Consider the following 56,837-nt stretch of genomic DNA (forward strand, 5'->3'; position numbering starts at 1 on the left):
GGGGGCTGGCCGTCCGTGGCGGCGGCATAAACTGCGGCTCACGCGCCGCGCGTCCACTGCGCGCCGGCGGCGGCTCGGCATCGAGGCTGTCGGACTGCGATCCAAAAGGGCCGAGCCACGCATCGAGCACGCGACTCATCTTGCCCTTTTTCCGCCGCTTCGGCCGGGCCGGACGCCGCGCGCCCGGACGTGGTTCGTCGCGCGGTGGATGCCGCAGCGGCGGCCGCTGGTCCTGCAGATTGTCCTGCTCAAAGGCCTGCCGCAATCGCTGCAGTTCGAGGATCAGCGCCTGGCCTTGCGGCGCAGCCGCCTCGGCATCCGTTCCTTCGAACCGGCTCCGCACCACTCTTTCGTCGGCATGGACGTGATCAAAATTCTTCATGACGAAACACTCTCGGCAAGCGATGCGCGCTGCTCTGCCTTGGCTTGCGGCGGCGGCTGCGACGGCGCCCCCTTGCCGTTGGCGTTGCGAACGCGCGCGAACACCTCTTCGCTCGGGCCGAACGCGATCGCTTTGCCCTCGTAGAGCACCATCGTCATATCAAGCGCGGAGAGCGCGCTCGGGCGGTGCGAGATGACGACGACGATGGATTTATTCTGACGCATGATGGAGATGGCGCGCGTCAAGGCGTTCTCGCCGTCGGCATCCAGATTGGCGTTGGGCTCATCGAGCACCAACAGGAACGGGTCGCCGAACACGGCGCGCGCCAAGCCAACGCGCTGCTTCTGGCCAGCCGACAACGATATGCCGCCCGCCCCTATCCGCGTCGCGTAGCCTTCCGGCAGGCGCAGGATGATGTCATGGACGCCGGCGATCTGCGCGGCCTTGAGGATGGCGTCGGAGGTCGCATTCTCGTCGAAACGGCAGATGTTCTCGGCCACGGTGCCGTCGAACAAGCCGACATCCTGCGGAAGATAGCCGATGTGCCGGCCGAGATCCTCGTTGCGCCATTGATCGAGCGCCGCGCCGTCTAGTCGCACGGCGCCGCGATGCGCCGGCCAGATTCCAACCAGCGCCTTGGAGAGCGATGTCTTGCCCGACGCGCTCGCCCCGAGCAGCGCCAGCCCCGCGCCGGCCTTGAGCGAAAACGTGACACCAGACACGATCGGCATATCGAAGCCCGGCGCAGCCACCGCAAGATTCTGCACGGAGAGTTCGCGGCAGGGACGCGGCAGCTTGACCGGCGGCGCCGGAGGCGGCGCGGTCGCCTTGCAGATGTCACGCAGCCGGGCGAGGCCCTGGCGGGCGGAAGCCAGTTGCTTCCAGGTCCCCAGCGCGATTTCGACGGGCGCGAGCGCGCGTCCCATCAGGATCGAGGACGCAATCATGATGCCGCCCGACGCCTTGTCGGCGATGACGAGATAGGCGCCTATGCCCAGCATTCCCGATTGCAGAATGTAGCGCAGCACCTTCGCGGCCGAGCCAAGATTGGCATAGACGTCGCTCGCGCGGATGTTTTCCTGCAGGTACCGTTCGTTGGCTTGCGACCAGCGCGCCGTCAATCGGTCCGTCATGCCGAGCGCCCGAACGATTTCCGCGTTGCGCTGCGTCGCATCCGCCAGCACCTGCCGCTGCGCGTTCATATCCATCGCCGCCTTGGCGGAGCCGCGCGAGATCCGCTCGGTCAGCAGCGTCATGGCAATGATCGCCGCGGTGCCGAGCAGCGCCGTGAAGCCGATCAGCGGGTGAAACAGAAACAGCCCGATCAGAAAGACCGGGATCCAAGGCATGTCCAGGAACGCCGTCGGCCCCATGCCCGACATGAAGGTGCGCACCTGATCGAGATCGCGCAGCGGCTGCTGCATCAGGACCGGCTTGACCCCGCGCAGCGGCAAGGTAGCGAGCGCCGAGTGGATCGATGTCTGCAGCCCGGCGTCGAACAGCGTTGCGATCCGGCAGAGCATCCGCGACCGCATGGCGTCGAAATATCCCTGCACCAGATAGGCAAACAGCACCATCAGGGACAGACCGAACAGGGTCGCAAGGTTACGGCTCGGGATGACCCGGTCGTACACCTGCAGCATATAGAGTGAACCCGACAGCATCAGGATGTTGATGACGCCGCTGAACACGGCGACGCCGATCATGCGGCGTCCGCTCGCGCGCATCGCGTTCGCAACGGGATCGTCGGCGGCCAGCGTCGAAAACAGGCCCGAAATCGCACGGGGCGCCGCCGCTGCCCGCGCTCGGCCCTGTGCCTGACCCTGAGCGATACCCATTGAACTGCCCTTTGACCCGCTTGAAGCGTCGGGTCTCCCTGCAAGCCTCCATGACGCGCGATGCAGACCATTTTTCGGCGAGAATACGACGAATGCCAATTGTTCGAGTTCACGTGAGGGTAGAACGATGGCAAATACTGCTTTGTTGCCGCTCCGAAGTGCACGATCGAACAACATCCCGGCGCGTGAGAGCAGACGCTTCGGATTCGTGCGACGGAAGCTGACAACAACCTCCCCGCGCGTGCTATTTTCGTCGTTTTTCGGCGCGGTGCGCGTCACGGATTCGTCCGTCTATCACCTTGCTTCAGCGCGCATTGGTCGCTGTGTCGGCCGAAAGACGCCATGAAGCTAAATGATCCTTCACCGTGCGCACATCCTGCTCCCCGGCGGGAGGCTGTGCCCACACGTCATGAAATTGCAGGGATAGCGGGGGACGAACAATAATGGCTCGCTTTGCTCACGAACATCAACCCGACGTTGATCTCGATCTCCCGATCGATCAAGTCGTCGATCCGTCGGTCGCTCCGGCTTCGCCGTCCACGATGCCATCAGAGGAAACGCTGCCGGACAACCCAACGACGACACGACCGATCGGTTCGAGTTTCTCCGACCTCGGCACCACCTTCAGCGGCATGGCTCGACCGCCGACGGATACTTCGCCGCAAAACGCCCTCGACCAAGGCGGCCAGGGAGCTGGCAGCACTGCACACCGCACCAACGATCTCACCACGGTGCAGAACAATCTGCTGGCCGAACTCAATACAGGCCAGTTTTCCGGCGCCGCGCTCGGCCATGTTCAGGCGATCTTGTCCGACATCACGAGCGCCATCTCGGCAGCCAACACCTCGGTGAGCGGTGGTGGCATGCCCGGCGCAGAACAAGCGCTCCGCGCCAGCCATCTCAGTATCCTCAACACCGTCAACACCGATCCCGTGCTGGCGAATCCGGCGGCGCAGAACGGGGTAACCGAACCAATCGCGGCGCCCGAGGGTGTCCGCGCTGACAGGACGGCGGCCACCGCGCCAGATGCCAATTCGGCGGAGACCACCAATCTGGCGGAGGCTTGCGACGCCGAGAACACGGCGCAGATCGACGAGAACCTCGATGCTGCGATAGCAGAGATGGAAGCGTTGATAGCTGCAAACCCTGAGCTGTTCGTTGGGTTGACCGTCGACGATGCCGACGAGATCGTGCAGCAGATCCAGCTCGAACTCAGCCATGTCAACAAGGGGGACGTCCCTGTCGGTGCGGCACAGGACAGCAGTGGCGATATCACCGATATCGTTACGGGCGATATCAATCTGGCAAGCATGACTGCACAAGGCCAGCCGAACTTGCCTGGACAGCAGGCCATCAACATCGCGGGCGCTAGCGAAACCCAGGCCGCGCCGCAAGTTGCCACTATCGCGATCGGCGATGTGCCGGTCCCGATTGTAACGACGGAAGCCCCCACGATCGTCGTCGATCACAGCCATTCGGACATGCCCGAATTCGCACATCATTTGCATCACATGTGGGGATAGCGGCGCGCGGCGCGGCCTCCAGCCGTCGCGGATGCTCTCGCGGCGCTGGAGGCCAATGCATCACATCAAGAAACGCGTTCGCCGATCCGGCTCACGCGGCGGGGCGTACAGAAGACCTTTTCATCGGCCTGCGTCCGGAAACGATCTAGACGATGACCTCAACAGCGGCTTTGGGATCATCATTGGTACGGCAGCGACATCGGCGGTTGGGGAAACGACGCCAACGGTTGCTGACCGGGAAGTGAAGTAGCGGGGCGTATGCGTGAGGCAGCGTAAGACGGACTATGGGACGATCATTCTACACTGGACGTTCGTGGCAGCCTTCGCCGTTGCGCTCGTCACCGGCTTACGCATTGCGACCGAAACGCCTGACCGGACCTGGATCAACTGGTTCGATGCCGTACTGCCGCGCGACAGCGTATGGATCGCCCATATGCAGGCCGCGATCGTCCTGGTCGCCGTGGCGATCGGCTACATCGTCTATATGGTCCGCTCCGGACTCGGGCGCCGCGTCCAGCTCGACAAGGTTCGCCTGCGCGGGCTGTTCGGCCGCGGGCAGGCGAGGTTAAGCGCCGTGATCGCCCTGATGTACTGGATTTTCTTTGTCACGATGCTTGGGCTGCTGGTCAGCGGCGGCGCACTCTATTTCGGCTTCTACTCCGGCTACGACGTGGCGATGCTGCATTGGGTGGGGACCTGGGTGATCCTCGCCTTTGTCGTCCTTCATGTGCTGACCCAGTACAAGAGCGGCGGCGCTTCGCAACTGCTGCGCATCTTTCGTCCCGCCCCGCTGCCTGCGCCGCCGCCGCGGCTCGACGCCGTCGAACTGCTGGGCCTGCTGGCCGAGCGGTCGGCGCGCCCGCCGGAATCCGAAAATCTCGATGCGCCGCCCGAAGTACCCCATCCGCTGCAGCCGCGCGCAGACATGCGCCGCGATCGAGCATCTGAAGCAGATCCGGCGCCCCGCCCGCCGGCCGGCCCTGCGCGATCGCGAAACCCGACCCTGCAGGCCAATGCGTTCGTGGTCGCGGCCGCCGCCGCGATCACGGGCGCGTCGCTCATCGTCGCTACCGATCGGCTGGCGGTCGACAGCGTGCAGATTCGCCGCATCAATCCCGCCGACGCACCAAGCCTCGACGGTGATACGTCCGATCGGGCCTGGCGCGGCGTCAAGCCGTTCTCGCTGCTCACCGGAGAAGGCGGAAACTTCGACGGCAAGGGAGAAGCCAGAATCGAGATTCGCGCGGTGCATGACGGCACCTATGCGTATTTCCTTTTCACCTGGCAGGATTCGACCCGCTCGCTGAAGCACCTGCCGCTCGTCAAGGAAGGTGACGGATGGCATCTGCTGCATTCCGGCTTTCAGCTCGGCGACGAGCATCAGTACAACGAAGACAAGTTTTCGGTGCTGCTGACCACGTCGGATGTCACGCTGGCCGGCGGGCGAACCTTCCATCCGGGGCCGCAGCCGGTTGCCGGCGCGCCAGCCACCATGAGCGGCCGCGGGCTGCATTACACGGCAACCGGCTATGCCGATGTCTGGCAGTGGAAAGCCACCAGCGGCGCGACCGGATGGATGGACGACGCGCATTTCGGGCCGCCGCTGAATCCTACCCCGATGCAAGCGGCCAACGTCGTTCCGTACAAAGGCGGCTTCGCGCCCGATCCGGGAACGGCAAGCTACCGGGACAATTTCACCGTCGAGGCCGACACGTCAGGTGGTCCGCGCCGCAGCCGCTTGGTCGCGCCGCTGCGCCTGCCCAAAGTCGTCGCTGCCACCACCGCCGCATTGGGGGATATCGATCTCGATCCCAACCATGGCGAAAGCGACGGCGCGCGCTGGTTCATGACCGATCAGGATTCAGTGCCCTATTCGACCGACACCGATGCGCGCATCCCGACCGGCACCGTGATCCCGGGCGTCATCCTGGGCGGGGAATTTTCAGGCGACCGCGCCGACGTTCGAAGTGCAGCCCGCTGGGCTTCCGGCCATTGGGCGCTCGAGGTGAAACGTCGGCTCGACACCGTCAGCCAGTTTGACGTGCCGATCAAGACCGGCGTCTTCATGCGGGTCGCCGCTTTCGACCACAGCCAGATCAGACATACACGGCACGTCCGGCCCATTCGTATCGAGGTGGAATAAATGTCAAAGATTTGCAAAGTCACGATCAACGACGAGCCGTTTCTGGCGAATCGCGGCGAGCTTCTGCTCGATTGGGCGTTGATGAACGGCGTCGATCTTCCGCACGATTGCCGCTCCGGAATTTGCGGCGCCTGCCGCGTGCGCCTCGTCGACGGCACGGTGTTCGGCGGCCACAGCCGGGGCGACGACATGATCCATGCCTGCCAGGCCAGAATCGTCTCCGATCTCGAGATTGCGATCGAAGCCGCTCCCGAGCCGGTGGCGTTGTCGGCGGAAGTGGCGCAGACCGTTCAGCTCGCGCCCGACGTGGTTGGCGTCGATGTGGAGCTGCCGAAGCCGCTCGATTACCTTCCCGGCCAGTATTGCAAGCTGCAGTTTCAGGGATTCCCGGCACGGTCCTACAGCCCGACCTATCCGCTGGAAGGCCCTCCCCACGATCGCCTGCTGCACTTTCACATCCGGAAGGTGACGGACGGGCTGGTATCCTCGGCGCTCGGCCGCGAAATCCGCCCCGGGCACCGCGTCAAGCTGACGGGACCGTACGGCCGCGCCTTTTTCAGGAAAGGCCATGCCGGCCGTATCGTTCTCGTCGCCAGCGGCACCGGTTTCGCCCCGATGTGGTCGGTCGCGGTTGCCGCGATCATGGAGCAGCCGCAGCGCGACATGGTCTTCATCGTGCAGGCCCGCAGCATCCGCTCGCTCTACATGCATGCCGCGCTGTGCCGGCTGGCGCTGTTTCCCAACGTCACCCTGATCCCGATGGTGTCGGAGCCGCAGCAAATCTCGCACGCGATTCAGAGCGGCAGGCCGACCGATCATCTGCCGAAGCTAACGCCGGACGACGTGGTCTATACCGCGGGCGCGCCGGCGATGACGGATGCGGTAGCGCGGATCGCGAAGGCTGGCGGCGCCCGATGCTACACGGACCCCTTCGTGCAGGAAGCGCGCACGGTCGAACAGACGGGGTTGATGTCGCGCCTCACCGGCTGGCTCAACGAGCCGAGGAGCGCACCCATCCCGCTGCAGCCGTCGCAAAAGCCGGCGCCGATGCCGCGAGGCGCAGCCGCAGTCGGCGTGGGTAACCGCTAGCCCGGCCGCAGAATAGCCGGGGTGGTCATGCTGCGGGGCAGTAGCCCCCGCATCTTGTCCCGGCGATGATCGACAACGCGGCGGACTTTCAGCCGGAGATCGCTGCGATATACCGCCGGACGGACATTTCGAACGCCACCCTGGCATTGCCTTCGATGTTGCGGCCCCACCACGCGCCATAGATGCGGTCGAAGACCAGCGGCTCGACTACACTTGCGATGCGGCGCACCGCGGCGGCATTGAGCGGAATGTAGTTTGGAAAGCTATACATGAAGCTGAGTGAGCGGCGGTCCATCGCGACCATCGCAACGTCCCCCGTGAGCAATGCACCCCTCCCCTCCGCGCCCGCGCGCCAATGAAGGATCGTGCCGCCGGCGAAATGTCCGCCGGTCCGCAGCAGAAGAATGTCGTCGGAGAGCCTGTGGCTGTCGCCGCTCCACGGCACGATGGTGGGATGCGGCCGGGTGACGAAGGCGCGATCGTCGCCATGCAGGTAGACCGGCACGCCGCCGAACGCTTCGCTCCAGTCGGCAACCGCGCCATAGTAATGCGGATGCGAGACGGCAATCGCCTTCAGGCCGCCGAGGGCGCGGACATAGTCGATGGCTTCGCGGGTAACCATCGGCACACAATCCCACATCACGCAACCATCGGGCTCCCGCACCAACAGTGCGCGTTGTCCGATCGCAAAGCCCGGCTGCATGCTGATGCCGGGAATGCCGAGATCGTCACGCCAGACGAGCTTGTAGCGTTTCGTTAGTTCCTCGCGCGTGAGCCATGCCTGACCCTTCCAGTTCACAAATTGCCGCTCGTCTTCGCAGACCAAGCACGCTGACGGCGGCTCAGCGCTTTCAGGAAACTGGGCCCCACATTGCTCGCAGGTCCATAACGGCATCGGCGTCACTCCAAATTGGAGGAGTGATAGCGCAAAACAAACAGGCCGGCCAATGACAGCCTCGTGCTTAGTAGCCGATCGCAGCTCCGTCGCTGCGCGGGTCGGAACCGCCGCTCAACATGCCGTTCCGCCGATCGATCGTGATGCCGTGCGCGTGACCGGCCATTTCGTTCCAGGCGTCCCATCGATTGATTGCGTGGCCGCGCCGCGCGAGCGCATCGATCGTAGCTTCGGGGAATCGGCTCTCGATATGCAGCGTGTCGCGCGCCTCGCCGAGCGCGAAGCGGCCGGACAGGAACCGCGGCATCTCGATCGCTTCCTGGATGTCGAGACCGAAATCGATCATCGCGGCATAGAGCTGGAGCTGGATCTGCGGCTGGCCATCCGCCCCCATGCAGCCGAGCACGCTCGACAGCTTGCCGTCGCGCTTGGCCATCGAGGCAATCAGCGTATGCAGCGGGATCTTGCCGGGCTCGAGGCGATTGGGGTGACTACGATCCAGCGAGAAATACGCGCCGCGATTTTGCAGGATGACGCCCGTGTTTCCCGCAACGACGCAGGATCCGAAGGCCCCATACAGGCTTTGAATCAGCGACGCCGCATTGCCGTTGCGATCGACGGCGGCGACATAAACCGTATCGCCGGACAGGCTGCCGAACGACGGCACCAGGTCCCATTTCAAGGCGGACGTGCCGTCGATCAGCCGGCCGCGCAGGTGCGCGTATTCCTTTGATATCAATCGCTCGACCGGCACATCGGCAAACAGGGGATCGGCGAGCACATGATCGCGGTCGTGGTAGGCGATCTGTTTGGCCTGTACCAGGAGATGGACATGATCGGGCCCGAGAAAATCCTTGTCGTGCAACTCGTGGGCCTCAAGGAGGTTGAACATTTCGAGCACGGTAAAACCCTGCGTCGGCGGCGGCGTGTTGAAGACCATGACGTCGCGGTAGCGGCCAACAAGGGGCTCGCCCCAGACGGCCTTTTGCCGGCCGAAATCGGCAAGCCGGAACAGCCCGCCCGCGGATTCCGAGAAGCGCGCCATCTCGGCCGCGACCGCTCCTTCATAAAAGCCGGACCACCCGTCATCCGCGATCGATTGCAGTGTGCGCGCTAGATTTGCGTTGGCAAGCTTCGTGCCCGGCTGCGCTGCCGCCCCATCGGGAAAGAAAAGCCCTGCGGCCTCTTGATCTCGCACCAGATCGTCGCGCGTCATCTCGATGAAGCTTGCAAGGCGGCCGGTAACCGGAAAGCCGGCGCACGCATAACCAATGGCGCTTTCCAGCACACGCCGGAGCGGCAGCCGCCCATGGACGCCATGCGCCTCGATCCAGCTCGCCACCGCGCCCGGCACCGTCAGGGTCGCCGGCACGATGCCCCGAAGCGGAATCTCGTTCAGCCCGCGCGCTTCGAGCGCGGCCAGCGTGGCACTCTCGGCTGCCTTGCCACCGCCATTCAGGTAACGGATCTCGCCACTCGCGCCGTCATGAATGAGCCAGAACGCATCGCCGCCGAGACCGGTCATGTGCGGATAGATGACCGCAAGCACTGAGCTCGCCGCGATCGCGGCATCGACGGCGGAGCCGCCGGCGCGAAGCACATCGAGGCCGGCAGCGGAAGCGAGCGAATGCGGCGACGTCACCATGCCGTTTGACGCAAGGGTGACAGGCCGGCCGGTGCGAATATCCAATTCAAGCCCCCGATATGCCAGCCGTCAGGCGCGGATCCGCCTGATTATTGGGCGATGGCGGGCGCCGCAAACCGGCCCCGGCGATCTTGAGGAGCTTCCTGCGATTCATGGTCAGTCTCCTTTTTGTAGAAATGAAAAGCGAGCGCGCGAACCGTCAGCCGCAGCACGAACCCTTATCCCGGTTGTCCCGGCTGGCGCTGTTCCGGTCAGGCGGCAGGTCCATCGCCGGATTCTCGGCAAAGAAGCCGTTCGGCTTCAGCGTGAAGCCGACGTACTCGACCGGCATCACCGGAAAATCCTCAGGGCGGCAGACATGCGTCGCCCCAAAACTGTGCCAGACCACGATATCCTGGTTTTCGATTGCGCGGTTTTTCGCAATGTATTTCGGCAGGCCGTCGCCGCCGGCATGCTGGTTCGGAAACTCGCCGCTGGCATAGCGCTCGTCGGGTGCGTAGCGCGTCACCCAGATATGCTTGGTCGCAAAGCCGCCGCGCTCGGTCATGTAGCAGCCCTCCTGCGCCAGCATTACGGGCGCGCTGTGCGCCAGGAGCTTGTAGGCCGTCGGGCCGCCGACGCTGTTCTTCTGATTGGGATTGGTGATCTTCCAGTACCGTCCGGTCCTCCCATCGGCCTCGCGGACCGCGTCGCGCTCACGCGAGAGAACCCGCGACGTGGTGTCGAATACGTTGCCATAGGGGTTGTCGGTGCCCCACGGCCGCGGCCGGAATTCGTGCTCCGTCACTGTATTGCCGTCGCCGTCCAGCATCATATGCAGGCGGGCATTAAAGAAATGCTGGTGGGTCGGACCACCGAGATTCTCAGCGACCATGCCGCCCCACGGATAGGGCTTGCCGGGCGCGATCGCCGCCGTCTGGATGATGCCGGTAAGCTTGACTTCGAGCTGAATGGTGCCGTCCTGGTAGAAGTACCAGAAGAATCCGTAATCGTAGTTTCCGACAGTGGTGAAGAAGGAGATGACGAGGCGCCGTGACCGCCGCACTTCGAAGGTCTCGTTGCGGAATTCGTAATGCTTCCAGAGGATCCCGAAATCCTCCTCGTGCAGGCAGATCGCATTCTTCATGATCGTGGGCTGGCCGTAATCGTCGGCGACCGGCACATCGAAATAATGGATATGGCCGAGGCAGTCGCAGCCGAGTTCGAGCGCGTTGGCGAGCTTGCCGAGCCCGTACTCGCCGGCGTCGAACGCACATTTCCAGAAATGGTTGGCGGTCGGATCGGCGTAGGGAACGATCATGTCGGTGACACTGGCCCGGTAGATGATCGGCCGCTCGCGCGCACCGTCGCGAAATGAGATCTGGTGCAGCACCAGGCCTTCGCGCGCGGTCCAGCCGACGCGGAACGACCAGTTCTGCCAATTAACCTTCCATCCCTCGACCGTGAAGTTCGGGCCGTCCTTCTGCACGACATCCAGTGGCTTCACGTCCTTGCGGGTTTGCGGGATCGATGCGCGGTCGTAGTTGCGCGATTTCTTCGGGACCGGAATGATGTCGGGCTCGTCGACCAGATGGACAATCCTGTTCTCGATCAGATCGACCAGCGCGACCACGCCTTCGATCGGGTGCGCATAGCCATTGTCCTTGAGATCCCTACGCCAGTAGGACACGGCGCTGACCAGCCTGCGGCCCTTCTCCACCTCCCGGTCGAAGTAGCCGGCTGAAAACGGGTCGACCTGAACCAGCTCGATGTCCCTGTCATCGAGCCCGCGCCGCTTCATCGCACGCCGCCAGTCCGCGTCGGCCTTGACGATGTCGCCGACCTTGAACACCTCCTCGATCGTGATCGGCGGCTGGCCGTAAGGATGGGCCTTGGTCGAATGCTCCAGCCACTCCGTCACGCGCCTCGAATCGAGATCTACCGTCGCGACATGCGTCGCACCGGTCTTGCTGTCGAACAGAGTGACGGCGGCCCGCCGCGGCAGCCCGGCCGCCGACTTCCAGCCAAGGACGTCGGACTTGGCCGGCTCTTCGAGTTGCACATGCGAAAATCGCGCGTGCGGGCCGAGCCTCTTTTCTTTCTTCAAGATTTCGGACGCCAGCGCGACTTCGGTCTCGCTGAGCGGATCGAGCGGATGACCGGCATCTATGCCGGCAGATGGCTTGGTGCATACCATATCGGACCAAATTCCCCGGGATTTGACGGCAGGTTACGGCGGGTCGAGACGCCGCGTCTTGAATGAACCTGCCACCTCCGGCCGGTTCGGCCCTTGCCAGAGCCACCGGTCCTGGGCGACGCTGGGGGTCCACAAACCGGATCTTGTTCGTACGATGCCGATCAGCGTCTCCACCGACCCGATCCGCCCGACGGAGCGTCAGGCCTTTTGGACCGAAGCGATCTGCCGGTCATTCGCCAATATCGAGACCAAGCCGCTCGGCTCCACCATCGTCAGCGGTCACTTCGAGTTCGTCGAGATCGGCGACGCCAGGCTCGTCCGTTTCGACAGCAGCCCGCAATGCTACACCCGCGACGCCAGGCTCGTAAGCCGGGCCGGCTCGGACGAATTCATGTTCGACTTCCAGCGCCGCGGGCGAAGCGCCATGGTGCAAGCCGGCAACGAGGGCACGATCAATCCGGGATATGGCGTGCTCTACGATGCGCGGCGTCCGTTCGAGGATCGGCTGTTCGGCCCCGAACAACGCGCCGAAGTGCTGATCGCAACCGTGCCCGCCGCATCCTTGTTGCGCGCCGTCCCCGAAGCGGAGCGCTTATGCGCCAGACCTGTGCCACTGTCGGGCACGATGGCGCGTTCGATCGCGGGCTTCGTGCACGCGGCCATCTCAGTGCCAAGCGCATCTGATAAGCGTGCCGGTCCTGACATCGCAGCCTATCTGTCGGCCCTGCTGCGCGTCGCCGCTGGGGCCAACCATCAACTCACCCGGCCGAATCTGTTTCACCTGATCGACGGCCATCTGAGGACAAATATCAGTAACGTTCGATCGGCGCCGATGCTCGCCGCCGAGTTCGGCGTCTCGGAACGAACGTTTCATCGTATCTTCGCCGACCGCGAAACCACGTTCGAACGCCACGTCCTTCATCTGCGTGTCGAATTGTTCAAAGACCTGCTGCGGCGGGCTTCGCTTGCGGACGTTCCGATCGCGAGACTTGCGCATCAATGCGGCTTCGCCGATGCCGCCCATGCCACGCGCACGTTCAAGGACAGATTTGGCGCCACGCCACGGGACTTTCGCGCCAGCTCGCCAACCGACTAAATCTCACAATAGCTGCGATACCAGCTCGCGAACCTGCGGATGCCGTCCTCGATCGGAGTCGCCGGCCGGAAACCTACGTCGCGCACGAGATCATCGACATCGGCATAGGTCGTCGGCACGTCTCCCGGCTGCATCGGAAGCATTTCCTTGTTGGCCTTGCGCCCGAGCTCCTGCTCGAGAATATCGAGCACGAGCATCAATTCCTGCGGCTTGTTGTTGCCGACATTATAGATGCGCCAGGGGGCGATGCTCGATCCCGGATCCTGAATTCCGCCCAGCGCAGGCCCGGGCTGCCCAACTTGCGGCGCAAGGTCGATCAGGCGCACCAAGGCTTCCGTCACGTCGTCGACATAGGTGAAGTCGCGAAGCATCCGGCCCCCGTTGAACAGCTTGACGGGATTGCCGCGGACGATCGCGTCCGCAAACACGAACAGCGCCATGTCGGGCCGATACCACGGGCCGTACACCGTGAAGAACCGCAAGCCGGTGCAGGGGATACCATAGAGATGGCTGTACGAATGGGCCATCAACTCGTTGGCCTTCTTGCTCGCGGCATAGAGGCTGATCGGATGATCCACGTTGTCATGCACCGAGAACGGCAGCTTCCGGTTGGCCCCGTAAACGGACGAGGAGGACGCGAACAGCAGATGACGGCAGCCATTGTGCCGGCATCCTTCCAGAATATTGGTGAAGCCGACCAGATTGGCGTCGACATAGGCGTGCGGGTCCTGCAGCGAGTAGCGCACGCCCGCTTGCGCCGCCAGATGGATGACGACGGGAAACCGGTACCGCGCGAACAGCGCCGGTATCGCAACGCGGTCCGCCACATCCAGCCTTTCGAAATGAAAGCGCGGGTCGTTGCGGAGGATATCGAGCCGGGCCGCCTTCAGCCGCGGATCATAATATGCATTGAGATTATCGAGCCCGACGACGCGATGGCCGGACTGCAGCAACCGCTGCGCTACGTGGAATCCGATGAACCCCGCAGCCCCCGTTACCAGAATTGCCTGATCCGGCATTATCATCCGTGCATCCTTAACCAGCCGATGTCATGGCGGCTCATGTGTCTCAGTAGGCCACCGATTTCGGCCGACCAACGCCGCAGTACAGAAAGCCGTTCCGCCTCACCTCCTCCGGAGAGTAGATGTTGCGCAGATCGACGATGACGGGGCAGGCCATGATGGTGGACAACTCCTTGAGGTCCAGCGCTCGGAACTGCTCCCATTCAGTCACGATGACGAGCGCGTGGCACCCTTTTGCGCAACGGTAGGCGTTCTCGCAGAAGGTGACATTCTCGAACACCTTCTTCGCCTGCTCCATGCCGACGGGATCGAAGACGCGAACCTCGGCGCCCATGTCCTGCAGCGCGGTGATCAGGGGAATCGACGGCGCGTCGCGCATATCGTCGGTATCGGGCTTGAAGGTGACGCCGAGGACCGCGATCGATTTTCCCCGGAGATTGCCGCCGAACGCGTTCGCGACCTTGCGCGCCATTGCCCGCTTGCGCTGGTCGTTGACGGCAACCACCGTTTCCACGATCCGCACCGGCGATTCATTGTCCTGGCCGGTCTTGATCAGCGCCATCGCATCCTTCGGAAAGCAGGATCCGCCGAAACCCGGCCCTGCGTGCAGGAACTTCTGACCGATCCGGTTGTCGAGGCCGATCCCGCGCGCGACTTCCTGCACATTGGCGCCGACCTTTTCTGCAAGGTCCGCGATCTCGTTGATGAAGGCGATCTTGGTGGCAAGGAAGGAGTTGGCGGCATATTTCGTCAGCTCCGCGGTCCGGCGATCCGTATAGAGGATCGGCGATGCGTTGAGGTGAAGCGGCCGGTACACTTCGGCCATCGCGCTGCGGGCGCGTGGGTCATCCGTTCCGATCACGATCCGGTCGGGATGCTTGAAGTCGCGGATCGCCGCCCCCTCGCGCAGGAACTCAGGATTCGAGACGACCGCGACCGTGGCTGTCGGATTCTCTTCGCGTATGATGCGCTCGACCTCGTCGCCGGTCCCGACCGGAACCGTCGACTTGGTGACCACCACCGCCCGCTCCGGAAGCACGGTCGCGATCTCGCGCGCGGCCGCATAGACATAGGAAAGATCGGCATGACCATCGCCGCGGCGCGACGGCGTGCCTACCGCGATGAACACGACTTCCGCCTCGCATACGGCCGATTTCAGATCGCTCGCAAATGACAGACGGCCTTGGCCTACATTTCGCGCCACCAGTTCGGCAAGTCCGGGCTCGTGAATCGGCATCTCTCCATTGTTGAGGCTCGCAACCTTCTCTGCATTGCTATCGATACAGACCACCTGATGCCCAAAATCTGAAAAACACGCCCCTGACACCAGCCCGACATAGCCGGCGCCAATCATCGCTATATGCATTACGGTTCCTGTCTGAAAAGCCGCACGCGGCCGTGAGGCGCGCCGACGGAGATGGAAGTGAAAGCGACGCGCTAGCTGCTCAGTATCGATTCACCATCGAGATGACGGGGGAAGAAAAAGAAGTTGTTGACGTAGAACTTCCCGTCCTTGCGGCCGCCGTCCGGTCGCAAGGCGTCGGCATCCTGGAGCCTCCGGGAATCGAACTGTTCCACGGCGATCACGTCGTTGTCTTTCAGGAAGAACCCCCGATAGGACTTGTTACGGAAGAACTCGAACACCAGGCGTGTCGCCTCGGCGCGATGGCGGTCTTCCGCCTCCACCAGGAATACCGGCTGGCAACGCTCCAGAAGTTCGACGGCGCCGTTCAGGACGTTCAACTCGTGGCCTTCGACGTCGATCTTCACGAACGCCACATCCTGGTTGATGACCGCGTCGAGCCGCGCGATCGGCACATGGGCAGAGACCAACCTGGCCGATGAGTCGGTTCGTGCCTCCAGCGAGGCAAGGCCATAAACCAGGCCATCGTCGCCTTGCGGGATGTACAACTCGGCATCACCGTCGTGATCCGACAGCGCGATCTCGTGGACGCTCACATTCCGCGCCGAGGTTCGGCGCAACAGCCTGGCCATCTGCTGCGAAGGCTCGAAGGCATGGACCTGCCGGGAAAGGCGCGCCAGCCGCCGCGTGTAAAGGCCGCAGTTGGCGCCGACATCGACCGTCACCGCGTCATCAGGAATGACCTTTTCGAGATAGGACAATTCCCGCTCCGCCGACTTGGGGCGCCGCATGAAATGCCATTGCAGCCATACCGAAGGAAACGCATCTTTCACCAGCTCTTTGACCTGTTGTTTTGCGTTCATTGCCGCCTCCCTTCGTGTCGCACGCAAATCTCGACGTGCGTCGTCCTTGATGCGGTTTCTGCCTCCCCCAGCCGCACCTCAGACGCGGTCATAAATATCCTGAACACGGACGATGTCGTCCTCCCCGAGATAGGAGCCGGACTGGACCTCGATCAGATTGAGAGGGACCTTTCCGGGATTCTCCAGACGATGCATGCATCCCAAGGGCACAAAAATCGACTCGTTCTCGCGCAGCAGGATTTCCTCGTCGTCGCGCGTGACGATCGCGGTGCCGTTCACCACGACCCAATGTTCGGCGCGATGATAATGTTTTTGCAGCGACAGCTTGGCGCCGGGATTGACGGTAATTCGCTTGACCTGAAACCGTTCGCCGGCGTGGATCGACTGATAGTATCCCCAGGGGCGATGGACGCTGTGGGTCTGGGTCGCCGACCGATGGCCGTTTGCCTTCAGACGCTCGACCAGTTTTCCAACATCCTGGTCGCGCTTCCGGCTGGTCACCAGCACCACATCAGGCGAAGTGGCGATGACGAGATCCTCGACCCCGAGCGCCGCGACCAGTTGCCCGTCACCGCGCACGTAGCAGCCGGAGGTGTCTTCCATCACTGCATCGCCAATCACCACATTGCCTGACTGGTCCTTTTCCGCCATCGACCACAACGCCGACCAGCTTCCGACATCGCTCCAGTCGAACGTGGCGGGAACGGCCACCGCATTGTCGGTCTTTTCCATGATCGCGTAGTCCATCGAGATGGACGGGCAGGCTTCGAAAGCCCGCTCATCGAGGCGAAGAAAATCGAGATCGCGCGTTGCGCCGGTGAGCGCCTTGCGGCAGGCGGCGAGAACATCCGGCGCCCGATGCGCCAATTCGTCGATGAACTGGCGCGCCGGCAGCAGAAATATCCCGCTGTTCCAGACATGCTCGTCGCAGGCCAGCAGCCGCTCGACCGTCACCAGATCCGGCTTCTCGACAAAACTTGCAACGTTGCGAATGGGGGACGCGGCTTCCAGCTCGTCGCCCATCCGGATATAGCCGAACCCGGTTGCCGCCGACAAAGGCCGCACGCCGAACAGGACGAAGCGACCGTACCGCGCCGCCGTGACGCCCATCGATATCGCGGCGCGAAACGCGGCGTGATCGCGCACCCAGTGGTCGACCGGCATCGCCAGTATCACGGCGTCGGGATCGTTCTCACTGGCGAGCAACGCGGCAATCGCGACAGCGGGAGCGGTATTCCTCCCGAACGGTTCGAGCACGATGGTTGGCCGATCGATGCCGACCGCGCGCAACTGCTCGCCGATCGCAAACCGATGCTCGGCGTTGGCGATCACCATCGGTTCGTCAAACAGCGAACGATCGTCGACCCGCAGTGCCGTTTGCTGCAGCAAGGTGTTTTCGCCGAGCAGCGAGAGCAATTGCTTGGGATAGGTCTCGCGCGACAGCGGCCACAGCCGCGAGCCGGCCCCGCCTGACAGGAGAACGGGCACAATACGGCCGCGCGGTTCGATCATCGCCATTGCATGGTCCTTCGATTCTTCTTGCGATGTATTGACGTTGCGGATGATCAGAATCCGCTTCCCGACAGGAATTCCTTCCGGATCGTGCGGATGATGATCATGATATCCAGGCGCAGCGACCATCTCTCGATGTAGTGGAGATCGTAATCGATCCGCGAAATCGCAGGCCCGGACTGGGCAGTGCTTCCCCTGCAACCGCTGACCTGCGCGAGGCCGGTGATGCCCGGCCGCGCCGTATGGCGCTGAAAATAATATGGCACGAGGTCTTCGTAGGGCAGATCCGCTGCCAGCATTCCCGGCACATGCGGCCGGGGCCCGACGAGCGACATGTCGCCCTTGATCACGTTGATCAGTTGCGGAATTTCGTCGAGGCTGGTCTTTCGCAGAATTCGCCCCACACGCGTCACGCGCGCGTCGCCCTGCACCGTCTGCCTTATGCCGCGCACGTCGCCCGCGTCGTTACGCATGGTGCGAAACTTGTAGATCTTGAAGCGGCGGTTTCGATAGCCGTACCGGTATTGATAGAACAGCACCGGGCCCGGCGACGTCGCCTTTATCGCCACTGCAATCGCGATCAGGAGAGGGGCGAAGAACAGCATTGCGCCGCTTGCCGCAGCGATATCGAAGATGCGTTTTGCAATCGACGACGACGGCTCAGTCCGCGCGACACGGCGCGAACGCCGGCGGCCTCGATACGCACCATACGTACCGCCGCCGGCAAACTCGACAGGCCGGACCGATATCTGGGTTCGTTCTCTCCGAATCGGCGTGACGTTGTTCCGATCGAAGTTGGCTGTCACGATCGAGGTCATGACTCTCCTCTCTGCTGGAACCGGATGGTGACCGAGGAATGCTCGAATTGCTCGGACAGAGCGTGACGATTCCGCAGCAGCGAACGTCAGCCCTTTCGCAGTCGCTAAGACTTTCCAGAATCTTGAGCGAAATTTGGCGCGAAAGCGAAAATGTCGCTCACAACATCGAAACTGAATCCGTCGCGCAGTTTGTGCGACGCGATATTTCGTTTTGTTCGGAGGCGCTTAGTTTCGATTTGCCCGGTTAATGAGCTGCGTGTGAATCGACGCTGCTATGCATTAGCGAAAATCGCGGAACAAAATCCATCATTCGATTCTCGACATTTCAATCGAACAAATGCAGCGCGCCGCACGGGCAACAAATGGCCGTCACGTCGTTGTTTTGAACGAGATTGTTGATCGAACACTATGCGATACGGCGCAGCCTAGCGACAGACACAGTGGTTAACGCGCACGCGCTGGCGCTGTCATCGCAAGGCTGCGGAAGAAAATAGAGACGGCAGCGATTCGCGAGCCGTCCACTTCACGGAACAATTCCGGGGAGGCGCCCATGATGGCCGAACGTCTGCATAGCCGCGCGCTGGTGCATCACGACAAATTGTCGAGATCGTCGCCCGACCGCAGGCTGAGGAACCGTATCCTGATCGGCAACGTGATTGCGTGGATCACGATCGCAATTCTGATCTATCTGATCTTCTTCTAGAGGGTGCACCTCGGCGCATCATGCATTGACCGCCGCGCGGTTCCATGGTCGATATCTCAAATCATGCACCGATCCGCGGCACCTTCGCGCTCCGTTAACGCTTCAGCGCCCGCCGATACGCGCATCTATGCGGTCGGTGACGTCCACGGTCGGGCCGACCTGTTGAGCGAGATCACGGCACGTATCGATGACGACATCCAACGTAGACCGATCGCGCGCACGGTCGAAGTCTATCTCGGCGACTACATTGATCGCGGTCCGCACTCCAGGACAGTGATCGATCTGCTCGCGGTCCGGCTCGTCGCCAATCGCGCAGTGTGTCTGCGCGGCAACCACGAAGCTGTGATGGAAGGGTTCCTTCAGGATCCGGCCATCCTGCAGTATTGGCAGCCATTGGGCGGCATGCAGACGCTTGCATCCTACGGCATTGAGCTGCGCGACGAGACCGAGACGGCTCTCGACCTGCATCGGCGCTTTCTTGATGCGTTTCCGCGTGCACACGAATTGTTCATGCAGTGTTTGTGCAATCAGTTCAGTTGCGGTGATTTCTTGTTCGTGCATGCCGGCATTCGCCCGGGAATTCCGATCGATCAACAGGATGTTAACGATTTGATCTGGATTCGGAACGAGTTCCTGGAGTCCACGCATAATCACGAAAGATTCATCGTGCACGGTCACACGCCGGTGCCCCATCCGGATATTCGTCATAACCGAATCAACATCGACACTTGTGCGTGGCGGACGGGAACGTTGACCTGCATTGCGATCGAAGGATCGACGATCCTGTTCTTGTGACACGCGTGCAATGACTTGTGATTTGCGTGCGCGCATCTTGGGCAGATGGAACTGCCGCATCACATTCTTTCGCCTTGTTTGCTTCTTTATCATCGGCGGCTGTACGTGCACTCACGGAGATGCAGCCATGCAGCAACGGTCGTCCAGCGCCGGCCTGACGCTTCACTTTCTTCTTTTCGTCCTTGCAATCGCCGGCATCAGTGCCGGTCTTTCAGTTCAAACCTCTGCACAAACGCCTCCCTCCGCATCATCTGCGGAGGGTTACATTCTTGGCCCGAACGACCGAATCAGGCTGAAGGTCTACGGCGAGCCCGACATCACCGGCGAATATGAAATCAACAATAACGGTCAGGTTTCGATTCCACTCGCCGGCCACATCAAGGCTGCAGGCGCGACGACGCGACAACTCGAAAAGTCGATCGCATCGGCGCTTGCAAAGGGAATCGTGCGTGATCCCCGCGTGAACGTCGAGATCGCACAGTATCGGCCGTATTACATCCTCGGCGAAGTCAAGAAGAGCGGCGAATACCCGTATCGTCATGGGCTCACCGTCCTGGATGCGGTCGCGAGCGCCGGCGGATTCACCTATCGGGCCAACGAAAACAAGGTCTTTCTGCGCCGCGCAGGCGCCGGTACGGAAGAGACCTATCCTCTCGACGCGCCCGTTCCGGTTTTTCCGGGCGACAACATTCGGGTTCCGGAGCGTTACTTCTAGCATCGTGGAACTGTAGATGAGGTGAGTGCGCTCGCGCGTGGATGACGGCGTTTGTGTTGCGCTGTCGTCACAATCGGCGTTTTGCAATGCGAAATATTTTGCGACGCGAGGAAAACTTTTTCCGGCAAGGCGCGTTGCAAGCGAGCGCATCACTTCAATCTCACAATTCGACACCTTGCGCCCGCGTACCCGAGTATGAGGCCTGCCTTTCTTATGCGCAGTCGACGGTCATTTTCTGAGCGATGGGCTTCGCCCGTTAAGTGTTCGCCGCCTTCGCGCTCCCGCAAGGGATGGGTGATGGGATTCGAGTTTGCACTTGCATGGACGAATGCGTCCGAAGGAAGCGGAGAACGATCGCATTCCATACGCGTATCCGGCCGACGCCGCTTCAACCTCTTGCCGGCGCCGGCCGCTGCAATCCTGCTGGGTCTCGGATCGTCGGCGCATGCCCAGGCGATCCCGTGGACCAGCGGAGAATTCGCCTCACCCTGGAACGCACAGAAAATCTTTGAGCCGTCATCCCTGCCAGACAGGACCGACCCGGAAACCCGCGAAGAGATACCGCCCGAGGACATGCCGGTGAAGAAGCGACAACAGCCTGGCTATGAACCCATCGGCATTCGCTCCGGCTCCTGGATGTTCAACCCGTCGCTGACCGCCGGTACCTTTTACGACAGCAACGTCTTTGCGTCGAACACAGCGCAGCGCTCCGATATCGCGGCGGTGATTGAGCCGACCCTGCGCGCACACTCATTATGGGGGCGGCATGGTCTCGACCTGAAACTGAATGCGCAGTCGACGGCCTATAGCCAGTATTCGAGCCTGAACCAGACCAATGCCAGTCTGAAGGGCAATGGCTGGCTTGATATCACGAAAGACACGATGCTGCTGGGCAGCTTTCAGATCGCGCATCTGAACGAAGGCGTCGGCTCGCTCAATTCGCCCAGCAACGCCATATCGCCGACACCGTATAATCTGATGTCCGGCGACGTCACGCTGCGCAGGGAATTCAACCGGCTGACGACGTCGATCGGCTTCCGCACTGATTCCTACGACTTCGGATCGACACGCGCGCAGGACGGCAGCGTCATCAACCAGGACGCCCGCGACGGACAGATTTACGCGCTCCACAGCCGGATCGACTATGCGATCTCTTCCACCCTCGGCTGGTTCGGCGGCGTGGAAGGCAATCAACGCGACATCAGGGGAACGCCGGGCCATACGCTGGACTCGCAAGGGTATCGCGCCCTGTCCGGCATCACGGTAGGCTTAAGCAATCTGGTTACCGGCGAATTCGGCGCTGGCTACGTCCAGCAACGCTTCGACGATCCGTCGATCGGCATGATCGAAGGCCCTTCCTACCGCGCGCGGCTGACATGGCGACCCACCCGCCTGCTCGACGTGCATTTCAATGCCGAACAGCTCGTCACGCAGACCACCGACACCAGCGCCACCGGCGTGCTCGCCAACGCGGTCCAGCTCGGCATGGACTACGAACTGCGGCGCAACGTCATCGTCTCGCTCGCCGGCGGATACGAGAACGACAGGTTCTTCGGCCAGCTCCGCAAGGACAACGTGCTCACGTCAGACACGCGCGTCAAATATCTCGTCAATCGCTTCGCGGCCGTTTCCGCCTACTACCGCTACACCAAGCGCGACAGTGACGTCCCCGTCTTCAGCTTCGACAAACACCTGGTAGGCATGAATGTTACAGCGCAATTCTGACCTGCCCTATGTGATCCCTGACGAGCCTCAGAGCCGTCCGGCCGAAGGCTGGCAGTATCCGACCGTCGATTTGCGCGAGATGGGCCGCATCCTGCGCCGCCGCTACAAGATGGCGCTGCTGCCGGCTGTCGCCCTGCTTGGCCTGGCGATGATCTATTTGTTGTTCACCACCACTCTATATACGGCGACGTCGACCGTGCTGGTCGATCCGCGCCGCGCCAATGTCGTCGAGACCAACCAATCCGTGCTGTCGAACTTCGGCACGGACGATGCGACCATCGAAAGCCAGACGCTGCTGATCCAGTCGGTTGCGATACTGGTGCGCGTCGTCGGCAAGCTGAAGCTGACGGAAGATGCGGAGTTCAGACCAAAACCCGGCCTCCTCGATCCAATCAAGGGGCTGTTCCGCAGCAGCGGGCCGAGCGACGGCGCCAGTCCCGAGGATGCCGCCAAGTCGCGATCGGTGGAAATCCTTCAGAGGCGGATGAAGGTCACACGGCAGGGCACTACCTTCCTCGTCGACATCGCCGTCAATTCGGAATCGCCGCAGAAAGCCGCCACTATCGCCAACGCGATTGCGGATGCGTATTTCGACGAGCAGGTTCGCGCCAAATACGAAGCCACCCGCATTGCCGCGAATTGGCTCAACGGCCAGATCGACGAATTGAAGTCGAGAGTCGTCGCCTCCGAAAAGGCGGTCGAGGACTATCGTTCCGCCAACAATTTGATGGTGTCGCAGGGGGTCACGCTGAATGACCAGCAGATCACCGACCTCAACAACAAGCTGATCGCCGCGCGCGTGCAAACGGCGGAGGCACGGGCCAAGTACGAACAGGTCCAGGACATCGCCAAATCGGGCGGCGATCCCGGCGGCATCAATGCGGCCATCTCCTCCGAAATGATCACCAAACTGCGCACCCAGTTCGCCGACATCGCCAAGAACGAAGCCGACCTGTCGAGCAAATATGGCGCGCGTCATCCTCTCGTCGCCAACGTCCGGGCCCAGCGGCGCGACACCCAGAAGCTGATCAACGAAGAAATCCGGCGAATACTGGAGAGCACGAAGCACGACTACGACGTCTCGCGTTCACGCGAAGCGTCGCTGCAGCAAAGCCTCGACCAGCTTCAGGGCGTATCCACTTCCTCAAGCCAGGCGCAGGTGCGCCTGCGCGAACTGCAGCGCGAGGCCGAAGCCAACCGCACGCAATATGAATCCTATCTGGCGCGCTCCAAGGAAACCACGGCGCAAGAGAGCCTGGAGATGCCGGACTCCCGGATCGTTACCAAGGCCAGCATTCCGATCAGGCCGTCATCGCCCAAGACGATGCTGATCCTCGGCCTTGCCGTGATGCTCGGCCTCGGCGCAGGTAGCGTGCTGGCGTTTCTCGCCGACTATCTCGACGGCCGCGTGAAGACACTCGAGCAGGCCGAAGCCATTTCGGGCGTGCCCGCGCTTGCCGCGGTTCCGTTGATCGGCGCGCGGGAGCTGGCCGGCCTTGCCCGGCGCGGCCGCAATGAACTCGGCCGCTATGACCCGAAGACCACGAAACTGTTGCCGCCGGCGCTGCAGCCGCCCTTGACGCGTTACGCGATCGACGAGCCCGGCACGTTTTTTGCGGAAGCGATCCGTGCCGTTCGCCTCGCGCTGCAACGCACGATGCGATCGCAGCCGGTGAAGGTCGTGCAGGTCACCTCCGCGCTCGACAGCGAGGGCAAAACCACCCTTGCCATCAACCTCGCGCAGTCGCTGGCCATGCTCGGCATCCGAACGCTCCTCATCGATGGCGACCTACGCAACCCGCAAGTGACCCGCGCACTCTGTCCGCGCGCCGATGCCGGACTTTTGGAAGTGGCGATCGGCCAGACCGCGCCTGAGCACGCCATTCTGGTGGATCGCAGCACCGGACTTTCGATTCTGCCGTCTACCCCCATCAAGGAAGTCGAATTCATCACAGAGCTGATGTTCTCCGATCGGATCGTCGACGTTCTCGATCACTTCCGTCACCGCTACGAGTTGATCGTGATCGACTCGCCGCCGCTGGTGCCCCTGGTCGATGGCCGCGCCCTCGCCGAACTGGCCGATCGCATCATTCTGGCGCTGGCCTGGGACCAGACTCCGGGCGAGGTGCTGTCCCATGCCATGGACCTGCTGGCCCCGGTCCGCGACCGGGTCATGGGAACGGTGTTGACCCGCGTCGATCTCAGCCGCCTGCAGTTCTATGACTATTACCGCAGCTCGGCCTATCTCAAGCCATACGGCGCCGCGAGCCTCCATGCCGGAGCTGCGCGGTGAGAGCGCGCGGACCGTTGAACGGGTCGACCGGCGTTGCCCAGGTGCATCGTCGCCCCCTTGCACTAGCGGCGCCGCGGCGGGCTTCCCATGCGCGCGGGCGCATCACCAATGCCGACGCGTTCCTCGAACGGATGGCGGCCGGCCTGATGCTGCTGGCTGTGATGGCAACGTTCACGATCTCGTCCTCCGTCCTGACCAACTTCAAAATCCACTATTTGACGGCGGGCGGAAACTTCTACGAAAAGCTGCACCCGGCGACCTATTTCACGCTGCTCGCATTTGCTCTCCTGCTGATACGCAGCCGCGGCCCGATCGGCGAGATCAACCGGATGTTTTCCGAATCGAAGCTGCTGCTGGCTTATCTGCTCTGCTGGCTGTTTCTGCTGATCCAGGTGTTTGTGCTCGAACGCCCGTTCACGGTGATCATCGACACGTTTCTGCTGCCGATCCTGATCGCGATGGTGATGTGGCAGTTGCCGGGCGCGCAAAAGCGCCCGCTGGCCTGGGCCATTCACCTGACGATCCTCCTGAACGTCTTGCTCGGATATTATGAGTTTTTCTCCGGCCATCGGCTGATCCCATTGACGCTCGGTGACGTCTTGGTGGCGGGAGAATGGCGCTCCGCGGCGCTGCTGGGCCACCCGCTGACGGCATCCGGCATCGTCGGCGCCTACGTGCTGGCGCTGGTGCTTCGTCCGGCGATTTGTCCGCCCCTCTTGGTGCGGCTGCCGCTGATCGCTTTCTGCCTGGGATCGCTGATGGCCTTTGGCGGCCGAACGTCGTTGGTCACGGTGCTGGCGATGATCGGGCTGGTCGGAGGCTTTGAGGCGTTCCGCCTGATGCGGGGCAGGCGAATGCCGCTTCCCGCGGCAATTCTCGCAATCTGCGTGCTGTTTGCTGCAGGCGCCATCATATTCGCCGCGCTCGACCTCGGCATTTTCGACAAGATGCTGCTGCGCTTCTCCTCGGACAAAGGCAGCGCGCTGGCGCGCTTCGCCACCTTCAACCTGCTCTCGCACTTCGATTGGCATGAGCTGATCCTCGGCCCCAACCCGGTTCGGGTGAATGCGTTGCAGGCGCAACTCGGCCTCAACTACGGCATCGAAAACTTCTGGATCTCCTCCATCGTTCAGTTCGGCCTCGTCCACACCATCGTACTGACGATCGGGCTGGTCTGCTTCTTCGTCGAATTGCTGCGCCGTTCGAGCGGCGCGGTATGGGCAATTGTGCTGCTGATCGTCGTCATCGCCGCCAGTTCGGTGAGCTTCTCGTCGAAGAACATTCAGCTCGCGCAGTTCGTGATCCTCATTTCGGTCTTGCTGCCGCGCGAGCAGCGGCGCGTTGCCGCGCCCCAGCAAGTCCGCAACCCTGTCAGCTACCGGTCCGTTCCGGCATAACTTTAGGATTCTCTTTCGCATGGCCATCTATGTCGACAACACCCACCTCGGACGTCACGTCACCGGTCTCGAACGCATCACGCTTGAGCTGTTCTCCGCGGCGGCGCTTGCGCCGCTCGATGTCGTGCCGGTGAAGGCGCAGGGGCTTCGCCAGATGCTGACGACGCAGACCCTGGGTTTGCCGATGCGGCTCGCCGCTTCGTCCTCTATCCTGCTGTGTCCCGGCTTTCCGCCAAGTCCGCTGCTGCGGCCGTTCGCTTCGCGGGTGATCCCCTATATCCACGATGATTTTCTGATCACGCGGCGCGCCGAGCTCAACATGCGGGCCCGACTTTATATGGCGGGGCCGTTCAAGTTCGCGCTGCGTCACTACCCGCGCTTTCTGGCCAATTCCGGCGATACGAAGCGGAAACTTGCCGCGCATTGCCGACCCGACGCGGAAGTGACGCTCTATCGGCCCTCTGTCCGCAACGTATTTGGCCTGGACTCGGACGCGCGCACCGAACGGAGCACACAGCCCCGCCCCCTTCGGCTGATCGCGCTGGGCACGGTGGAGCCGCGCAAGAATTTCCGAGCGGCGGCGAAAATCCTCGACGCGCTGCGCGTGCAGGGATTTCCGGAAGCGACGCTGGATATCGTCGGAAGGCCGGGATGGGGCAACGACTGGCAAGCCCTCGAGACCTGCCCCGGAGTCACCTTGCTCGGATATCAGCCGGCAGACGAGGTCCGCCGGCTGCTTGACGCCGCCGATATGTTCATTTGCACCTCGCATGACGAAGGCCTGGGGTTGCCCCTTTTGGAGGCGCAGTATGCCGGCCTTCCGATTATCGCGCCCGATGCCGCCATTTTCCGCGAAGTGCTCGGCGAGTCCGGCATCCACATCGACACCGCCGATCCCGCCTCTGCGGCCGCGCGGATCGCGGCGGCGCTATCGAACGAGAATTGGCGCTCCCGATACGTGACGCAGGCGGAGCAGAATCTGGACCGCTGGAACGATCTGGCAAGCGGCGACCGCGAAGCGGTCATCAGCCTGATCGCCCGTCTTGCCGCCTGACATCAGCCCTTCCAGGAAATTCGAGTCCGGAGTACCGCCGCCTTGCATGACACCGACGCCACAAGGCATCAGGATGGGTTGCGGATCATTGCGGCCGGCGCCGTGGTGATCCTGCACTATTCCGATTACTTCAAGGACGTGCCTGTCGGCCGCTTCTTGGTCGCGCACACCTGGCATTTCAATCTGTTCGTCGATCTGTTTTTTGTCGTCTCCGGCTTCGTCATCGCCCGTCAGTATTTCGGCCGCGTCAACGATGCCGCATCGATCGGCCGCTTTCTCTGGCGTCGCCTTGCGCGCATCTATCCGCTGCATCTCGCCACGCTTGCCTTCTATGTGGCGCTTGCCGGCGCGCTTCATTTCGGCGCCGCCCGAACGGACAACCCGGCCCGTTACCCGCTTTCCGACCTGCCCGCGCAGTTCCTGCTGCTTCACGCCTTCATCGGCGAGCGCCTGACGTTCAACTTCCCGAGCTGGTCGCTGTCGGCGGAGATGTTCTGCTATCTGCTTTTCCCGCTCGTCGCGCTGATCGCGCAACGACGTAAGGAGGCGGTCATCGCGCTGGTGATTGTTACCGCGCTCGTCAACTCCCTTTGGGCATCGGCAGCAGGAACGACGCCCTGGGCCGACTGGATCAACCAAGGCGGCGCCTTCAGGGCGCTGCCGGCCTTCAACCTCGGCATGGCCTGCTACCTGTTTCGCGACCGGATCGCGCATTGGCCTGCGATTCCCGGCGCGCTGGCCGCATCGCTGGCGGCGTTTATCATGCTCGGCTCCATGCTGCCGACGATGACCGCCCTGGTGGCGATCTACGCCATCGCGGTGCTCGCCGTTCAGGCGGACTGTGCGGGGCGCGAGACGCTGCTGTCGCGGCTCCGTTTCGATCGCTGGTCGCCGCTGACCTATTCCTGCTACATGCTGCATATTCCGGTTGCGACCCTCGTCATCACCTTCGGATCGCGGCTGCTTTCCCTGTCGCCGCATGAGCGGCTGATCCTTGCGCCGGTGGCGATCGTCGTACTTGCATTCGCAAGCGTCGTCTCACTGCGCACGTTCGAAACGCCGCTGCGGCGATATCTGACCGAGGCTTACGACCGCCGCGCTATCAGGCCCGCGCCGTCCCCCGCGATCTCGCGGCAGGAGAGCACATGATGACGGTCGTGGAGCGCATAGCGGCAAATCCGCGATCCCTGAGCGTCGCGCATGCGACGGCCAGAAGCCGCGACGGCGTCGTCGACGCCATGCGCGGCATCGCCATCCTGATGGTGATCGGAATCCATTCGCTGCCGCAGCCGCTCGACGCTATCTGGGCAACATCACTTGACGCGGCGCTGCGGCCCTGCGTGCCGGTCTTCCTGTTCGTATCAGGATATCTGACGGCGCTTTCCGGCCGCGTGCCGCTCGCGAAGCGGTTAAAGGCGGCCTTGATCCCCTATGCGATCGCATTCGCCGCCGCCTATGCCTACATGGCGCTGCACAATCCGGCGATGGACCACCGCATCACCACGACGCTCGCCCGGTTCGGGCTGGGATACGTGTTCGTCTACTATTACGTCTTCGTCTATATTTGTTGCACGCTCGGTCTATGGCTCGTCTTTGCGGTTGGCGGGACCGGACGGCCGGATTCAAGAAAACGGATCGCGGCTCTGCTGATACTCTCGATCGGCTGCGGCTTGCTTGCCGGCAGTTACCTCGACCCGGCCATCTCCAGACTCGGTGCCTCGGACGCGTTGCTCGACGAAGTCCGCATGCGCGACATTCCATTCTGGTTCTCGTTTGTCGCGCTCGGCGCACTGACCGCGCTATTCGCAGACCTGACCGACCAGAGCATTCGCCGCTCGTTGCTTGGCGCCATGCTTGGGGCCTACATGCTCTATGCCGCCGTGCGCATTCTCAACCTGGGCGACGCTGCCACCTACGATTCGACCGCGTTCTTCCTCTATGCAGCCCTGTTCTGCATTCTGCTGTTCGCCATCCAGCCGGGATCGCCGCTGCTTGGATGGATCGGCTCGGGCAGCTACTTCATCTACCTCTGGCACATCTTCATCGTCATGGCGCTGCGCGATCACACCACGCTGCGCCACCTCGGCGGCGTCGCTAGCTTTGCCGTTAGCAGCGGCTTGACTGTCCTCGTCAGCGCCGCCGCGCTGCTGGCCGTCCGGCAGCTCGCCTCCCCCCGGCTGTGCCGCTGGTTGGGGGCCTGAGCGATGCTCTTGAAACACACCCTGCTCTATCTGCCCGCGCAATTCGTCGGACCGCTGTTCCAGCTTCTGGCGATGATCGTGTGGACGCATGTCGTCGATGAGCACACGCTCGGCGTCATCACGCTGATCACCGCCACGCACGAATTGCTGCAGATCGGCTTTCTCGCCTGGTGGTCGCAGTATGCGCTGCGCTTCCTCGGACGGTATCAAGACGCCAACGACGCGCCTCGCTTCTATCGCACCGAAAATGCGGTCCTGCTGACATCCATTGCGTTGCAAAGCGCGGCCGTCATCGGAATTCTGCTTCTGGTCATCGCGCCCGGCGCCAGAACGGGCCTTCTCGTTGCCACCGTCGCCTATGTGATGACCCGGTCTCTCAACCTCTACATCGGCGAGCGCGCCCGCGCGCAGCAGCAGATCCGGGTCTACACGATCCAGCAGGTGTTCGGGCCATCCGTCGGATTTGTCGCCGGCCTGGCGTTGATCGGACTATTCGGCAAATCGGCAGAATGGCCACTTGCCGGCTATGCGATGGCGCAGTTGATCGCCGTGCTTATCGTTCTGCCGCGAATTCGCGGTGGATACAGCCTCTGGCCAGTCGACCGGGAGATCGTCGTACACGCGCTGCGCTACGGCATTCCATTGATTGTCGGCGGCGCGCTCGGCTGGGTCGGCCTCAACGCGTCGCGCTTCATCGTCAACCAAATGTCGGGCGTGGCCGCAGCCGGACTGTTTGCGGTGGGTTACGGCCTCGGCCAACGCGCCGCGGCGGTAGCCGCTATGCTGGTGACGGCCGCCGCGTTCCCGCTTGCGGTAAAGAGCATGGAACAGGAAGGTAGCCAGGCCGGCATGCGCCAGCTTGCCGCCAACAGCGCGCTGCTTGCCGCGATCCTGGCGCCGAGCCTCGCCGGCATATTCATGCTGAGAATGGAGATCGTACATTTATTGATCGCAGTGCCGTTCCAGGAGGTGACGCTCGCCATCCTGCCACTCGCTACGCTTGCCGGCGCGATCCGCAACCTGCGCGCCCATTTCGGCGATCAGGTATTTCTCCTGCAGAACCGGACGCGCTGGATGATGGCCATCGCAGCGATCGACGCGTTGACGACCGTGGTGTTGAGCGCTCTGTTCCTGCCGCGATGGGGCCTCACCGGCGTCGCCGGCGCAACCGTGCTGGCGGCGCTGGCCGCCGCCATCGTCAGTTTCTCGATCGGGTTCACCAAATTTGGCCTGCGTCTTCCGGTCGGCCATCTCGTCCGCATCGCATTGGCCACGATTGCTATGGCGGCGTTGCTGCGGATCTTTCCGGAAGCTCGCACCATTGCCGTGTTGGCCGCACATGTCGCGGCGGGCGCCGCCGTCTATTTCGCGGCGCTTGCCCTGCTCTACGCACCGACGCTGGTGCGAATGCTCCGCCCACGCCCCCAACATTCGGGGGCATGAGCGTATCAGGCACGATCGGACCCTACGACTTCCTGGCATTCTCGAACGCGCGCGCCATCGCGAACCAGAGCGGCTTCTTTTGCATCGACGAATCGAACGGTAGCGGCCGCGGCAGGCGTTGCGCGAGAGGATCCTTCTTCTTCGCCGCATCGGTATAGAACGAGTAGTTATCGGCCAGTTCCCAGGCTATCACCATCTTGACCGCCGGAACGCGCAGCGCGTTGTTCAGGAACTTCTCGGCCGTCTCGGCGATCATGGCATCGCGGGTCGCGATGTCATCGGGAAACGTGTCGTCGCGCACGTCGAATTCGGTCAGATAGATATCGACACCGCGTTTGGCGAGCGCGTGCAGGAATTCGGCAAAGCGTCCGGGGTCGTGCGGATACCGCGGCTGCAGGTGGCTTTGCAATCCGACCGCATGCAACGGCACGCCGGCATGCTTCAATTCGTCGACAAGCTGCAGTAGGCCGCGACGAACCGCGAGACCGACGTCATCGTCGCGCTCGCTCTGCGCTTCGTTGAGAACCAGTTTCGTCTTCCGGTCGACCGTCGCCACGCGCTCGAAGGCGCGGCGTACGTATCCCGTTCCGAACGTGTCGTACCACGGACCGAGCCTGTAACCACCGGGTGCCTTGTGCCCGGGCCAGAACGGTTCGTTGACGACATCCCATGAGTGCAGCTTGCCGACATAACGGGCAGCCACTTCCTCGATATAGGCATCGAAGAACCTCTCGCGTTCGGCGCTGCTCATATTTTTGATCCATTGCGGAACCCATTCGTTCCAGATCAGGCAGTGGCCCCGCATCGGAATGTTGTGGCTTGCACAGAATTGCAGCAGACGGTCCGCGCTCTCGAATCGCTTCGGCCCCGGTTGCGGCGCGATGGTTCCCATCTTCATCGCAATATCAGTCGTAACGATGCGCGTCTGCGTCTGATAGAGCTCGCGATAGGCATGATCCTTGTCGATCACCGGACCCGCCGCCGCGCCGAACACGATTCCGTTGCGCGCCGCGATGGCGCCGAGACTCTGCGCGGGCTGCGCGGCGAATACTCTGTTCTCGTACGACGCAACACTTGCGCCTGCGATGAGAGCGAGCGCATTTCGCCTCGACCACTCCTGCATAGCTGATCTCCATCATGTGAATGATTCGTCGCAACGTCTTGTTGTTCGCAGCGCGACATCGCCATCGTTGCGTCGCATTAGTTCGTTTTCGTGACGATGCCGGTCGAGAATTTTTCGGAACGCAGTTCCCGTCGCGAAGCAACGGGCATGTCGATGTTCAGCGTAAATGCGTCCTCGATCAAATCATCAGCAGGAGATCGACATTGTCGGAACCGCCAGCACCGTTGCAGCCCAGCCTCACTGTTGACGGGATAACCATCAACGTTCCCTCGCTTCCGGAAGCGGTCTCGTCGATCGTGTCGGCCGCGCAACATGGCGACAACTTCAGCGTCTGCACGCTCAATCTCGATCACGTTGTCCAGTTGCAGCAACACGCCAACTTTCGCGCCGCCTATCGCCGTGCTCGATTTGTCACAGCCGACGGGTTCCCGATCGTCGTTCTGAGCCGTCTCATGGGCACACGAATCGAGCGGACGACCGGCGCCGATCTCATCGAACCGGTCTGCGCGGAAGCGCGAAAGAAAGGACTCCCGGTCTTTCTGTTGGGCGCGAACGATCTCACGCTGAAGATGACGGCGCGGCGTCTATCGGAACGATTCAAGGGATTGCAGATCGCGGGTTGCCTTGCGCCGGGACCGGGGTTTGATCCCTATTCCAGCGAAGCCGACGCTGCGATCGAGCGTATTCGCGCATCGGGCGCCAGACTCTGCTTCGTCGCACTGGGCGCGCCACGGCAGGAACTATTCGCGGCGCGATGTCTCGACGAGTTGAATGGAACCGGCGTGCTATGCATCGGGGCCGCGCTCGATTTCATCGCCGGCACACAGAGTCGCGCACCGTCCATCGCGCGCAGAACCGGGTTGGAATGGGCGTGGCGCATGCTGCGCGAGCCGCGGCGGCTCGGTCCCCGCTATGTCAAATGCATGAGCGTGGTGCCGCGTCTCGTTGCGCGAACCATTCCGCAAATTGTCCAGGCACGCATGAGGAAAGCGGCATGACTTCAACATTGACCCTGGCGCTACGCGCGCGAAACACCAACCGTATCAAGCCGCGCTACCAGATCTGCCTGATCCATCCGTTCGACCCGCGCGGCCAGAAGGTCGGCGGCCTCGAGACCTACATCCGCGACTTCATCACGTTCCATCCGACCGACACCGATATCCTTTTCATCGGCGTCGACTCGACGGGCGATCTGGAGCTGGGAAAGCTTCACAGGCTGACATTCCGCGGCCGCGGCTTCGACTTCCTGCCCATCCTGCATTATTCGGACCAGCAGGCGCGCGAGGCGGCCCGCACGATCCGTACGTCGCTAACCGGGCAGTTTTTTATGGCGCTGCTCCGCCACTTCGGCCCGATCGCAAGGCTGATCCGCGCCAGGCGATGCTCGGTCGATCTGCGGCGCGTTGAATTTTCGTGGCTGCCGGCAATCCTGCGGCTTCCATTCGTGCAGATGCTTCACGGCGAGGGCGCGCCGAAATTGCAGATGGATTCGCTGCTCCGCAAGTACGCCTTCGTCCACAACACCGGCGAGCGGTTTGCCGTCGCCATGAGCGAAAAATTCCTTTGCGTCAATCCGTTCATCACCGAGCGGTTGCAGCAGACCTATCCGCGCCGCAAGGACAAGATCGACACGCTCTGGACATGGGTCAATACGGATATCTTCAAGCCGCAACTCTGGCCGTTGAACTCTTCGCCGTTCCAGATCGTGTTCGCCGGCAGGCTCGATGAGTTCAAGGACCCGCCGCTGATGTTTCGTACGATCCATCGCCTGCGGCGGCGATTGAACGGCGATGTGCGGTTTCACTATATCGGCACCAGCGATCCGCACCGGTTCGAAGAATTCGCTGCCATCGAAGACATCACCGTGCGCCACGGCTTCAAGGATGCCGCTGGCATGGCGGAGACGCTGGCAAGCGCGCATGCCGGCATCCTGACCTCCGAGTTCGAGGGCATGCCGCGTTGCGTGCTCGAGACCCTGGCGGTGGGCCGCCCCGTCGTTGCCATGCACCTGCCACAGCTCGAGCGTGTGATCCGCCCTGGCGTCAGCGGTTATCTCGTGGCGCGGGACGGCAGTCCCGACGACATGGCGGATGCGCTCGTCCAGCGGTTCGTCGACGTCCGGACTGCCATCGAGTCGGGCGTGATGAATCCGGTACAGGTCGCCGACTGTATCAGGTCGTTCACCCCGAGCACCCAGCTCGCGCGGGTGTTCCGCTATCATCAGGAAATTCAAGACGCGCGCGGACTTGCCGCCGCGGCGCCGACCTATTGAGGGCGCCGGCTTGAACATCCTGCTATTGACCAGCGAGTTCGCTCCCGCGATGGGAGGAATTGGGACTTACGCCCGCGAAATCGCGGCGGCCGCCAGTCGGCTCGGCGCCAAGGTCACCGTGGTGGCGCCCGATTACGCGCGGCAGACCGACGATGACGATCGGTCGCTGCCCTTCGAGGTCGTTCGATTTCGCGGCGGTCTCCATTCAATGCGCGACATGCCGCGCAAGATCATGCTGGCGCGCCGCGGCGTCCGCGGTGATCGATACGATGTGGTCCATGCTGCCGATTGGCCGTTCTTCATTCCGCTCGCGCTTTCGAGATGGCGGACACCCGCGCGGGTATTGATGACGGTGCATGGCACCGAGATCAACGAAACGCAGACGCCGCTGAAACGCATGGCGATACGCAGCGCCGGGGTGTTCGGGCCGCGAACGGAGGTCGTCGCCAACAGCCGCTTTACCGAGATTCTGTTCCGCGAGCGGTTTGCCGTCGACCCGCGCAGGATCAGCGCTATCAATCTGGGCGTATCGGAATTCTGGTTCGGCGCGCAAAGGAAACGCCGCGAGGTTCGCCTGGCCTATCGTCTGCCGGAAGACCGGCTGGTGATGATCACGGTCGCGCGGATCACGCGCCGCAAGGGCCATCATCTGACCCTCGATGCACTGTCGCGACTTCCCGACGACCTGCGCGATCGCATCACGTGGCTCGTGATCGGCCCGGACGGCGAAGGCGATTATGTCGGCGATCTCAAACGGGCTGCCGGCCAGGCGGCCTGCGACATTCGTTTCCTCGGCCCGCAGCCGAACGAGGAAATCCGCGATCTCTACGCGGCGTCGGATTTCTTCTGCCTGACGGGACTCCCGGACGCCACCGGCCGGGTGGAGGGATTTGGCTTGGTCTATCTCGAGGCCGGAGCCGCCGGCCTGCCGAGTGTTGCAACGGACGTCGGCGGGGTGCCTGACGCCGTGCTCGCCGACGAAACCGGAATTCTCGTGCCGCCGTCGGTGGAGAGCATCTCGCAGGCGATCGCTGAGCTCGCCGCGGATCGGGGCCTGCGCGCCATTCTCGCGGCGGGCGCATCCGCCCATGCCCGTGCCCTTTCATGGGAACGGTGCGCGGCGACAACCTATGGCCTGGCCTATGCCGGCAAGCGGACATCCGCGGGCCTCGCCTTCGGAACAGTGGCATGAAGCAGATGGTCGCGACCGCCATGCTGCTTGCGCTCGCGACTGGCGCGGCGGGGGCGGATAGCGAGAACTGTCGCAAGAGCCGCGAGTATCTCCTGGGAACTCCTGGCGGGGAGCTATCCCTGACGCCGCAGGCCTACAACGACCTGTTCAAGACCTGCATCGCGACATCGGCCATGTCCAACGTGAAGGATGCATACATCCTGAGAGATGGCGGCATCGCCGTGATCCCCAAACAGGACAGCGTTTCGGCAACGGCCGCCACGCTTGCGCAGTTCTGCGACGCTCATCCGCACGGCGTGCTGCGCTTCATCACGGCTAAGGAAAAGCTTTCCATCCGCTCCGTAACCGACGTCGCACGGATGTCGTCGACCTCGTCGACGCCTTGCAAGAAAATCAAGGGTCTTTCATAGGCCCGCGCGCGCTTTCGAAGTCTCACTTTTGCCGATTGTAGTATTCCGGCATGGCGTGCGGATCCATCGCCTGTTCGGCCCTGCGACCGAGAAAGAAGAAGCCGCTGGCTGCGTCTGCCGCGGCCCGGCCACGGCCGAACGCGTCGAGATACCTGATCCAGAAGAACGGCAGCACGATCAGGCGTGACAGCTTGTTGCCCGCGCCGAGCGCGCGCGAGAAATAGCGGATCGACCATGTCAGCGCCACGCCGGCGCCGCCGACCGGCCCGGCGCTGATTTCGGAAAATCGCCTGAACAGCCAGCGGTGGCCGCTCTGCGTGAAACGCGAGAAATCGTAGGCCCGCTCATGGACCTGCTGCATGAATGGCGTCTCTGCGTACACCAGGCCCTCCAGCCGGAGCACACGATGCAACTCGGCAACGACGGTCGCGGGTTCCAACACGTGTTCCAGCACCGCCTGCACCCAGACACCATCGAACACGCCGTCCTCGAACGGCAGTTTGTGGGCGTCGGCCACCAGCACGGTGTACGGCGAGGCATAGACGTCGGTGCCGACGAGTTCGATGGAATCATCCCGGTAGAGTTCGTCTGCGCCCGAACCGATCGTCCCGCCGCCGACCACGAGCACGACAGGCCGCTTCGACTCCCGCTTCAGCAGATCGATGAATTTCGTGGTGTTGGAGACTGCCACCGGGTTACCCCCGAAGGTAAGGCGATGCAGCCGCGATCCGATGGAACGGCGGCTGACGTCCCGCTGCAGCACCGAGCCGCTCTCGGCATCGTACATTCTGCGTTCAAAAATGCTGTCTGCAAAATCGATCAGCACCGGTTGCGCGCCGATCATGGGAAACCCGGCCCTGCTATATTCGCAGGCACGGTTCGAACAGGACGGCTGTGACCACGCGTTCCGCAGCGCCGACGAACAGCGAGGACAGCGAAGACGTTGCTTCCAGTTAGCAGGTTCCGTATTCGCTACCGAATGATCGACGGTAGAAAGCTGCAAAGAAAGACCTCGTATATCATTTCTTGCGCCCTGCCCGCTCCTGGTTCGCAATCGATGCTATTTCGAATGCGATAACAGCGCAACAATGCGGGGCCGGGGAACAATTCGGATGGTTGCAATGTGGATGTCGCAGGCAGGTGCAGCCAGACGCCACCGTGAGGGCATGCCGAAACGCAACGCACGAACCCGCCCTGTTGTTTCGAACAAAATTCTAGGATTGCTCAAAACGCCTACCCACCGGCTTGCTTCGCATGGCGAACCGGCCGGCCGCACCGGCCTCAGCAACCCAGCATTCACGACACGACCGATTGGGGGTTCCTGGTCACGTCATGTCCAGTGGTGTGGGCGGATTACAAGACTCCCCTTCGCTCATGTTTGCGTTGATCGCGGCCGGATATGCGGCTCACCGATAAAATTGTTTGATAGCTGATAGAAGCAACCTTTGATACCTCGCAAGAATAACCTTTGATACCTCGCAAGAATAATGTCAGTTAAGACTGAGCGATCGTGTTGCTGCGGGCCGATTTGCTCAGGGCCCTCACAAGAACTGCCCGATATCCATGGAGTGAACTCGATGCGTCTGTTTGCGGTGATGATCGTGGCTGCCCTGACGACCGTGTCTGCAAATGCAGGCGAACTGACGGGAACGCTCCAGAAGATCAAGGAGACGAACAGAATCATCCTCGGCATTCAGGAAGCCTCGGTGCCGTTCAGCTATCTGGACGGGGATCAAAAAGCGATTGGATACGCCGTCGATATTTGCATGAGGATCGTCGACGCGGCCAAGCGCGAACTCAAAGCACCGAACATTGCCGTCGAGACGCTTCCGGTCACGTCGTCCAATCGCATTCCGCTCATGATGAACGGAACGGTCGATCTCGTCTGTTCTTCCACCACCAACAATGCCGAGCGGCAGCGCCAGGTAGCGTTCACAAATTCGCATTTCCTGTCGGCGACCCGCTTTGCCGCGAGGAAATCCGACAACATCACAACGATCGACCAGTTGAAAGGCAAGCCTGTTGTCGCGATATCGGGCTCGACCAACATGGTGCAGCTCAACCAGGTCAATACCGTACGAAATCTCGGCATCACGGCGCTCGCCGCCAAGGACCAGGCGGAGGCGTTTCTCATGCTGGAGACCGGCCGCGCGGCCGCCTACGTCCTCGATGACGTACAACTCGCCGTCGCGATCGCGAGATCAAAGGACCCCTCTGCCTACATGATCAGCGAGGAAACCTTATCCAAGGCCGAACCTTATGGGATCATGCTGCGCAAAGACGATGCCCCCTTCAAGGCCTTGGCCGATCGAGCGACCGCGGAGCTATACAAGAGCCCGGAGATTGAAGCGATCTACAGAAAGTGGTTCGAATCGCCGGTGCCGCCCAACAGCCTCAATTTCAAGACTCCGATGTCGGCGGTTTTGCGCAAGGCGCTTGCACATCCATCAGACAGTCCGGACCCTGCAAGCTACGAGCGTTGAGGGGGTCTACGGGCCTACGGCCACCAGCACGCTCCACGAGACGTCGCTTTCGCCGACCTGTCCGTGTTCTCAGGCAGAGCGGTGTGACGGTCACAGGTCCTTTTCGGCGAGCTCGCGAAACTCGTCGGGAACGGAACGAGAGGTGCCCAGCGTCACCGAGCCGTATCCAATTGCATCCCATCCGAAGCGATCGCGGATCTTATCGACGGCACGGTCGGCCGCCCATCGTGCCATGCCAATTTTGGTGCCGGGGCAGCGGCGTTCATCTTGAAGTCCAAGCGGAAGTTCAAGCTCCAGATCCCAGTGCTCTTCGAGATGCGACACAGAGATCGCCAGCAGCGAGATGGTCTTCTCATCCGGGTGTTCTGCGAGGGCCGCGCGCACCAGATCCCCGGCAATCTCGGCGAGGATCACGGTCGCGGAAATCGGTGCGTCGAGCGTCATCGACCGGGTGACCGATTTCAGATTGGCGAAGCGAACGCGGACCGTCACGGTTCGGCCAGGCCTGGATTTGGCGCGGAGCCGGCTGCCGATTCGGTCAGCGAGGTGCAGCAGGGTTGGTCTAAAAACGTGCTCTTCGGCAGGCTTCCTGCCAATTGCCGATTGCGCTCCTGCCGATCGAGCCCGGCGGCGAACCTTGATTTCCCGTCGATCGCGATTCCATGCCAGCGCTGCAAGTTTCTCTCCTGCCGCGGGACCGAGCAACCGCTCAAGCGACCATCCCGGTGTCTTTGCCAACTGCCCGATAGTCAGCACGCCCATCTCGGCGAGCCGCGCCTTCGTGACCGGACCCACTCCCCACATCAACTCGACAGGCAGGCGGTGAAGGAATTCCAGCTCGATCTCGGGATCGACGATCAGCAGTCCGTCGGGCTTGGCCACTTGCGAGGCAATTTTTGCCAGATGCTTGGTGCGCGCCACTCCGACTGAGATCGGAAGGCCCAGCTCCGCTCGCACGCGCCGGCGAATCGCTTTTGCAATTTCGTCGGGCGGACCGAAGAGATGGGTGCAGCCCGCAACGTCGGCAAAGGCCTCGTCAATGGAAATCCGTTCCACGAGCGGCGTGAAATCGCCGATAACCTTGATGGCGGCGTCGCCCAACCGTTGGTATTCCCTAAAATGCCCGCCGACAAAGATGAGTTGCGGACAGAGTTCGCACGCTTGCCGGCCCGCCATGCCGCCGCGAACTCCAAAGGCTTTAGCTTCGTAAGAAGCGGCAAGCACAACGCCACCACCGACGGCAATGGGTTTGCCGCGCAACGAAGGGTCAAGCAGTTGCTCTACCGAGGCATAGAAAGCATCAAGATCCGCATGCAGGATGGTGGCTGTCGTTGCCATCCGACCGTTCGCCCATGACGTTTTCGAAGAGGGTTCTCGCAGACAAGAACATAATGAGAACAGCAACGACGAGTGTCAAGTGATCGGTGAAGATTTCGCGCTCCTTAAAGGCGGCTCGGCACTCGGCGGTAGAGCACCTGGCGATAGAGCACTGGCGATAGAGCACTTGGCGATAGATCGGCATTCAACCGTGATACGCAAACAGCTCGATTGGGTCGTTGAAGCCGCGCACCGGATATTCGCCGACGCGTTCGAGATCGAAATCGCTTGCGACAAGATCGGCGAATGCGCGGGACAGCAGCACCGTTCTCCCCAATTGTTTGGTGAGGGCTTCCAGGCGCGACGCCATGTTGACCGCAGGACCGATAACGGTGAAGTCGAGCCGGCTGCGCGACCCGATATTGCCGTACATGACGTCTCCGACGTGGACGCCGATGCCGTAATTCAGCGGCGCACGACCATTTCCGCTGTTCTTTTCGTTCAGGGCAATCATGGCCTGGCGGGCTTCGGCCACGGCATGCAGCAGATTTGCGCAGGCCGACGGCTGGCTCAGCGGAAAAATGGCGAGCAGGCCATCGCCGATGAATTTCAGTATTTCCCCGCCATGCCGCGCAATCGGCTCCGACATCGCGTCGAAATAGCCGTTAAGAAGATCAATGACGTCATCGCGGGGCCAGTTGTCGGAGATCCTGGTGAAGTCGCGCAGATCGCAGATCATGATGGCGGCGCGCACCGTCGTCCCGCTTCCGCGCCTGGTGGCGCCGGCCAGAATGAGCTCGCTGGCATGCGAGCCGACGTAGGTTTCGAGTAGCGTGCGCGCCAGACGGTTCTTGACACGGATTTCGCTGACCAGCGCCAGAGCCGGCAACAGCTTCAACAGGCCGGCGATATGCGCGTCGTCGAAACCTCCCGGGTGGTCGGTTGCAAAGGTCACGATATGCCGCTTGCCGAGCGTATGGTACAGCGGCCACGCGACATAGTCGGTCAGGCCTTTCTCCCGCATCTCGTCATAGACGGCGTGCTTGCGGCCCAGCGAGGGATCGCGTGCGAGATTCTCGCGCACCTCGGTGGCGCCGTCATAGATTTCGTTGGCGGGACTATCGATGTATTCGGATCGCTCCCTGACGTCGTAGTCTACTCTCGAAATCTCGGCCTCGCGCATCCCGTCGGCCCACATGATCCGGGCGCCAAGCCATTGCGGATGGTGGATCAGGATATGAAGCGAAGCCCGCTTGACGGGAATGCCCGCTCGCTGGAGCCGGATACACAGTTCAGCGAAAATATTATCAATGAAGCGCTCATCGCGGGTGCCGTTTGTCAGCCAGTGCACAACGTCGCCGTGCGCGGCGACTGGATCGATGGGCGGCGCGTTCATATCTTGCTCCTGGGCTGTGGCCTGGATCGACGGTACAGGATATGTCGTGTCGCCGCTCGGCGGCGTCAACGGAGTGCGCCGCAATCTCCTTGCACACACCGGTTGTCGACGGAGCCGCTCGCTGCGGAAAAGGTCGAGCTGCTGACGGAAACGCTCAACAACGCCGAGGATCGTAATGAGGCCGCGGAAGCAACCTGCGCGCTGGTTGAGAGGATAACGCTGCGCCGTGGCCCGAACCGCGGCGAAAATTGACGCTGTGATGCGCTGTGGTGAAAGGGCTGTGTCCTACGCGATATAACGTCACCACGAATAAATTCCGCTGGCCTCCTGATCGCCGGAAGTCGCATTGCAGGATGCCGTTCCTCCATGCCGCCGGCCATCACGCGGGGTTTGTCGGCTTACCCTCAAAACGAAAACCCCAGCCGCGAGGGCTGGGGTTTCGCAATTGTTTGGTTGCGGGGATAGGATTTGAACCTATGACCTTCAGGTTATGAGCCTGACGAGCTACCGGGCTGCTCCACCCCGCGTTAAACCGTTGCACTGCCTTCGAAAACCGGACCGGAAGTGAACCGGCCAACGCGTGTTCGGCGCCGATCGATCCCGTCCGGAGGCTTCCTGAGAAGGCAACCCGGGCAAAGCCATCGGGTGCGAGGGGTATGTATCAACGTCGCCCTGCTTTGGAAAGGGGCAAGGACCCGCTTTTGCAGATTTTATGACAGTAAAAACGGGGGCTTGGAGCGCCAAAACCGCCCCCTGGAACCGCTCTTGCCATAAACGCTGCAAAAGCGGAGTTTTGCGGCGGCCAGGCAGGCCGCCAGAACAAAAATTCGGGGGGAATGAGCGTGACCGATACCTTCGATCTCGTGGTGGTGGGCGGCGGCTCCGGCGGCTGCACGGTGGCGGGGCGGCTGTCGGAGGACCCGACCATTTCGGTGGCGCTATTGGATGCCGGCGGCAGGAACGACAATTGGGTGGTCACGACGCCGTTCGCACTCGTGCTGATGGTCGCAGGCAACGTCAACAACTGGGCCTTCAACACGGTGCCGCAGAAGGGCCTCAACGGCCGCATCGGCTATCAGCCCCGCGGCAAGGGGCTCGGCGGCTCATCGGCGATCAATGCGATGGTCTATATCCGCGGCCACCGCGCCGACTATGATCAATGGGCCTCGCTCGGCAACGCCGGCTGGTCGTTCGCCGACGTGCTGCCCTACTTCAAGCGGGCCGAAGACAATGCTGATTTCGACGGCGAGTATCACGGCAGGGGCGGGCCGCTCGCCGTCAACAAGTCGCGCACCGGCAATCCGGTGCAGCAGATCTTCCTGCAGGCGGCGCAGGAAGCGCAGTTCCGCCTGCGCGAAGATTTCAATGCCGACGAGCACGAGGGGCTCGGCATCTATCAATTGACGCAGAAGAACGGTGAACGCTGCAGCGCCGCGCGCGCCTATATCCACCCCCATATGGCAAATCGCACCAATCTGCGCGTCGAGACGCATGCCCACGCCACCCGCATCCTGTTCGAAGGCAGGCGCGCCATCGGCGTCGAATACCGCCAGGGCAAGGAGCTCAAACAGATTCGCGCCCGGCGTGAAGTGATCATATCTTCCGGCGCGTTCCAGACCCCGCAGCTCCTGATGCTCTCGGGCATCGGCGACGGCGCCGAGCTTGGCAAGCACGGCATCGCTACCGTGCACGATCTGCCCGGCGTCGGACAGAACCTGCAGGATCATCCGGATTTCGTGTTCGGCTACATGTCCGACAATCCCAATTTCAACGGCATTTCGATTAAAGCCCTGCCGCGGCTGGTGCGGGCGATCCGCCAGTACCGCCGCGAACGCACCGGGCCGATGACGTCGAATTTCGCCGAATGCGGCGGCTTCCTGAAAACCCGGCCCGATCTCGAGATTCCGGATATCCAGCTCCATTTCGGCATGGCGCTGGCAGACGATCACGGCCGCAAGCGCCATCGCGGCACCGGCTTTAGCTGCCATGTCTGCCTGCTCCGGCCGAAGAGCCGCGGCAGTGTCTCGCTTCTGAGCGCCGATCCGCATGCGGCTCCGGTAATCGATCCGAACTTCTTCGGCGCGGCGGACGATCTCGAAACCATGGTCGCAGGCTTCAAGACCACGCGGCGACTGATGGAGACGCCGGCGTTGCGCACGTTGCAGAAGAAAGAGATGTTCACGGAAGGCGTGCATAGCGACGACGACATCCGCAACCTCTTGCGCGCCCGCGTCGACACCGTCTATCACCCGGTCGGCACCGCCAGGATGGGCGTTAACGATCCGATGGCCGTGGTTGACCCGAAGCTCAAAGTGTACGGCGTCGAGGGATTGCGCGTGGTCGACGCCTCCATCATGCCGACGCTGATCGGCGGCAATACCAATGCGCCGACGATCATGATCGGGGAAAAGGCCGCCGACATGATCAAGGCGGAGATGCGGGCACATTGATCCCGCCGTCATTGCGAGGAGCGCCAGCGACGAAGCAATCCATCTGCCTGTTATGCCGTGAGGTGGATTGCTTCGCTTCGCTCGCAATGACGTGGAGAGGGCTGGACATGCTCGGATACAGCCGATTTCCGGGATCGCAATATGCATTATCAGCAGGCCTCGGTGACTTATCAGGCGCGCGCGACTTGGCTAGAGTAGCTCCATCAACTTCAACCAATCACCTGACACAACGGGAGAGAAACAGTGGATCTTGGGATCAAAGGTCGCCGCGCCATCGTCTGCGCATCGAGCAAGGGCCTTGGGCGTGCCTGCGCCATCGCGCTGGCCAACGAAGGCGTGCATGTCACGCTGACCGCGCGCGGTGCGGAGGCGCTGAAAAAGACCGCCGACGAAATCCGCAAAGGCAATCCCGATGTGACTGTGACCGAGATCGTCGGCGACATCACCACGCCTGCCGGCCGCGAGGCCGTGCTGAAGGCTTGCCCCGAGCCGGATATTCTGGTCAACAATGCCGGCGGTCCGCCGCCCGGCGATTTCCGCAACTGGACCCGCGACGACTGGATCAAGGCGATCGACGCCAACATGCTGACGCCGATCGAGCTGATCAAGGCGACGGTGGACGGCATGATGGCGCGAAAATTCGGCCGCATCGTCAACATCACCTCGGCCGCGGTGAAGGCGCCGATCGATATCCTCGGCCTTTCCAACGGCGCGCGCGCCGGCTTGACCGGCTTCGTCGCCGGGCTGTCGCGCAAGACCGTGATCAACAACGTCACTATAAATGCGCTGCTGCCGGGACCATTCGACACCGACCGCCTGCGCGGTGTGGGCAAAGCGGAAGCCGAGAAGCGCGGCATTACGCCGGACCAGGTGTTTGCCGAGCGCGCCAAGCAAAATCCGTCCGGCCGCTTCGGCGACCCGGACGAATTCGGCTATGCCTGCGCATTCCTGTGCGGCGCCAAGGCCGGTTTCATCACCGGCCAGAACATCCTGCTCGACGGCGGCGCATTTCCGGGCACGCTGTGAAAGCGGTCTGGTACGAGCGCATGGGGCCAGCACCCGAGGTGCTGGCCTATGGCGAGATGCCGACGCCAATCGCCGGCCCGGGCGAGGTGCGCGTGCGGCTGGAAGCATCCGGCGTCAATCCCGCCGATGTCGGCCGCCGTGGCGGCGGCTATCGGCCGATGGAATATCCGCGCGTCATTCCGAACAGCGATGGCGCGGGAATCATCGATCAGGTTGGCGACGGCGTCACGCGGCTCCAGATTGGCCAGCGCGTCTGGCTGTTCAACGGCCAGCGCAACGGCCGCGCCTTCGGCACGGCGGCTGAATATATTGCGCTCGCCGAACATCTGGTGACGCCGCTGCCGGATAATCTGTCGTTTGCCGAAGGCGCCACCCTCGGCATTCCCGGCATGACGGCATGGACCTGCCTTTTCTGCGATGGTCCGATAGTCGGCAAGACGGTACTGGTCACCGGCGGCGCAGGCGCCGTCGGACATTATGCCGTGCAGCTCGCCAAATGGGGCGGCGCGCAAGTCATCGCCACCGTCAGTTCGGCGGCGAAGGCCGAACAGGCACGGCTCGCAGGCGCCGACCTGGTTATCAATTACAGGAACGAGGACGTTGTCGCCAAAGCCATGGCCTTCACCGGCCGGCGCGGCGTCGACCGGGTGGTCGATGTCGATTTCGGCGGCAATATCGATACCACGCTGAAGCTGATGGGCATGAATTCGACCATTGCCGTCTACGCCAGCAACGGCAACCGCACGCCTGTGGTGCCGATGCGCGAATTGATGGAGAAGTGCATCGCGGTGCGCGCGCTGGTGCTGTTTGCGCTGCCGCCGCCGCTATTGGCGGCCGCTCAGGCCGACATCACGAAATGGCTGGCGGCAGGTCCGCGTATCCACAACGTCGCCGCGCAGTTTGCGCTTTCGGACACGGCGCAGGCGCACCTTGCGGTGGAGAAGGGTGATAAGCTCGGCACCGTTATCGTGGATTGCGCTCGTCTTCGTCCCGCTGGCTGACACTGGAGGAATCCGCCGCGGTTCGCTCCCGATCCCAGGTCAGGCCGAACTCGTCGAGGCCTTGCGCCAGCAAATCGCCGAGCATCGGCTCGCCCAGTAGGTAACGCGCGGTGTGACGCTCACGCTGGCCGGCGGCTTCCCTACGCAAATCCCCCCATTCATTAATGGAGGCGTCGCCACGGCCGAGCCGCATCAGGGCGACCAGATCGACCTTCTCCTCTTCGGAGAGCGCGTTGATGAAGCCGGTGATCTCACGGAACACCGGATCATGCCCATTGTCCTGCAGCACATCGATCATGTCGTCGTCGGCGGCGTTCGATCCGGAATCAGGATCGGACGTGGCCTCCTTGACGTCGAATTGCCGGGCCTTCTCAATCAAAAAGCCGACTTTTTCCGTCGAAATCCCGAGTTCCGGCATCGCGCGCTCCTGGTGTGATGCCGCGATAACGTTCCATCGCGCCATACGATCCATTGCGCCTGCCTGCGGAAACCCGCATCTTCGCGGCCAACAACATCAAAAGGGAAACGCCGGGATGCACTGGACCGTGGGCAGGGTCAAAATCACAGAGATCATCGAGATGGAGACCGTCGGCAGCACCCGCTTCATCCTGCCGCTCGCGACCAATGAGGAAATCCAGAAGCTGCCCTGGCTGATCCCACCCTTCGCGACCGAGGAAGGGCGCCTGAAAATGTCGATCCACTCACTGCTGGTGGAAACACCGTCGCGCCGCATCATCGTCGATACGGGCTTAGGCAACGACAAGCAGGGCCGCAACGTGCCGACCTGGAACAACCGCCAGGATCCCTTCCTCGACAAGCTGACTGCGGCAGGCTTTCCGCCTGACAGCATCGATACCGTGCTGTGCACGCATCTGCATGTCGACCATGTCGGCTGGAACACGAAACTTGTCGACGGCAGATGGGTGCCGACCTTCGCCAATGCGCGATATGTGTTCGGCAAAACCGAATACGAGCACTGGCGCGACCATAGTGATGCGCCGGACAAGCTCGCCGTGTTCAGCGATTCCGTGAGGCCGATCGCCGACGCCGGCAAGGCCGATCTCGTCGCCAGCGACGATAGGCTTTTAGACGAAATCACCCTGATCCCAACGCCCGGCCACAGCCCGGGCCATATGAGCATCCATATCAAGTCGGACGGCCAAGAGGGCCTGCTCATGGGGGACGTTGCCCACCATCCCTGCCAGATGGCGCATCTCGACTGGTCCTCGACCGCCGATTCCGATCCCGGGCAATCGGCCAAAACCCGCCGCGAGCTGTTCTCGCTCTTCGCTGACACGCAGACGCTGGTGATCGGCGGGCATTTCAGCGCTGGTTATATCAAGCGCGATGGGGACGCGTTCCGGTTCGTGGCGGTGGGATGAATCCGGATGCATTCTCTGCCTGCCCTCATGGTGAGGAGGCGCAAAGCGCCGTCTCGAACCATGTAGGCTCCACCGTGGCCACATCCTTCGAGACGGCCGCGTTGCGGCCTCCTCAGGATGAGGGGCTGGTATGTCACGCGCCAAGGCAGGTCAGCAGTTGAATTTCCGCGCTCGCTGTTCCAAGAAGCGTCTGAAGGGCAGATAACCCCGACAAATCCCCAAGACCCCGCAGGGAGTGACAAAATGAAGCTTGTTCGTTACGGCGCCATGGGTGCGGAAAAACCCGGCCTGATCGATAAATCCGGCCAGTTGCGTGATCTTTCGGCGCACGTAAGGGACCTCGACGGCGAGGCCTATTCGCCGGCCTCACTGGCAAAGTTCGCCGCGCTGGATACGTCCGAGCTTCCTGCCGTCAGCGGCTCGCCGCGCTTCGGCGCCCCGGTTACCGGCATCTCGAAATTCGTCGCGATCGGCCTGAACTATGTCGACCACGCCAAGGAAACCGGCTCGCCGATCCCGACCGAACCGATCTTCTTCATCAAGGCCAACACGGCATTGAGCGGTCCGAACGATCCGGTCGAAAAGCCGCGCGGCTCCACCAAGCTCGATTGGGAAGTCGAGATCGCTGCGATTATCGGCACCCGTGCCAAATATGTCAGCGAGGCCGACGCGCTCAACCACATCGCCGGCTACTGCATCTGCAACGATGTGTCAGAGCGCAATTTCCAGATCGAGCGGCTCGGCCAGTGGACCAAGGGCAAGTCGCACGACACGTTCGGCCCGGTCGGCCCGTGGCTGGTCACCAAGGACGAAATTCCTGATGTGCAGAAACTGTCGATGTGGCTTGACGTCAACGGCAAGCGTTGCCAGACCGGATCGACCTCGACCATGATCTTCTCGATGGCGAAGTGCATTTCCTATGTCTCGCAGTTCATGACGCTGTTGCCCGGTGACATCGTCACCACAGGTACGCCGCCCGGCGTCGGCACCGGCATGAAGCCACCGCAGTACCTCAACGTCGGCGACGTCGTTACGCTCGGCATCGAAGGGCTCGGCGAGCAGCGCCAGGAAATCATCGCGGCGTGAGGCGACCAGGCCGCGTGCGCTGTCGTCGTGCCCGGCCTTGTGCCGGGCATCCACGCCTGCCCCTCTTGCCGCAAACAAGACGTGGATGGCCGGGACAAGCCCGGCCATGACGGAGGAAACAATCAAGGAAACAAGAAAATGAAACTCACCTTCTCCCCCGCCTCCCCGTTCGCCCGCAAGGTGCGGATCGCCGCGATCGAGACCGGCCTGATCGACAAGATCGAATTTGTCCCGGCCACCGTCGCGCCAGGCCAGGCCAACGAGGATTATTCAAAGATCACCCCGCTGAAGAAGCTGCCGGTGCTGATCCTCGACAATGGCGACGTGATTCTCGATTCGTATGTGATCGTCGAATATCTCGACGAGCTCGCCGGCGGTGGCAAGCTGATCCCCGCCTCCGGCCCTGAGCGATGGAAGGTCAAGAGCGACCATTCGCTGCTGCAGGGCATGCTCGATGCCATGCTGCTGTGCCGCTACGAGGGCATGGTGCGGCCGGAGCCGCTGCGCTGGAAGGCGTGGTCGGACGATCACTGGAACCGCGCCTGGACCGGCATGGCACGCTTCGAGAACAAGCCCGACGTGCTGTCCGGGCCGTTCAACATCGTGCAGATCGGCTTGGTCTGCGTGCTCGGCTATGCGGATTTCCGCTTTGCCGATTGCGGCTGGCGCAAGGCCTTTCCGAAGCTGGACGCCTTCCACCAAAAAATGCTTGAGCGGCCATCGGTGAAAATCTCGGCACCGCCGCCGGCGTAACATCAGAAGCGGAGACAGCGGCATGCGCGAGGGTGGCAAACGATTGCGGCGCCTCGGCTTCGCCGCCGTCTTCATGCTCGCGGCGTCGGCTACGCAGGCGCGGAGCCAAGGAAATCCGGCTTGCGGTGTACCCGCCGCCCTTGGCGATGGCTGGATCATCGATTCTTCTGAAAGCGTCGGCCTCGATAGTGCACGGCTGTGCGCCATCGCGGCGCGGCTGAAGGAAACCGAAGCCAACGTTCACGCCGTGGTCATTGTCCGTCACGGCAAGCTCGTCTTCGAACAATACTTTGCAGGATATGACGAGCCCTGGGGCCAGGGCGGCGGACAGCACGATTTCGACGCCACCACCAAGCACGACATGCGCTCAGCCTCGAAGAGCGTGATCTCGCTGCTGGTCGGGATTGCGATCGACCGCAAGCTGATTGCCAGCGCCGATGAGCCCGCCGTCAAATTCTTTCCGGAATATGCCGCGGTCAAATCACCGGGCTGGGACCAGGTTACCCTCCGCCATCTCCTGACGATGTCATCTGGCATGCAATGGGACGAGAACCGTGGCTGGAAGGATCCCAGGAACGACGAACCGCATTTGAGCATCGAAGCCGACCCGATCCGCTATATCCTGTCGAAGCCGATCGCAAAGCCGCCTGACACCGTATGGACCTACAATGGCGGCGGCACGGACCTGCTCGGCAACATCATTGAGCGTGTCTCCGCCAAGCCGTTGGAAGCGTTCGCGCGTGAGGCGCTGTTCGCTCCCCTAGGCATCTCCGACTGGGAATGGATGAAGTACCGGAACGAGCATGTTGCCTCGGCGGCTGGGCTGCGGCTTCGCCCGCGCGACGCCGCAAAGATCGGCCAGCTCGTGCTTAACAAAGGCGAGTGGGCCGGCCGGCAGATCATCTCGCCGGAATGGATCGAGCAATCGACCCGGCCGCGCTTTCAGGCGATCGGCTATTTCAGCGGTCTTTTCTTTTATGGTCAGCAATGGTGGATGGGCCGCTCGATTGCGCAGGAGAAGGAAGTGAAGTGGATTGCGGCGATGGGTTCGGGCGGCCAGCGCATTTTCATCGTGCCCGACCGCGACCTTGTGGTGATGACGACATCGGGCCTCTATTTTCGGCCGGGCCAGGGTGACGGGGCGCTCGACATGATGGCGAACTACATCCTTCCTGCCGTTCGCGACAACGCGCGCTAATCTAGAACAACAAGGCAAGAAAAAACATGAGCCTCAAGTTCACCATCGGTGATCTCACCATCCACCGCATCATCGAGCAGGAAACCACCTTCCTGCCGGCACTCGAGATGCTGCCGGGCCTGACGCCGGAAGTCCTGGCGGAGAACCGCGCATGGATGCGAGGCACCGGCGCGCTCGACGATAAGGACGTGCTGATCCTGTGCTTCCAGTCCTACGTGGTGAAGACGCCGCACCATACCATCCTGATCGATAGCTGCATCGGCAACGACAAGCCGCGGCCGCAGCGTCCGAAATGGAACATGAAGACCGACGATACCTATATGCGTGGGCTGGCCGCCGCCGGGATTTCCGTCGGTGACATCGACTACGTCATGTGCACGCATCTGCATGTCGATCATGTCGGCTGGAACACGCGGCTCGACAATGGCCGCTGGGTGCCCACCTTCCCCAAGGCGCGTTACGTGTTCGACAAGACCGAATTTGACTACTGGACCGAGACGCACGCGAAAACGCCGGTGCCGCCGTTTGCCGACAGCGTCCTACCGGTTGTCGAAGCCAGGCAAGCCGAGATCGTCCGCAGCGACTTCGCGATCGGCGATCACACGCGCATCCTGCCGACGCCGGGCCACACGCCCGGCCATGTCGCCTTCACCTTTGGCCGCGGCAAGGATGACGCCGTATTCTCGGGCGACCTGATGCATTCGCCGCTGCAAACGCGCCATCCGGAATTGTCCGTCAAGTTCGACGTCGATCAGGCCCAAGCGGCAACGACGCGGCGCAATTTCATGGAGCGCTACTGCGACACCGACACGCTGTGCTGCACCGCGCATTTCCCCTCGCCTTCGGTCGGAAAGATCCGGCGCAGCGGCAGCGGATTTTCCTGCGAGGCGACATGAGTTCAAACCCGTCCACTTTCGAGACGCTGCTGGTCGAGCCGGTCGACGAGCATGTCACGATTATCAGAATCAACCGGCCAGAGGCATCCAACGCGCTCAACACCCAGATGGGCCGCGACCTCGTGCGCTATTTCGAGGATGTGGCGCTCGATCCGAAGAGCCTGCGTTGCATCGTGCTGACCGGCGCCGGCGACAAGGCGTTCTGCGCCGGCGGCGATTTGAAGGAGCGCCGCGGCATGACGGATGAGGCATGGACGCGCCAGCACGTCATCTTCGAGCGGATGGTGCGGGCATTGATCGACTGCCCCGTCCCAATCGTCGGCGCCATCAATGGCGCAGCCTATGGCGGCGGCTGCGAGATCGCGGGCTGTTGCGATTTCCTTTACGCCGCTGACAGCGCGCGTTTTGCGCTGACCGAAGTGACGCTCGGCATCATGCCGGGCGGCGGCGGCACGCAAACCCTGCCGCGCGCCGTCGGCGAGCGCCGCGCCAAGGAGCTGATCCTGACCGGCAAGCCGTTTACATCAGGAGAAGCGCGTGAATGGGGTTTTGTGAACGAAGTGTTTCCGCTGCCGGAGTTGTTGCCGGCGGCGCTGGCGACCGCCTCGCGCATCGCTCGCAACGCGCCGATCTCCGTCCGCCAGGCAAAACTGTCGATCCATCGCGGCCTGCAACTATCCCTGCGGGACGGCCTCGCGCTCGAGATCGAGGCCTATAACCGCATGGTCCCAACCGAGGACCGCCGCGAGGGCGTGCTGGCCTTCAACGAGAAGCGCACGCCGAACTTCAAGGGCCGGTGAAGACTCTCAATCGAACAGGCTCGGCGTGTGGTTCACCGCCGCGCCTTCGATCGTCAGCATTTTCAGCTTCGTCACCACCCCGCCATTGGCGGAGAAGCCGCCGGGCTTGTTGCCCGCCGCGAGCACGCGGTGGCAGGGCACGACGATCGGACAGGGGTTGCGACCCAGCGCCTGGCCGACGTCGCGCGACAGCTCGACGCCACCGAGTTTCTTGGCGATATCGCCGTAGGTCATGGTCTTGCCCGGCGGAATAGTGCGCGCGATGTCGTAGACGCCGCGGTTGAATTCGGGAACGCCGTCGAGATCGAGCACGACGTCGGCGAGGTCATTCGGCTTGCCTTCAAGCAGCTCGACGATGCCGTCGATCGCGGCCTGTACCTTGGCCGGCGGCTCCGCCTCGACGAGGTCGTCATGACGCTGCTGCAGGCGGGTGCGGGTCTTCTTTTCGTCGCCCATCGGCAGTTGCACCGAGGTGATGCCGCGATCGCCCCAGACGATGCCGCAGCGGCCGATCGCGGTGTCGAATATCGTAAAATGGTGCCCGGTCATGGCTGGCTCCATATTCTCCTGTTCAATGCCACCCAGCTTCCTCTCAGGCTCAAATCTAGGCTTGGAGATTATTGCTATCCACCCGAAACCTGAGGGAACTTGACGGCATGAACAACTTCCGCTGATCTGGTGTTCTCGCCAGCGCCCTTCAATGGCCTTGGTCCCCCACCTCACGAGATCCCATGCAAACAATAAACGTCAACGGCTATGACATGGCCTATCTCGATGTCGGAAAAGATGCCTTCAATCGTCCGCCGCTGGTGTGCGTGCACGGTTCGCTGTGCGACTTCCGGATCTGGTCGTCGGTGCTGGGACCGCTGACGCGCAAGCATCGCGTGGTCGCGCCATCGTTGCGGCATTTCTTCCCGGACCATTGGGACGGCGTCGGCGACACCTATTCGATCGCGCAGCATGTCGAGGACGTCATCGCCTTCATCGAGAAGTTGGACGCGAAGCCGGTCGACCTGATGGGCCATTCCCGCGGCGGCCACATCTGCTTTCGCGTCGCGCAGCGGCGGCCTGATCTGTTGCGCAAGCTGATCCTGGCCGAACCCGGCGGCGAACTCGACGCCACGCTCGATCCCGCCTACAAGCCCGGCCCCTCGCCGCTGGCCGCTCAGATCGCGGCCTCCGCCGAGGCAATCGTCAAAGGCGACATCGACGGCGGCCTGCAGATCTTCTTGGATGCGCTGGAAGGCCCCGGCGCCTGGAAGCGCCTGCCGGCGACGCCGAAACAGCTTTTGCGCGACAACGCCACGACACTGGTGGGGCAAACCCGCGACCAGCGTCCACTGCTCTCCAGGATGGATGCGGAAGCGATCAGGACACCGACGCTGTTCATCGGTGGCGCCAACACCAAGGGCACGTTCCCGCGGGTGCTGCATGCGCTGGCGGCCAACGTGAAGGGATCGCGCACCGAGATAATCCCGAACGCCACGCATCCGATGTTCGAACAGGCACCGCAGAAATATTGCGAGATCGTTTTGACATATCTCGCGGAGGATCGATCGCCATGCAGACCTTGACCGTCAACGGCTATGACATGGCCTATCTCGATGTTGGCAGAGGTTCCGACAACAGCACGCCACTGGTTCTCGTGCATGGCACACTCGGCGACTTTCGCACCTGGAACGCCGTGCTGGGCCCGCTTACAAAAAAGCATCGCGTGATTTCGCTGAGCCTGCGGCGGTTCTTTCCGGAGCACTGGGATGGTGCCGGCAACGACTATCTGATGGCGCAGCACGTCGCCGACGTGATCGGCTTCATCGAAGAGCTGAATGCGGGACCGGTCGATCTGATCGGCCATTCCCGCGGCGGCCATATCGGCTTCCGGGTGGCGCAGGCGCGGCCGGATCTGTTGCGAAAGGCCATTCTCGCCGAACCGGGCGGCGATCTCGAACCATCACTGCAGCCAGCCAGTCCGCCTCCCGGCCCGGTGCCGCTGGGGCCGCGCATTCCGCTCGCAGCGGAGATGGTGCGAAGCGGGGACATCGACGGTGCGCTGGCTCTGTTCGTCGACGGGATCGACGGCGAAGGCGCGTGGGTAAAGTGGCCTGCGGTGGCGCGGCAGCAATTGCGCGACAACATCCATACGCTGCTCGGCCAGGTCGGCGAGAACCGCAAGCCGTTTTTGAGAAGCGAAGCGGAATCGATCAGGACGCCGACCTTGTTGATCGGCGGTGGAGACACCAAGGGCGCGCTGGCGGTGATCTGGCGCGTGCTGGCCGAACATATTCCGGGCGCGCGGACGGCAGTAATCCCGGGCACCCGTCACTGGATGTTCGAACAGGCGCCGCAGGAATTTTGTAACGTCGTACTGGAGTTTCTCGCGGCGTAGGCCGGCGGCCGGCCGCTACTTCTGATCCAGCCGCCACGCACCATCCCAATCGGCGGCCGGCGGATCAGCCTGAAAGTGCTCGACACGTTGGGCCATCGCTTTGGATGGCCCATCGCCGGGGACCGCCTCGAGCGCCGCCTGGAAGGCCCGGCGCGCATCATCCCAGCGGCGCGTCCGATAGGCCGCGAGGCCCTCGGCGTACCGCGCCAGCAGTTCAAGTTGCTTCTCGGTCAACTCGCCCGCGCGCCCGATGATCTCGAACACCGTTTCGGGACGGGTCTGGCCTGCGACGACCAGCCGGTCAATCTCGCGCGATTCCACCGCATCGCCGGCCGCCGTGATCGCAGCCTCGGAAACCAGCGAGTGGCTACCGTAGATCTTGTTGACGTTCTCCAGGCGCGACGCGAGATTGACCGCGTCTCCCATCACCGTGTAGCTCATCATGAACTCCGAGCCGATGCTGCCGACGAGGACCTCACCGGTCGCAATGCCGATGCGCACTTCGCAGTCGCTTGTCACGGTGCGCACGCCAAGCAATTCGGGCAGTTCGGTGCGCAGCGCGGTGCCGCGATCAGCCATCTCGACGGCGGCAAGGCAGGCCAGCCGTGCCTGTTCGCTATGCTCGGTAAACGGAGGGCCCCAATAGGCCATGATCGCATCGCCGATATATTTGTCGATGATGCCGCGATGGCTGCGGATCGGCCCCGACATCGTCGAGAGATAGTGGTTCATCACCTTGACGAGGCCCTGCGGCGTCGTGCCCTCGCTCAGGCTGGTAAAGCCCTTCATATCGCAGAACAGCACCGTCATCACCCGCCGCTCACCGTCCCTCGCAGTCAGCGACTGCGGGGCGATCAAGCCTTCTACGACGCGCGGGTCGACATAGCGGCCGAACGTTTCGCGCAGGCGCTCCTTGTGGCGCAACTGCTCGACCATGTTGTTGAAGGCCGTCGTGAGCTGGCCGATTTCGTCCCGCGTGGTGACGTCGATCGATTCGTCGAGCCGGCCGGCTTCCACCGCACGGGTGCCGTCCAGCAGCCGCCGTACCGGTCGCGTAATGCCGGTGCTGATGAAAAGCGAAAACATCAATCCGAGGATGCCCGCAAGCAAGGTCAGGACAACGGAGATGACAGTGGCAGTCCTCTGGTCACGCATCGTCACCACGGCATCGCTGCGGACCTGCGCCAGCATGTCCGTGCGGATGTCTTCGATTCTTTGGTTGAGTTCGTCGCGCAGTGTGTCGGTCCGGGCCAAGCTGGCCCTCGCCTCCATGATATTCCCGGCATCGAGCAGGGATAATAGCCGCTTGTATTCTTCGCCGAGATAGCGACGAAGATCGCTGGTCACGCGTTCGATTCGATCGTCGATCCGGCCGAGCTGGGCGTTGTCGGAGTAGGTGGAGACATCGTCGATGATCGCATTGATCAGGGCACGCGCCGCTTGCGCTTCCCGTTCGATCTCCTCTCCCTTCGCCTCATAGACTTTTCGGTGATCAGCGGAGAATGCCATGTCGGGCGGCGACTGCATCCTGCCGATCACGATCCGGCGCAGCGCCAGCGCCTGTTCCAGCGAGCGAACATTCATCCGCGCCAGATGTCCGTAAGCCTCAACGTATTTGCTGCTGAACTCGTCGAGCTGATGGGAAATCTTGCGTGTCATCACCGTCGACAGCGCAGAGGTGATCGCCATCAGGAAGATCAAGCCGATGGCGATGCCGAGGATCCGCTTTCGGATGGTCGGTCGCAGCATGGACAGGCGTTCTAAAGGGACAGACATGATCGAGAAACGGTATGAAAGCAACAATAGCGAAAGCCCGGCCGATCGTGGTCTGGCCGAGCTCGCCTGTTTAGCGCGCGCCGGTGAATTTAGCACGGTCCGGCGCGTTAAAGTTGATGATAGTTTGGGGAGATATGTTCGCAGCTATACCTTCCAGACGCCAACCGGCTGGCGCACGGCCACGTTAAGCCTGTTCCAGACATTGATGTTGGCGATCGCCAGAATCAGCGCCGCGAGCTCCTGCTCGTCGAAGTGCTTGTCGGCCTCGCCCCAGACCTCGTCCGGCACCGGATCGGCGCGGTCGCTGATCCGGGTCAGCGCTTCCGTCAAGGCCAGCGCGGCGCGCTCGGCTTCGGTGAAATAAGGCGTGTCACGCCAGGCGGCCACCGCGAACAGGCGCTCGTCGGTTTCGCCGGCCTTCCTGGCGAGTTTTGGGTGCATGTCGACGCAGACGCTGCAGCCGTTGATCTGGCTGGCGCGCAGATGCACCAGTTCGAGCAGCTTTTCCGACAGGCTGTTTTTGGTCAATTCGCCCAGCGCCTGCAGCGCCTTCATGGCATCGGGAACGACCATCACCGGGTGATTCATTCGGGCTTCCATCATTTTGCGCTCCATATGGTTTGTTCCGTTTTGACGCGCCTTGCGCCGATTTGCTGTCACATCGGCGCGGTTTCGTTCGTCACAGCCAAGACGGAACGCGACATGGGAATGTGACCGAATGGACGAGAAAAAGTTTCTGGCTAAGCAATTCGAGGGGCCCATCTGCGGGCTGTGGCCTACCGCATGCTGGGCTCGACCAGCGAGGTCGACGATGCCGTGCAGGAAACCTGGCTGCGGCTGAGCCGTTCCGATACCAGCGCGGTCGAAAACCTCGGAGGCTGGCTGACCACGGTCGTCGCCCGCGTCTGCCTCGATATGCTGCGGTCGCGCAAATCGCGGCGCGAGGAGCCGATGGGGCCGCATGTGCCGGAACCTGCCGATGACGATGCGCACCAGCGCGATGTGGAGATGGCCGACTCGGTCGGCGCAGCGCTGCTGGTGGTACTGGAAACGCTGGGGCCGGCCGAACGGCTCGCCTTCGTGCTGCACGACATGTTTGCCGTGCCGTTCGAGGAGATCGCGCCGATCGTCGGCCGCACGCCCGCGGCGGCGAGGCAACTGGCCAGCCGCGCCCGCCGGCGGGTGCATGGCTCGCCGCC

General features: G+C 62.4%; 48 protein-coding genes, 1 tRNA gene and 2 pseudogenes. 32 read left to right on the forward strand and 19 right to left on the reverse strand.

What is annotated here, in order from left to right:
* Positions 1-382, reverse strand: a pseudogene (locus tag CP49_RS33025) (hypothetical protein); the annotation flags it as partial.
* Positions 379-2,088, reverse strand: coding sequence for a type I secretion system permease/ATPase (locus CP49_RS33030; protein ID WP_057854352.1), 1,710 nt, complete (start codon positions 2,086-2,088; stop codon positions 379-381). The gene CP49_RS33030 and the pseudogene CP49_RS33025, both read right to left, overlap by 4 nt.
* A gap of 575 nt (positions 2,089-2,663) precedes the next feature.
* Between CP49_RS33030 and CP49_RS33035 the strand changes: the two genes are divergently transcribed.
* The 3 genes from CP49_RS33035 to CP49_RS33045 all read left to right on the forward strand — a co-directional run bounded on the left by CP49_RS33035 (position 2,664) and on the right by CP49_RS33045 (position 6,975).
* On the forward strand, positions 2,664-3,743 hold the full coding sequence (locus tag CP49_RS33035) for a hypothetical protein (protein WP_057854313.1): 1,080 nt from the start codon (positions 2,664-2,666) through the stop codon (positions 3,741-3,743).
* Positions 3,744-4,005: 262 nt separating this feature from the next.
* Positions 4,006-5,886 (forward strand): ethylbenzene dehydrogenase-related protein, encoded by a 1,881-nt coding sequence (locus CP49_RS33040; RefSeq protein ID WP_057854314.1) that lies wholly within the window; start codon positions 4,006-4,008, stop codon positions 5,884-5,886.
* Positions 5,887-6,975 (forward strand): 2Fe-2S iron-sulfur cluster-binding protein, encoded by a 1,089-nt coding sequence (locus CP49_RS33045; protein ID WP_057854315.1) that lies wholly within the window; start codon positions 5,887-5,889, stop codon positions 6,973-6,975.
* 88 nt (positions 6,976-7,063) lie between these two features.
* Here CP49_RS33045 and CP49_RS33050 read toward each other — a convergent pair whose 3' ends face one another.
* The 3 genes from CP49_RS33050 to CP49_RS33060 form a co-directional block, all read right to left on the reverse strand.
* Positions 7,064-7,870, reverse strand: a complete 807-nt coding sequence (locus CP49_RS33050) for an MBL fold metallo-hydrolase (RefSeq protein WP_057854316.1) — start codon at positions 7,868-7,870, stop codon at positions 7,064-7,066.
* A 67-nt stretch (positions 7,871-7,937) separates the two neighbouring features.
* Positions 7,938-9,560, reverse strand: a complete 1,623-nt coding sequence (gene ggt, locus CP49_RS33055; protein ID WP_156438788.1) for a gamma-glutamyltransferase — start codon at positions 9,558-9,560, stop codon at positions 7,938-7,940.
* A gap of 154 nt (positions 9,561-9,714) precedes the next feature.
* Positions 9,715-11,691: a primary-amine oxidase gene (locus CP49_RS33060; RefSeq protein ID WP_057854318.1), complete on the reverse strand. Its 1,977-nt coding sequence runs from the start codon at positions 11,689-11,691 to the stop codon at positions 9,715-9,717.
* A gap of 58 nt (positions 11,692-11,749) precedes the next feature.
* On the opposite strand from CP49_RS33060, the gene CP49_RS43710 reads away from it, so the two are divergent.
* Complete coding sequence (locus CP49_RS43710) at positions 11,750-12,787, forward strand: helix-turn-helix domain-containing protein (RefSeq protein WP_210183108.1); 1,038 nt, start codon at positions 11,750-11,752, stop codon at positions 12,785-12,787.
* Here CP49_RS43710 and CP49_RS33070 read toward each other — a convergent pair.
* From CP49_RS33070 to CP49_RS33090, 5 genes are all read right to left on the reverse strand, one after another.
* On the reverse strand, positions 12,784-13,806 hold the full coding sequence (locus tag CP49_RS33070) for an NAD-dependent epimerase (protein ID WP_057854320.1): 1,023 nt from the start codon (positions 13,804-13,806) through the stop codon (positions 12,784-12,786). The genes CP49_RS43710 and CP49_RS33070 overlap by 4 nt on opposite strands.
* A 49-nt stretch (positions 13,807-13,855) precedes the next feature.
* The gene (locus CP49_RS33075) at positions 13,856-15,175 is read right to left on the reverse strand and encodes a UDP-glucose dehydrogenase family protein (protein ID WP_057854321.1); all 1,320 of its coding nucleotides are present in this window, start codon (positions 15,173-15,175) and stop codon (positions 13,856-13,858) included.
* 71 nt (positions 15,176-15,246) lie between these two features.
* Positions 15,247-16,035, reverse strand: coding sequence for an FkbM family methyltransferase (locus CP49_RS33080; RefSeq protein WP_057854322.1), 789 nt, complete (start codon positions 16,033-16,035; stop codon positions 15,247-15,249).
* A 78-nt stretch (positions 16,036-16,113) separates the two neighbouring features.
* Positions 16,114-17,547: a mannose-1-phosphate guanylyltransferase/mannose-6-phosphate isomerase gene (locus CP49_RS33085; protein WP_057854353.1), complete on the reverse strand. Its 1,434-nt coding sequence runs from the start codon at positions 17,545-17,547 to the stop codon at positions 16,114-16,116.
* A 53-nt stretch (positions 17,548-17,600) separates the two neighbouring features.
* Positions 17,601-18,365: a sugar transferase gene (locus CP49_RS33090; protein ID WP_057854323.1), complete on the reverse strand. Its 765-nt coding sequence runs from the start codon at positions 18,363-18,365 to the stop codon at positions 17,601-17,603.
* 38 nt (positions 18,366-18,403) lie between these two features.
* On the opposite strand from CP49_RS33090, the gene CP49_RS33095 reads away from it, so the two are divergent.
* The 11 genes from CP49_RS33095 to CP49_RS33140 all read left to right on the forward strand — a co-directional run bounded on the left by CP49_RS33095 (position 18,404) and on the right by CP49_RS33140 (position 30,691).
* Positions 18,404-18,613: a hypothetical protein gene (locus tag CP49_RS33095; RefSeq protein WP_057854324.1), complete on the forward strand. Its 210-nt coding sequence runs from the start codon at positions 18,404-18,406 to the stop codon at positions 18,611-18,613.
* Positions 18,614-18,915: 302 nt separating this feature from the next.
* Positions 18,916-19,068, forward strand: coding sequence for a hypothetical protein (locus CP49_RS45420; RefSeq protein ID WP_156438789.1), 153 nt, complete (start codon positions 18,916-18,918; stop codon positions 19,066-19,068).
* Positions 19,069-19,131: 63 nt separating this feature from the next.
* A complete protein-coding gene (locus CP49_RS33100; protein ID WP_057854325.1) occupies positions 19,132-19,863 on the forward strand; it encodes a metallophosphoesterase family protein in 732 nt (243 codons plus the stop codon).
* 127 nt (positions 19,864-19,990) lie between these two features.
* Positions 19,991-20,578 carry a polysaccharide biosynthesis/export family protein gene (locus CP49_RS33105; RefSeq protein WP_057854326.1) on the forward strand — a complete coding sequence of 196 codons (588 nt, stop codon included), beginning with the start codon at positions 19,991-19,993 and terminating at the stop codon, positions 20,576-20,578.
* A gap of 297 nt (positions 20,579-20,875) precedes the next feature.
* Positions 20,876-22,303, forward strand: coding sequence for an outer membrane beta-barrel protein (locus CP49_RS33110; RefSeq protein WP_057854327.1), 1,428 nt, complete (start codon positions 20,876-20,878; stop codon positions 22,301-22,303).
* On the forward strand, positions 22,284-24,596 hold the full coding sequence (locus CP49_RS33115) for an AAA family ATPase (protein ID WP_057854328.1): 2,313 nt from the start codon (positions 22,284-22,286) through the stop codon (positions 24,594-24,596). The genes CP49_RS33110 and CP49_RS33115 overlap by 20 nt, the downstream gene beginning before the upstream one ends.
* Positions 24,593-25,993, forward strand: coding sequence for a VpsF family polysaccharide biosynthesis protein (locus tag CP49_RS33120; RefSeq protein WP_197423306.1), 1,401 nt, complete (start codon positions 24,593-24,595; stop codon positions 25,991-25,993). Before CP49_RS33115 ends, CP49_RS33120 begins: the two co-directional genes overlap by 4 nt.
* A gap of 19 nt (positions 25,994-26,012) precedes the next feature.
* A complete protein-coding gene (locus tag CP49_RS33125) occupies positions 26,013-27,047 on the forward strand; it encodes a glycosyltransferase (protein ID WP_057854330.1) in 1,035 nt (344 codons plus the stop codon).
* Between the two features lie 42 nt (positions 27,048-27,089).
* A complete protein-coding gene (locus CP49_RS33130; RefSeq protein WP_057854331.1) occupies positions 27,090-28,196 on the forward strand; it encodes an acyltransferase family protein in 1,107 nt (368 codons plus the stop codon).
* Positions 28,193-29,248, forward strand: a complete 1,056-nt coding sequence (locus CP49_RS33135; protein ID WP_245310990.1) for an acyltransferase family protein — start codon at positions 28,193-28,195, stop codon at positions 29,246-29,248. The genes CP49_RS33130 and CP49_RS33135 overlap by 4 nt, the downstream gene beginning before the upstream one ends.
* A gap of 3 nt (positions 29,249-29,251) precedes the next feature.
* The gene (locus tag CP49_RS33140) at positions 29,252-30,691 is read left to right on the forward strand and encodes a lipopolysaccharide biosynthesis protein (protein WP_057854332.1); all 1,440 of its coding nucleotides are present in this window, start codon (positions 29,252-29,254) and stop codon (positions 30,689-30,691) included.
* A 22-nt stretch (positions 30,692-30,713) separates the two neighbouring features.
* Here CP49_RS33140 and CP49_RS33145 read toward each other — a convergent pair whose 3' ends face one another.
* Complete coding sequence (locus CP49_RS33145) at positions 30,714-31,814, reverse strand: endo-1,4-beta-xylanase (protein WP_057854333.1); 1,101 nt, start codon at positions 31,812-31,814, stop codon at positions 30,714-30,716.
* A 203-nt stretch (positions 31,815-32,017) separates the two neighbouring features.
* On the opposite strand from CP49_RS33145, the gene CP49_RS33150 reads away from it, so the two are divergent.
* Genes CP49_RS33150 through CP49_RS33165 form a run of 4 tightly spaced genes read left to right on the forward strand, consistent with a single transcriptional unit; the run spans position 32,018 to position 35,688 of the window.
* Positions 32,018-32,812, forward strand: a complete 795-nt coding sequence (locus CP49_RS33150) for a WecB/TagA/CpsF family glycosyltransferase (RefSeq protein WP_057854334.1) — start codon at positions 32,018-32,020, stop codon at positions 32,810-32,812.
* Positions 32,809-34,086, forward strand: coding sequence for a glycosyltransferase family 4 protein (locus CP49_RS33155; RefSeq protein ID WP_057854335.1), 1,278 nt, complete (start codon positions 32,809-32,811; stop codon positions 34,084-34,086). Before CP49_RS33150 ends, CP49_RS33155 begins: the two co-directional genes overlap by 4 nt.
* 10 nt (positions 34,087-34,096) lie before the next feature.
* Positions 34,097-35,278 (forward strand): glycosyltransferase family 4 protein, encoded by a 1,182-nt coding sequence (locus tag CP49_RS33160; RefSeq protein ID WP_082646369.1) that lies wholly within the window; start codon positions 34,097-34,099, stop codon positions 35,276-35,278.
* On the forward strand, positions 35,275-35,688 hold the full coding sequence (locus tag CP49_RS33165; RefSeq protein WP_197423307.1) for a hypothetical protein: 414 nt from the start codon (positions 35,275-35,277) through the stop codon (positions 35,686-35,688). The genes CP49_RS33160 and CP49_RS33165 overlap by 4 nt, the downstream gene beginning before the upstream one ends.
* Before the next feature lie 22 nt (positions 35,689-35,710).
* Here the strand turns inward: CP49_RS33165 and CP49_RS33170 are convergent, their stop codons facing one another.
* Positions 35,711-36,532, reverse strand: a complete 822-nt coding sequence (locus CP49_RS33170; protein WP_156438790.1) for a class I SAM-dependent methyltransferase — start codon at positions 36,530-36,532, stop codon at positions 35,711-35,713.
* A 733-nt stretch (positions 36,533-37,265) separates the two neighbouring features.
* Between CP49_RS33170 and CP49_RS33175 the strand changes: the two genes are divergently transcribed.
* The gene (locus CP49_RS33175) at positions 37,266-38,171 is read left to right on the forward strand and encodes an amino acid ABC transporter substrate-binding protein (RefSeq protein WP_057854338.1); all 906 of its coding nucleotides are present in this window, start codon (positions 37,266-37,268) and stop codon (positions 38,169-38,171) included.
* A gap of 90 nt (positions 38,172-38,261) precedes the next feature.
* Here CP49_RS33175 and dinB read toward each other — a convergent pair whose 3' ends face one another.
* The 3 genes from dinB to CP49_RS33190 form a co-directional block, all read right to left on the reverse strand.
* Positions 38,262-39,509 (reverse strand): DNA polymerase IV, encoded by a 1,248-nt coding sequence (gene dinB / locus CP49_RS33180; RefSeq protein ID WP_057854339.1) that lies wholly within the window; start codon positions 39,507-39,509, stop codon positions 38,262-38,264.
* Between the two features lie 184 nt (positions 39,510-39,693).
* A complete protein-coding gene (locus tag CP49_RS33185; RefSeq protein WP_057854356.1) occupies positions 39,694-40,884 on the reverse strand; it encodes an adenylate/guanylate cyclase domain-containing protein in 1,191 nt (396 codons plus the stop codon).
* 450 nt (positions 40,885-41,334) lie between these two features.
* Positions 41,335-41,411 (reverse strand) — tRNA-Met (locus CP49_RS33190).
* Between the two features lie 315 nt (positions 41,412-41,726).
* Between CP49_RS33190 and CP49_RS33195 the strand changes: the two genes are divergently transcribed.
* The 3 genes from CP49_RS33195 to CP49_RS33205 all read left to right on the forward strand — a co-directional run bounded on the left by CP49_RS33195 (position 41,727) and on the right by CP49_RS33205 (position 45,361).
* On the forward strand, positions 41,727-43,334 hold the full coding sequence (locus CP49_RS33195) for a GMC family oxidoreductase (protein ID WP_197423308.1): 1,608 nt from the start codon (positions 41,727-41,729) through the stop codon (positions 43,332-43,334).
* A 243-nt stretch (positions 43,335-43,577) separates the two neighbouring features.
* Positions 43,578-44,360 carry an SDR family oxidoreductase gene (locus tag CP49_RS33200; RefSeq protein ID WP_057854341.1) on the forward strand — a complete coding sequence of 261 codons (783 nt, stop codon included), beginning with the start codon at positions 43,578-43,580 and terminating at the stop codon, positions 44,358-44,360.
* A 20-nt stretch (positions 44,361-44,380) separates the two neighbouring features.
* Positions 44,381-45,361 carry an NADPH:quinone reductase gene (locus tag CP49_RS33205; protein WP_245310991.1) on the forward strand — a complete coding sequence of 327 codons (981 nt, stop codon included), beginning with the start codon at positions 44,381-44,383 and terminating at the stop codon, positions 45,359-45,361.
* Here CP49_RS33205 and CP49_RS33210 read toward each other — a convergent pair.
* Complete coding sequence (locus tag CP49_RS33210; RefSeq protein ID WP_057854357.1) at positions 45,324-45,779, reverse strand: DUF3775 domain-containing protein; 456 nt, start codon at positions 45,777-45,779, stop codon at positions 45,324-45,326. The genes CP49_RS33205 and CP49_RS33210 overlap by 38 nt on opposite strands.
* A 115-nt stretch (positions 45,780-45,894) precedes the next feature.
* Between CP49_RS33210 and CP49_RS33215 the strand changes: the two genes are divergently transcribed.
* The 6 genes from CP49_RS33215 to CP49_RS33240 all read left to right on the forward strand — a co-directional run bounded on the left by CP49_RS33215 (position 45,895) and on the right by CP49_RS33240 (position 51,476).
* Complete coding sequence (locus CP49_RS33215; protein WP_057854343.1) at positions 45,895-46,743, forward strand: MBL fold metallo-hydrolase; 849 nt, start codon at positions 45,895-45,897, stop codon at positions 46,741-46,743.
* Positions 46,744-46,986: 243 nt separating this feature from the next.
* A complete protein-coding gene (locus CP49_RS33220; RefSeq protein ID WP_057854344.1) occupies positions 46,987-47,829 on the forward strand; it encodes a fumarylacetoacetate hydrolase family protein in 843 nt (280 codons plus the stop codon).
* Between the two features lie 138 nt (positions 47,830-47,967).
* Positions 47,968-48,582 carry a glutathione S-transferase family protein gene (locus CP49_RS33225; RefSeq protein WP_057854358.1) on the forward strand — a complete coding sequence of 205 codons (615 nt, stop codon included), beginning with the start codon at positions 47,968-47,970 and terminating at the stop codon, positions 48,580-48,582.
* Between the two features lie 22 nt (positions 48,583-48,604).
* Positions 48,605-49,780, forward strand: a complete 1,176-nt coding sequence (locus CP49_RS33230; RefSeq protein ID WP_057854345.1) for a serine hydrolase domain-containing protein — start codon at positions 48,605-48,607, stop codon at positions 49,778-49,780.
* 26 nt (positions 49,781-49,806) lie between these two features.
* Entirely contained in the window at positions 49,807-50,676 is an 870-nt protein-coding gene (locus CP49_RS33235) for an MBL fold metallo-hydrolase (protein ID WP_057854346.1), read from the forward strand.
* Positions 50,673-51,476, forward strand: a complete 804-nt coding sequence (locus CP49_RS33240; RefSeq protein ID WP_057854347.1) for an enoyl-CoA hydratase/isomerase family protein — start codon at positions 50,673-50,675, stop codon at positions 51,474-51,476. The genes CP49_RS33235 and CP49_RS33240 overlap by 4 nt, the downstream gene beginning before the upstream one ends.
* A gap of 6 nt (positions 51,477-51,482) precedes the next feature.
* Here CP49_RS33240 and CP49_RS33245 read toward each other — a convergent pair whose 3' ends face one another.
* Complete coding sequence (locus CP49_RS33245; protein WP_057854348.1) at positions 51,483-52,025, reverse strand: methylated-DNA--[protein]-cysteine S-methyltransferase; 543 nt, start codon at positions 52,023-52,025, stop codon at positions 51,483-51,485.
* Positions 52,026-52,207: 182 nt separating this feature from the next.
* On the opposite strand from CP49_RS33245, the gene CP49_RS33250 reads away from it, so the two are divergent.
* Complete coding sequence (locus CP49_RS33250; protein WP_057854349.1) at positions 52,208-53,050, forward strand: alpha/beta fold hydrolase; 843 nt, start codon at positions 52,208-52,210, stop codon at positions 53,048-53,050.
* Positions 53,038-53,862, forward strand: coding sequence for an alpha/beta fold hydrolase (locus tag CP49_RS33255; RefSeq protein WP_057854350.1), 825 nt, complete (start codon positions 53,038-53,040; stop codon positions 53,860-53,862). The genes CP49_RS33250 and CP49_RS33255 overlap by 13 nt, the downstream gene beginning before the upstream one ends.
* 15 nt (positions 53,863-53,877) lie before the next feature.
* Here CP49_RS33255 and CP49_RS33260 read toward each other — a convergent pair whose 3' ends face one another.
* Positions 53,878-55,611 (reverse strand): adenylate/guanylate cyclase domain-containing protein, encoded by a 1,734-nt coding sequence (locus tag CP49_RS33260; RefSeq protein WP_057854351.1) that lies wholly within the window; start codon positions 55,609-55,611, stop codon positions 53,878-53,880.
* A gap of 171 nt (positions 55,612-55,782) precedes the next feature.
* Positions 55,783-56,238: a carboxymuconolactone decarboxylase family protein gene (locus tag CP49_RS33265; protein WP_057854359.1), complete on the reverse strand. Its 456-nt coding sequence runs from the start codon at positions 56,236-56,238 to the stop codon at positions 55,783-55,785.
* 118 nt (positions 56,239-56,356) lie between these two features.
* Here CP49_RS33265 and CP49_RS33270 point away from each other — a divergent pair.
* Positions 56,357-56,837: pseudogene (locus CP49_RS33270) on the forward strand (sigma-70 family RNA polymerase sigma factor); the annotation flags it as partial.

The sequence above is a fragment of the Bradyrhizobium valentinum genome (genome assembly GCF_001440405.1).
In the GTDB taxonomy this organism is placed as follows: domain Bacteria; phylum Pseudomonadota; class Alphaproteobacteria; order Rhizobiales; family Xanthobacteraceae; genus Bradyrhizobium; species Bradyrhizobium valentinum.

Excerpts from the sequence above, each read along its gene's own strand:
- CP49_RS33030 (WP_057854352.1), bottom strand. The coding sequence starts at position 2,088 with ATGATCGGCGTCGCCGTGTTCAGCGGCGTCATCAACATCCTGATGCTG.
- CP49_RS33035 (WP_057854313.1), top strand. The coding sequence starts at position 2,664 with ATGGCTCGCTTTGCTCACGAACATCAACCCGACGTTGATCTCGATCTC.
- CP49_RS33045 (WP_057854315.1), top strand. The coding sequence starts at position 5,887 with ATGTCAAAGATTTGCAAAGTCACGATCAACGACGAGCCGTTTCTGGCG.
- CP49_RS33050 (WP_057854316.1), bottom strand. The coding sequence starts at position 7,870 with ATGCCGTTATGGACCTGCGAGCAATGTGGGGCCCAGTTTCCTGAAAGC.
- CP49_RS33060 (WP_057854318.1), bottom strand. The coding sequence starts at position 11,691 with ATGGTATGCACCAAGCCATCTGCCGGCATAGATGCCGGTCATCCGCTC.
- CP49_RS33070 (WP_057854320.1), bottom strand. The coding sequence starts at position 13,806 with ATGCCGGATCAGGCAATTCTGGTAACGGGGGCTGCGGGGTTCATCGGA.
- CP49_RS33075 (WP_057854321.1), bottom strand. The coding sequence starts at position 15,175 with ATGCATATAGCGATGATTGGCGCCGGCTATGTCGGGCTGGTGTCAGGG.
- CP49_RS33080 (WP_057854322.1), bottom strand. The coding sequence starts at position 16,035 with ATGAACGCAAAACAACAGGTCAAAGAGCTGGTGAAAGATGCGTTTCCT.
- CP49_RS33085 (WP_057854353.1), bottom strand. The coding sequence starts at position 17,547 with ATGATCGAACCGCGCGGCCGTATTGTGCCCGTTCTCCTGTCAGGCGGG.
- CP49_RS33090 (WP_057854323.1), bottom strand. The coding sequence starts at position 18,365 with ATGACCTCGATCGTGACAGCCAACTTCGATCGGAACAACGTCACGCCG.
- CP49_RS33095 (WP_057854324.1), top strand. The coding sequence starts at position 18,404 with ATGCTCGAATTGCTCGGACAGAGCGTGACGATTCCGCAGCAGCGAACG.
- CP49_RS45420 (WP_156438789.1), top strand. The coding sequence starts at position 18,916 with ATGATGGCCGAACGTCTGCATAGCCGCGCGCTGGTGCATCACGACAAA.
- CP49_RS33100 (WP_057854325.1), top strand. The coding sequence starts at position 19,132 with ATGCACCGATCCGCGGCACCTTCGCGCTCCGTTAACGCTTCAGCGCCC.
- CP49_RS33105 (WP_057854326.1), top strand. The coding sequence starts at position 19,991 with ATGCAGCAACGGTCGTCCAGCGCCGGCCTGACGCTTCACTTTCTTCTT.
- CP49_RS33110 (WP_057854327.1), top strand. The coding sequence starts at position 20,876 with ATGGGATTCGAGTTTGCACTTGCATGGACGAATGCGTCCGAAGGAAGC.
- CP49_RS33115 (WP_057854328.1), top strand. The coding sequence starts at position 22,284 with ATGTTACAGCGCAATTCTGACCTGCCCTATGTGATCCCTGACGAGCCT.
- CP49_RS33125 (WP_057854330.1), top strand. The coding sequence starts at position 26,013 with ATGGCCATCTATGTCGACAACACCCACCTCGGACGTCACGTCACCGGT.
- CP49_RS33135 (WP_245310990.1), top strand. The coding sequence starts at position 28,193 with ATGATGACGGTCGTGGAGCGCATAGCGGCAAATCCGCGATCCCTGAGC.
- CP49_RS33140 (WP_057854332.1), top strand. The coding sequence starts at position 29,252 with ATGCTCTTGAAACACACCCTGCTCTATCTGCCCGCGCAATTCGTCGGA.
- CP49_RS33145 (WP_057854333.1), bottom strand. The coding sequence starts at position 31,814 with ATGCAGGAGTGGTCGAGGCGAAATGCGCTCGCTCTCATCGCAGGCGCA.
- CP49_RS33155 (WP_057854335.1), top strand. The coding sequence starts at position 32,809 with ATGACTTCAACATTGACCCTGGCGCTACGCGCGCGAAACACCAACCGT.
- CP49_RS33165 (WP_197423307.1), top strand. The coding sequence starts at position 35,275 with ATGAAGCAGATGGTCGCGACCGCCATGCTGCTTGCGCTCGCGACTGGC.
- CP49_RS33170 (WP_156438790.1), bottom strand. The coding sequence starts at position 36,532 with ATGATCGGCGCGCAACCGGTGCTGATCGATTTTGCAGACAGCATTTTT.
- CP49_RS33175 (WP_057854338.1), top strand. The coding sequence starts at position 37,266 with ATGCGTCTGTTTGCGGTGATGATCGTGGCTGCCCTGACGACCGTGTCT.
- dinB (WP_057854339.1), bottom strand. The coding sequence starts at position 39,509 with ATGGCAACGACAGCCACCATCCTGCATGCGGATCTTGATGCTTTCTAT.
- CP49_RS33185 (WP_057854356.1), bottom strand. The coding sequence starts at position 40,884 with ATGAACGCGCCGCCCATCGATCCAGTCGCCGCGCACGGCGACGTTGTG.
- CP49_RS33205 (WP_245310991.1), top strand. The coding sequence starts at position 44,381 with ATGGGGCCAGCACCCGAGGTGCTGGCCTATGGCGAGATGCCGACGCCA.
- CP49_RS33210 (WP_057854357.1), bottom strand. The coding sequence starts at position 45,779 with ATGCCGGAACTCGGGATTTCGACGGAAAAAGTCGGCTTTTTGATTGAG.
- CP49_RS33215 (WP_057854343.1), top strand. The coding sequence starts at position 45,895 with ATGCACTGGACCGTGGGCAGGGTCAAAATCACAGAGATCATCGAGATG.
- CP49_RS33220 (WP_057854344.1), top strand. The coding sequence starts at position 46,987 with ATGAAGCTTGTTCGTTACGGCGCCATGGGTGCGGAAAAACCCGGCCTG.
- CP49_RS33225 (WP_057854358.1), top strand. The coding sequence starts at position 47,968 with ATGAAACTCACCTTCTCCCCCGCCTCCCCGTTCGCCCGCAAGGTGCGG.
- CP49_RS33230 (WP_057854345.1), top strand. The coding sequence starts at position 48,605 with ATGCGCGAGGGTGGCAAACGATTGCGGCGCCTCGGCTTCGCCGCCGTC.
- CP49_RS33235 (WP_057854346.1), top strand. The coding sequence starts at position 49,807 with ATGAGCCTCAAGTTCACCATCGGTGATCTCACCATCCACCGCATCATC.
- CP49_RS33240 (WP_057854347.1), top strand. The coding sequence starts at position 50,673 with ATGAGTTCAAACCCGTCCACTTTCGAGACGCTGCTGGTCGAGCCGGTC.
- CP49_RS33245 (WP_057854348.1), bottom strand. The coding sequence starts at position 52,025 with ATGACCGGGCACCATTTTACGATATTCGACACCGCGATCGGCCGCTGC.
- CP49_RS33250 (WP_057854349.1), top strand. The coding sequence starts at position 52,208 with ATGCAAACAATAAACGTCAACGGCTATGACATGGCCTATCTCGATGTC.
- CP49_RS33255 (WP_057854350.1), top strand. The coding sequence starts at position 53,038 with ATGCAGACCTTGACCGTCAACGGCTATGACATGGCCTATCTCGATGTT.
- CP49_RS33260 (WP_057854351.1), bottom strand. The coding sequence starts at position 55,611 with ATGCTGCGACCGACCATCCGAAAGCGGATCCTCGGCATCGCCATCGGC.
- CP49_RS33265 (WP_057854359.1), bottom strand. The coding sequence starts at position 56,238 with ATGGAAGCCCGAATGAATCACCCGGTGATGGTCGTTCCCGATGCCATG.